This window comes from Flavobacterium sp. FG68 (assembly GCF_057808895.1).
Genome location: NZ_JBMDIY010000008.1, coordinates 115,343 through 164,729, shown reverse-complemented (window position 1 = coordinate 164,729; position 49,387 = coordinate 115,343). Strand labels below are relative to the sequence as shown.

At 32.8% G+C, this 49,387-nt stretch carries 47 protein-coding genes and 1 tRNA gene (1 of these 48 only partly in view); 18 read left to right on the top strand and 30 right to left on the bottom strand.

The window, feature by feature from the left end:
- The first annotated feature begins 98 nt into the window (after positions 1–98).
- Together ACODSB_RS07615 and rpsT are read left to right on the top strand one after the other, a co-directional pair.
- Positions 99–170, top strand: a tRNA-Glu gene (locus ACODSB_RS07615).
- 154 nt (positions 171–324) lie between these two features.
- On the top strand, positions 325–576 hold the full coding sequence (rpsT, locus tag ACODSB_RS07610; protein ID WP_053473851.1) for a 30S ribosomal protein S20: 252 nt from the start codon (positions 325–327) through the stop codon (positions 574–576).
- Between the two features lie 230 nt (positions 577–806).
- On the opposite strand, the gene ACODSB_RS07605 is transcribed toward rpsT, so the two are convergent.
- Both ACODSB_RS07605 and ACODSB_RS07600 read right to left on the bottom strand, forming a co-directional pair.
- Entirely contained in the window at positions 807–1,217 is a 411-nt protein-coding gene (locus ACODSB_RS07605; protein WP_488936589.1) for a response regulator, read from the bottom strand.
- A gap of 6 nt (positions 1,218–1,223) precedes the next feature.
- Entirely contained in the window at positions 1,224–2,879 is a 1,656-nt protein-coding gene (locus ACODSB_RS07600; protein ID WP_235992075.1) for a PAS domain-containing sensor histidine kinase, read from the bottom strand.
- 222 nt (positions 2,880–3,101) lie between these two features.
- Here ACODSB_RS07600 and typA point away from each other — a divergent pair, with 222 nt between their 5' ends.
- Positions 3,102–4,898, top strand: coding sequence for a translational GTPase TypA (typA, locus tag ACODSB_RS07595; protein ID WP_053473854.1), 1,797 nt, complete (start codon positions 3,102–3,104; stop codon positions 4,896–4,898).
- A gap of 170 nt (positions 4,899–5,068) precedes the next feature.
- Here the strand turns inward: typA and ACODSB_RS07590 are convergent, their stop codons facing one another.
- Genes ACODSB_RS07590 through ACODSB_RS07580 form a run of 3 tightly spaced genes read right to left on the bottom strand, consistent with a single transcriptional unit; the run spans position 5,069 to position 9,182 of the window.
- Positions 5,069–7,414: a T9SS type B sorting domain-containing protein gene (locus tag ACODSB_RS07590; RefSeq protein ID WP_488936588.1), complete on the bottom strand. Its 2,346-nt coding sequence runs from the start codon at positions 7,412–7,414 to the stop codon at positions 5,069–5,071.
- Positions 7,415–7,429: 15 nt separating this feature from the next.
- Positions 7,430–8,266, bottom strand: coding sequence for an ABC transporter permease (locus tag ACODSB_RS07585; RefSeq protein WP_488936587.1), 837 nt, complete (start codon positions 8,264–8,266; stop codon positions 7,430–7,432).
- A 7-nt stretch (positions 8,267–8,273) separates the two neighbouring features.
- Complete coding sequence (locus ACODSB_RS07580) at positions 8,274–9,182, bottom strand: ABC transporter ATP-binding protein (RefSeq protein WP_488936586.1); 909 nt, start codon at positions 9,180–9,182, stop codon at positions 8,274–8,276.
- 107 nt (positions 9,183–9,289) lie between these two features.
- Here ACODSB_RS07580 and ACODSB_RS07575 point away from each other — a divergent pair, with 107 nt between their 5' ends.
- Both ACODSB_RS07575 and ACODSB_RS07570 read left to right on the top strand, forming a co-directional pair.
- A complete protein-coding gene (locus ACODSB_RS07575) occupies positions 9,290–10,342 on the top strand; it encodes a hypothetical protein (RefSeq protein WP_053473858.1) in 1,053 nt (350 codons plus the stop codon).
- Positions 10,343–10,502: 160 nt separating this feature from the next.
- Complete coding sequence (locus ACODSB_RS07570) at positions 10,503–11,360, top strand: hypothetical protein (RefSeq protein WP_488936585.1); 858 nt, start codon at positions 10,503–10,505, stop codon at positions 11,358–11,360.
- Between the two features lie 143 nt (positions 11,361–11,503).
- Here the strand turns inward: ACODSB_RS07570 and ACODSB_RS07565 are convergent, their stop codons facing one another.
- Entirely contained in the window at positions 11,504–15,232 is a 3,729-nt protein-coding gene (locus ACODSB_RS07565) for a metallophosphoesterase (RefSeq protein ID WP_488936584.1), read from the bottom strand.
- Positions 15,233–15,259: 27 nt separating this feature from the next.
- Between ACODSB_RS07565 and ACODSB_RS07560 the strand changes: the two genes are divergently transcribed.
- Entirely contained in the window at positions 15,260–16,438 is a 1,179-nt protein-coding gene (locus ACODSB_RS07560; protein WP_488936583.1) for a Pycsar system effector family protein, read from the top strand.
- A 334-nt stretch (positions 16,439–16,772) separates the two neighbouring features.
- Here the strand turns inward: ACODSB_RS07560 and ACODSB_RS07555 are convergent, their stop codons facing one another.
- A complete protein-coding gene (locus ACODSB_RS07555; protein ID WP_488936582.1) occupies positions 16,773–19,142 on the bottom strand; it encodes a GAF domain-containing protein in 2,370 nt (789 codons plus the stop codon).
- Between the two features lie 232 nt (positions 19,143–19,374).
- On the opposite strand from ACODSB_RS07555, the gene ACODSB_RS07550 reads away from it, so the two are divergent.
- Both ACODSB_RS07550 and ACODSB_RS07545 read left to right on the top strand, forming a co-directional pair.
- Positions 19,375–20,127 carry an SDR family oxidoreductase gene (locus ACODSB_RS07550; protein WP_291146984.1) on the top strand — a complete coding sequence of 251 codons (753 nt, stop codon included), beginning with the start codon at positions 19,375–19,377 and terminating at the stop codon, positions 20,125–20,127.
- Between the two features lie 73 nt (positions 20,128–20,200).
- Entirely contained in the window at positions 20,201–20,782 is a 582-nt protein-coding gene (locus ACODSB_RS07545) for a TetR/AcrR family transcriptional regulator (RefSeq protein ID WP_488936581.1), read from the top strand.
- A gap of 88 nt (positions 20,783–20,870) precedes the next feature.
- On the opposite strand, the gene ACODSB_RS07540 is transcribed toward ACODSB_RS07545, so the two are convergent.
- The 10 genes from ACODSB_RS07540 to ACODSB_RS07495 form a co-directional block, all read right to left on the bottom strand.
- The gene (locus tag ACODSB_RS07540) at positions 20,871–21,929 is read right to left on the bottom strand and encodes a nucleoid-associated protein (RefSeq protein WP_053473864.1); all 1,059 of its coding nucleotides are present in this window, start codon (positions 21,927–21,929) and stop codon (positions 20,871–20,873) included.
- A 44-nt stretch (positions 21,930–21,973) separates the two neighbouring features.
- The gene (locus ACODSB_RS07535) at positions 21,974–22,333 is read right to left on the bottom strand and encodes a four helix bundle protein (RefSeq protein WP_232679028.1); all 360 of its coding nucleotides are present in this window, start codon (positions 22,331–22,333) and stop codon (positions 21,974–21,976) included.
- A 113-nt stretch (positions 22,334–22,446) separates the two neighbouring features.
- Complete coding sequence (locus tag ACODSB_RS07530; protein ID WP_053473866.1) at positions 22,447–22,989, bottom strand: IS1096 element passenger TnpR family protein; 543 nt, start codon at positions 22,987–22,989, stop codon at positions 22,447–22,449.
- A gap of 287 nt (positions 22,990–23,276) precedes the next feature.
- The gene (locus ACODSB_RS07525; protein WP_256637493.1) at positions 23,277–23,876 is read right to left on the bottom strand and encodes an HPP family protein; all 600 of its coding nucleotides are present in this window, start codon (positions 23,874–23,876) and stop codon (positions 23,277–23,279) included.
- 79 nt (positions 23,877–23,955) lie between these two features.
- Positions 23,956–25,233 carry a chloride channel protein gene (locus ACODSB_RS07520; protein WP_488936580.1) on the bottom strand — a complete coding sequence of 426 codons (1,278 nt, stop codon included), beginning with the start codon at positions 25,231–25,233 and terminating at the stop codon, positions 23,956–23,958.
- Between the two features lie 384 nt (positions 25,234–25,617).
- The gene (gene gloA2, locus ACODSB_RS07515) at positions 25,618–26,007 is read right to left on the bottom strand and encodes an SMU1112c/YaeR family gloxylase I-like metalloprotein (protein ID WP_053473869.1); all 390 of its coding nucleotides are present in this window, start codon (positions 26,005–26,007) and stop codon (positions 25,618–25,620) included.
- A complete protein-coding gene (locus tag ACODSB_RS07510) occupies positions 26,007–26,582 on the bottom strand; it encodes a sugar O-acetyltransferase (RefSeq protein ID WP_488936579.1) in 576 nt (191 codons plus the stop codon). Before ACODSB_RS07510 ends, gloA2 begins: the two co-directional genes overlap by 1 nt.
- Positions 26,583–26,585: 3 nt before the next feature.
- Positions 26,586–28,085 (bottom strand): hypothetical protein, encoded by a 1,500-nt coding sequence (locus ACODSB_RS07505; RefSeq protein ID WP_488936578.1) that lies wholly within the window; start codon positions 28,083–28,085, stop codon positions 26,586–26,588.
- 6 nt (positions 28,086–28,091) lie between these two features.
- Entirely contained in the window at positions 28,092–28,550 is a 459-nt protein-coding gene (locus ACODSB_RS07500; RefSeq protein ID WP_488936577.1) for a YciI family protein, read from the bottom strand.
- A 163-nt stretch (positions 28,551–28,713) separates the two neighbouring features.
- Positions 28,714–29,172 (bottom strand): DinB family protein, encoded by a 459-nt coding sequence (locus tag ACODSB_RS07495; RefSeq protein WP_053473872.1) that lies wholly within the window; start codon positions 29,170–29,172, stop codon positions 28,714–28,716.
- 139 nt (positions 29,173–29,311) lie between these two features.
- On the opposite strand from ACODSB_RS07495, the gene ACODSB_RS07490 reads away from it, so the two are divergent.
- From ACODSB_RS07490 to ACODSB_RS07450, 9 genes are all read left to right on the top strand, one after another.
- Positions 29,312–31,471: a TonB-dependent receptor gene (locus ACODSB_RS07490; protein WP_488936576.1), complete on the top strand. Its 2,160-nt coding sequence runs from the start codon at positions 29,312–29,314 to the stop codon at positions 31,469–31,471.
- A gap of 319 nt (positions 31,472–31,790) precedes the next feature.
- Positions 31,791–32,198 carry a DUF2141 domain-containing protein gene (locus tag ACODSB_RS07485; RefSeq protein WP_180857990.1) on the top strand — a complete coding sequence of 136 codons (408 nt, stop codon included), beginning with the start codon at positions 31,791–31,793 and terminating at the stop codon, positions 32,196–32,198.
- Between the two features lie 49 nt (positions 32,199–32,247).
- The gene (locus ACODSB_RS07480; RefSeq protein ID WP_488936575.1) at positions 32,248–32,868 is read left to right on the top strand and encodes a hypothetical protein; all 621 of its coding nucleotides are present in this window, start codon (positions 32,248–32,250) and stop codon (positions 32,866–32,868) included.
- A 19-nt stretch (positions 32,869–32,887) separates the two neighbouring features.
- Complete coding sequence (locus tag ACODSB_RS07475; RefSeq protein ID WP_488936574.1) at positions 32,888–34,228, top strand: histidine kinase; 1,341 nt, start codon at positions 32,888–32,890, stop codon at positions 34,226–34,228.
- Positions 34,228–34,533, top strand: a complete 306-nt coding sequence (locus ACODSB_RS07470; RefSeq protein ID WP_488936573.1) for a 2TM domain-containing protein — start codon at positions 34,228–34,230, stop codon at positions 34,531–34,533. Before ACODSB_RS07475 ends, ACODSB_RS07470 begins: the two co-directional genes overlap by 1 nt.
- Complete coding sequence (locus ACODSB_RS07465; protein ID WP_488936572.1) at positions 34,533–34,862, top strand: 2TM domain-containing protein; 330 nt, start codon at positions 34,533–34,535, stop codon at positions 34,860–34,862. Before ACODSB_RS07470 ends, ACODSB_RS07465 begins: the two co-directional genes overlap by 1 nt.
- 2 nt (positions 34,863–34,864) lie before the next feature.
- Positions 34,865–35,170 (top strand): 2TM domain-containing protein, encoded by a 306-nt coding sequence (locus ACODSB_RS07460; protein ID WP_235992041.1) that lies wholly within the window; start codon positions 34,865–34,867, stop codon positions 35,168–35,170.
- Between the two features lie 19 nt (positions 35,171–35,189).
- Positions 35,190–35,558 (top strand): 2TM domain-containing protein, encoded by a 369-nt coding sequence (locus tag ACODSB_RS07455; RefSeq protein ID WP_180857996.1) that lies wholly within the window; start codon positions 35,190–35,192, stop codon positions 35,556–35,558.
- A gap of 39 nt (positions 35,559–35,597) precedes the next feature.
- The gene (locus ACODSB_RS07450; protein ID WP_053473881.1) at positions 35,598–36,365 is read left to right on the top strand and encodes a LytR/AlgR family response regulator transcription factor; all 768 of its coding nucleotides are present in this window, start codon (positions 35,598–35,600) and stop codon (positions 36,363–36,365) included.
- A 249-nt stretch (positions 36,366–36,614) separates the two neighbouring features.
- On the opposite strand, the gene ACODSB_RS07445 is transcribed toward ACODSB_RS07450, so the two are convergent.
- The 3 genes from ACODSB_RS07445 to ACODSB_RS07435 form a co-directional block, all read right to left on the bottom strand.
- Complete coding sequence (locus tag ACODSB_RS07445) at positions 36,615–37,640, bottom strand: COX15/CtaA family protein (protein WP_488936571.1); 1,026 nt, start codon at positions 37,638–37,640, stop codon at positions 36,615–36,617.
- Entirely contained in the window at positions 37,637–37,786 is a 150-nt protein-coding gene (locus tag ACODSB_RS07440; protein WP_488936570.1) for a hypothetical protein, read from the bottom strand. The genes ACODSB_RS07445 and ACODSB_RS07440 overlap by 4 nt, the downstream gene beginning before the upstream one ends.
- Before the next feature lie 215 nt (positions 37,787–38,001).
- Complete coding sequence (locus ACODSB_RS07435) at positions 38,002–39,432, bottom strand: CCA tRNA nucleotidyltransferase (RefSeq protein ID WP_053473884.1); 1,431 nt, start codon at positions 39,430–39,432, stop codon at positions 38,002–38,004.
- Between the two features lie 532 nt (positions 39,433–39,964).
- Here ACODSB_RS07435 and yaaA point away from each other — a divergent pair.
- Positions 39,965–40,723, top strand: a complete 759-nt coding sequence (gene yaaA, locus ACODSB_RS07430; protein WP_488936569.1) for a peroxide stress protein YaaA — start codon at positions 39,965–39,967, stop codon at positions 40,721–40,723.
- A 207-nt stretch (positions 40,724–40,930) separates the two neighbouring features.
- On the opposite strand, the gene ACODSB_RS07425 is transcribed toward yaaA, so the two are convergent.
- The 10 genes from ACODSB_RS07425 to trpB form a co-directional block, all read right to left on the bottom strand.
- A complete protein-coding gene (locus tag ACODSB_RS07425) occupies positions 40,931–42,520 on the bottom strand; it encodes an MDR family MFS transporter (RefSeq protein ID WP_488936568.1) in 1,590 nt (529 codons plus the stop codon).
- A gap of 4 nt (positions 42,521–42,524) precedes the next feature.
- Positions 42,525–43,604, bottom strand: a complete 1,080-nt coding sequence (locus ACODSB_RS07420; protein WP_256635719.1) for an HlyD family secretion protein — start codon at positions 43,602–43,604, stop codon at positions 42,525–42,527.
- Positions 43,605–43,615: 11 nt separating this feature from the next.
- A complete protein-coding gene (locus ACODSB_RS07415) occupies positions 43,616–44,935 on the bottom strand; it encodes a TolC family protein (protein ID WP_488936567.1) in 1,320 nt (439 codons plus the stop codon).
- Positions 44,925–45,554 (bottom strand): TetR/AcrR family transcriptional regulator, encoded by a 630-nt coding sequence (locus ACODSB_RS07410; RefSeq protein ID WP_180858006.1) that lies wholly within the window; start codon positions 45,552–45,554, stop codon positions 44,925–44,927. The genes ACODSB_RS07415 and ACODSB_RS07410 overlap by 11 nt, the downstream gene beginning before the upstream one ends.
- Positions 45,555–45,714: 160 nt before the next feature.
- Positions 45,715–46,032, bottom strand: coding sequence for a type II toxin-antitoxin system RelE/ParE family toxin (locus ACODSB_RS07405; RefSeq protein WP_053473890.1), 318 nt, complete (start codon positions 46,030–46,032; stop codon positions 45,715–45,717).
- A complete protein-coding gene (locus tag ACODSB_RS07400; RefSeq protein ID WP_053473891.1) occupies positions 46,023–46,265 on the bottom strand; it encodes a hypothetical protein in 243 nt (80 codons plus the stop codon). The genes ACODSB_RS07405 and ACODSB_RS07400 overlap by 10 nt, the downstream gene beginning before the upstream one ends.
- Before the next feature lie 45 nt (positions 46,266–46,310).
- Entirely contained in the window at positions 46,311–47,072 is a 762-nt protein-coding gene (gene trpA, locus ACODSB_RS07395) for a tryptophan synthase subunit alpha (RefSeq protein ID WP_488936566.1), read from the bottom strand.
- A gap of 109 nt (positions 47,073–47,181) precedes the next feature.
- Positions 47,182–47,919, bottom strand: coding sequence for a carbon-nitrogen hydrolase family protein (locus ACODSB_RS07390; protein ID WP_488936565.1), 738 nt, complete (start codon positions 47,917–47,919; stop codon positions 47,182–47,184).
- A gap of 8 nt (positions 47,920–47,927) precedes the next feature.
- Positions 47,928–48,245, bottom strand: a complete 318-nt coding sequence (locus ACODSB_RS07385; protein ID WP_488936564.1) for a gamma-glutamylcyclotransferase family protein — start codon at positions 48,243–48,245, stop codon at positions 47,928–47,930.
- Between the two features lie 57 nt (positions 48,246–48,302).
- A protein-coding gene (trpB, locus tag ACODSB_RS07380) for a tryptophan synthase subunit beta (protein WP_488936563.1) crosses the window boundary here: on the bottom strand, positions 48,303–49,387 show its 3' portion. Its footprint extends 97 nt past the window's final position; 1,085 of the gene's 1,182 nt are visible here — the last part of the coding sequence; its start codon lies beyond the right edge, outside the window — the gene reads right to left on this strand; the stop codon is at positions 48,303–48,305.

Sequence of the window (49,387 nt, the reverse complement as noted above, 5' to 3'; positions counted from 1 at the left end):
TTAGGACGCCAGGTTTTCATCCTGGTAAGGGGGGTTCGATTCCCCCACGGACTACAATTTCAATTTTATTTAAATTGAAGAAAACTTAGAATGAAACTGGTCTGTTCGTCTAGGGGTTAGGACTCCAGGCTTTCGTCCTGGTAACAGGGGTTCGATTCCCTTACAGACTACAAAATTAGTTGTAAATAAGTTTTGTAAAATAAAAATTGGTGTCTCGGTTTTTGTTTTATTAGTTAAAACCAAAGTGATTGTTTTACAATTGTGGGAGGTTTTTCTTTTTTAACTAGTATTTATAATTATTATTACATCTAAAATTAAAAGAAAATGGCAAATCATAAGTCAGCATTAAAAAGAATCAGAAGTAACGAAAAAAGAAGAGTTCTTAACAGATATCAACACAAAACTACTCGTAATGCTATTAAAGCATTAAGAATAGCTACTGATAAAGCTGATGCAGCTGCAAAATTATCAACTGTAATCTCTATGATTGATAAATTAGCTAAAAAGAACATTATCCATGATAATAAAGCTTCTAACTTGAAGTCTAAATTAACTAAGCATGTTGCTAAATTGTAATTAATTACAATTTCCTAAATATACAAAAAGTCCTCTTTTAGAGGACTTTTTTTGTTTAGACCACATTGAAAAATTCCAATTAAAGAAATTCCAAATTCCAATCTAGAGTTGAATTTTAAAATAAGAAAAATCCAAATTTCAATACTTTTTTAAAGTTGAAATTTGGATTTTTTATATAGTAGATTTATTTTGTTTGGAATTTGGAATTTCAAATATTGGAATTTACCAATCTATGTGATTTTCTTTTTAAGATATTCAAGCATAGCCTGAGTGATAGGTTTTGAAAGAAAGTCTATTATAATAGGATATTTTTTTGCTTTCGCTAAATCATCGGGATCAATTGTAGAAGATAATACAATGACTTTTGCGGTGTTGAATTCGGCATAATCACTAGAAGTGAAATGATCCAGAAACTCCCAGCCTCCCATTACAGGCATATTTAAATCCAAAAAAATTAATTCCGGCTTTTTATTTACTTTGTTTTTATTGTTGGTGTATTTTAAAGTATTAAAATGGTGTAATGCTTCTTCGCCATTTTGAGCAGTAATAATTTCATGCGAAAATGAAGATTTTGAAATTACTTTTTTGCATAACATCAACGTAATTGGATCGTCGTCAATGCATAAAATTTGCTCAAGCATAATGTATTAATTTTTAAATGTTATAGTAAATGTGGTGCCTTTATTGACTTCACTATCAATACTAATTGTTCCTCCCATAGTTTCTACCTGAGATTTTACAAGGTACAAACCTAATCCTTTACTGTCAGGATAATTATGAAATCTTTGATAAAGTCCAAAAACTTTGTCGCGATTTCTTTCCAGATCAATTCCAATTCCGTTATCCTTAAAGGTTAAAATGGCATGATGATCTATTTGATCTGCTGTAATTGATATTTTTAATTTTCTGTTTTCAGATTTGTATTTTATAGAATTGGTAAGCAGATTCAATAAAATGCTCTCAATATAAGCTTTATTGGTAATTAAAAGCGGAACTCTGTCAAATTTTAATTTGATAATTGGTTTATGTAATTCAATTTGAAAAGACAACTGACTAAAAACATTTTCAAAAACTTCTTTTAAAGAAACCTCTTCTTTTTGCATGGAAGGATTATCTTTAATGATAATCACTTTTACTAAATCATTTATGGTTTCATTTAATAAATGAGTTGATTTTGTAAAACCAGCCAAAATTTCTTCCAGTTCTTCATTTTCGATTGGAATATCTTCAATAAGATTTAAAAGTCCGATTAAATTAGATAATGGTGCACGAAGGTTATGTGATGTTATATAAGAGAATTGTTTTAAGTCTTTATTGTTTTGTGTAAGTTCTCTAATAAGATGCTCTTTTTCTGTTTCCAGTTTCTTTTCGTCTGTAATATCTCTCTGGATTGAAATCCAGTGTGTGATTGCTCCTTCATTATTGAAAATAGGAATCATTGCAAAACGTACCCAATATTCTTCTTGAGTTTTAGTATACGTTATGGTTTCAATTACACATTCTTCTTCATCTTTTATTGCCCGCAAAAGTTTTTTTAATTCTTCCGAATCAGATTTTGGACCTTTAAATATATTGGTCGATTTCCCGATAATTTCATTAGACTGATAGCCGGACATTTGTGAAAATGCCGGATTTACGTAAACAATTTTCGGTATTTTGCGATCTTGTGAGTTGGCTTCGGTAATTAAAATCGAATCTTTAGATTGTGTAATTACGGTTTCTAAAAGTTTTAACCGCTGTTCTTCTTCTTTCTGTTTGGTAATATCCTGGATTGCTCCAATCATTCTAATGGCTCTTCCGTTTTCATCTTTTAGTAAAAAACCTCGGTCTAAAACATATTTATAGGTACCATCGGCACATCTAAATCGGTATTGATCCTGCCATTTTTCTGTTTTTTGTTCGATAAAAGAATATAATTTGATCGACATTCTAATACTGTCTTCAGGATGAATTTTATCAAACCACCATTTTGAAGTCTTTCCAACTTCTTCCGGATTATAGCCAAAAACGCTCTCAATTCCTTTGTTCCAATTTATGGTATCTTCCTGAATTTTCCAGTCCCAAATAGTGTCACTTGTTGCCTTTGCAACAATATCATATTTTTCGTTTGACTCTTTAATTTCCTCGTTTGTGCTTTTTAATTTCTGAAAAACAGAAATATTTTTAGTCTCATTTGTTGAGAGTATATATTTGAAAATGAATGCGGTAGATATTATAAAAAAGACGTCCTTTGCAAAAAAGAAGTAAGAGTATTTTGCTTCAAAAAAGTAGTCTATGAGTAAATTATGACAGACTATTGCCATAATTAGCGATATGATAACGTAAACGAGAGTAATTTGGAGAGTTTTACTTTTCATTACTCAAATATAGTTAAATTAACTATAATTAAACAATAACTAAAGTTCATTTTAGGGTGCAAATTAACACTAGATTAATGAACTAATTACTTGTATATACGCAAACTATCGCAGAAACGTTTTTTTTATCAAAATAAAGTGTACTTTTGCACCCATTAAAAATCACAAATGGAATCTATTAGAAATATTGCAATTATTGCCCACGTCGATCACGGTAAAACCACTTTGGTTGATAAAATTATGTATCACTGTCAATTATTTCGTGACAACGAAAATACAGGTGATTTAATTCTTGATAATAACGATTTAGAGCGTGAGAGAGGTATTACTATTACTTCTAAAAACGTTTCTGTTCAATACAAAGGAACAAAAATCAATATTATCGATACTCCTGGCCACGCGGATTTTGGAGGTGAAGTAGAACGTGTATTGAACATGGCCGATGGTGTATGTTTACTAGTGGATGCCTTTGAAGGTCCTATGCCGCAAACTCGTTTTGTATTACAAAAAGCTATTGACTTAGGTTTGAAGCCTTGTGTAGTTATCAATAAAGTAGATAAAGAAAACTGTACTCCGGAAGAAGTTCATGAGAAAGTTTTTGATTTAATGTTTGAATTAGGTGCTACAGAAGAGCAATTAGATTTCCCAACTGTTTATGGTTCTGCCAAAAACAACTGGATGTCTGATGATTGGAGAAACCAAACTGAAAACATTGAGCCTTTATTAGACATGGTTATTGCTAATGTGCCTGCTCCTAAAGTATCAGAAGGAACGCCACAAATGTTAATTACATCTTTGGATTTCTCTGCTTTTACCGGACGTATCGCTATTGGTCGTTTAGAAAGAGGTATCTTGAAAGAAGGTATGGCAATATCTTTAGTAAAAAGAGATGGTACTGTAACGAAATCAAGAATCAAAGAATTACACACTTTTGAAGGTCTTGGACGTAAAAAAGTTACAGAAGTTATTGCAGGTGATATTTGTGCTGTAGTTGGTATTGAAGGTTTTGAAATTGGAGATACTATTGCAGATAACGAAAACCCTGAAGGTTTAGCTTCTATCGCTATTGATGAGCCTACAATGAGTATGTTGTTTACAATTAATGACTCACCTTTCTTTGGTAAAGAAGGTAAATTTGTAACTTCTCGTCATATTAGAGAAAGATTGACAAAAGAATTAGAGAAAAACTTAGCTATGAAGTTAGGTGAAACTGATTCTGCAGATAAATTCATGGTTTTTGGACGTGGAGTACTTCACTTATCTGTTCTTATTGAAACAATGAGAAGAGAAGGTTATGAATTACAAATTGGTCAGCCTCAAGTTATTATCAAAGAAATTGATGGTAAAAAATGTGAACCAATTGAGGAATTAACAATCGATTTACCAGAAAACCTTTCAGGTAGAGCAGTTGAGTTCGTAACAGTTCGTAAAGGTGAAATGTTAAGTATGGAAACTAAAGGTGAGCGTATGATTATTAAATTTAATATTCCATCTCGTGGAATTATTGGTTTAAGAAATCAATTGCTTACAGCTACTGCTGGTGAGGCTATTATGTCACACCGTTTCATTGGATATGAGCCTTTCAAAGGAGAAATTTCAGGACGTAACAAAGGTTCATTAATTTCTATGGAAAAAGGAAAAGCAATTCCTTATTCTATCGATAAATTACAAGATCGTGGTAAGTTTTTCGTTGAACCAAATGCTGAAATCTACGAAGGTCAGGTAATTGGAGAAAACTCTCGTGGAGATGATATGTGTGTAAACGTAACGAAAGAGAAAAAACAATCTAACGTTCGTTCTTCTGGAAATGATGAAAAAGCGAGAATCATCCCGCCAATTATTTTCTCTCTTGAAGAAGCTTTAGAGTACATTCAAAAAGATGAATATGTAGAGGTTACGCCAAAATCTATTCGTTTGAGAAAAATCTATTTGACAGAAACTGATAGAAAAAGATTTAAAATCTAATTAGATTTAAATTTCAATATAAAAATCCCAAATTCCAATTAGGAGTTTGGGATTTTTTTATGATTCAAATTCGAATCTTTTATAAATTGGAATTTGGAATTTAAGTATTGGAATTTTTAAAACCGATATTATTGGAATTTGGAATTTAAATATCGGAATTTAAAAAAACTTTATCTTTTCAAACTAAAATGCCCTTTCACATTTTTGCCGTCTACAAAAATCAATGTAAACCAATAATCGTCAGAAGGAAGCGGCTGTCCGTTAAAAATTCCGTTCCATCCCGGACTGTTTTGGTTCATTTGTTTCAGGAGTTTTCCGTAGCGGTCAAAAATATTTAAAGTATAATTTGGTAACAAATTGGAATCTCCAATAAGCCATAAGTCATTGAAAGTGTCACCGTTTGGCGTAAAAAATCTAGGATAATCTAAAACATAAACCACAAATGCATTTGATAATCCGCAGCCGTTTTTATCTCTTGCCACTGCCGTGTAAGTTCCTGCAGGTACGCTTGTAAATAACGGTTCGTTTTGAAAAGTTGTTCCGTCTAATGAAAATTCGTAATTCCCAACTCCGGTATATTCGATAGAAACAGAGTTTTCATTTCCTGAAAAATCTTTTACAACTGCATTCGTTATGATTGCAGGTTCAGATAAAATAACCTTGAAATTTTTCGTTTTTTCGCAGCCATTTGCGTCTGTTACCGTTACAGAATAATCGCCGGGAGCATTAACTAGCAAGGTGTTACTATTATTTGTTGGAGCAGTATTCCATGAATAACTGCTAAAACCAGCCGCTACAGACAAAGTTGTATCTCCATTTTGGCATAAAAATTTCGATTCTTCTTCAAAATTTGGTGGATCGAAAGTATTAACCACGAGATTGACTGGTACAACATCATAACAATCTGGGCCATTTACGACTCTTGCATATATTCTTTGATTAAAAGCAGTTGTATTTTTAAAGATATTTGGTAATGGATTTATTTCAACCAAAGCATCATTTGCATTTAAATAATAACTAGCAATCAATCCGCTTGGAAGTCCGGCAGTTAGTACTGGTGTAACTTCTGTATTTAAATCAAATTGATAAAGTCCATCCTGAATTTCGTCTCGGTCACAAGTAGCTATCGGACTCGGATCTGGAATTGAGGTTGGAGAAATTTTTAAGGTTACTTCGGCAATTTTAAAACAGCCAAATTCATTTTCTAATCTCGCATACACAATTTGATCTGCATATTTATTGATATACATTTCTGGCTTTACAATTTTACTTGTTTTAGCCTGTGCCTGTGCTAATGTTTCATAATAGCCTTCATTAATAATGTAAGCCGCATTATTTTTAACAATATTGTTGGCTTTATCTAAGTTAAAAATTGAAATTCCATCTGTATTGTCATCGCATTGAAATAAAGAAGTATTTGAGGAAGGAATTTCGGGAGCGTAATCAATTTTTATTTCTCCAGACAATACACACGTTGTACCAATAACAGTAGCTTCAACTCTATAATTTCCGGCACTTGTAACCTTGTAAGTTGAGTTTGTGCCAAGGATATTAGTCGGGTCATTTTTTCTGAACCATTTAAAAGTATAAGTGGCAGGGTCAAGATTGCTGTTTAGATCTATTTCTTCTCCAAAACAAGCCGGATTATTTGTGGCAGTTGTACGATCTTGCCCAAGTAAAATTTTTGAAGCAAAACTTCCAGCTTCAAGGAAAATGGCAGATTCCAGATATCGATATGTATCATCGGCCACAACGAGTTTTACATGATATGTTTTTCCTGTTGTTACGGTAGTCTGCGCCGTCATAACAGTAGTTTGTCCAGCATAATTTACCGGACTTGTATTGTTATTTAAACCATGAAAATAATTTTCATTTGAAGCCGCACAGCCTTGATAGTTAATTCCGCCGGGTCTTGTTCCGGGTTCAATTTTCGGACGAATATTTATAGACGAAACAGGCGTAGTAGTATTTGGCAATACAGCTAAGTTTTTATAAGGATCTGAGGTTCCAACTTCTTTAATTAAAAAAGCAAATCCATCTGAAAACTCACAAGGATAATCGTACTGATATTCATTTGAGGCAAAAATATAATTAAAGCTCAATGCACTTGTATAAGCAATAAAATCAAATTCTAATACTGTTGAATTTATAGAATGAATACCTAATATTTGATCAAGATCGTTGTCACCAAGCCAGTTAGGACTGTCACTGCTAGTTAAGTCACTAACAAAAGGCCCAACAGCACTTTCGGCAGTTGATGTTGCCAAAACTATTCCTTCGGCAAAAGGGAAATTACTTCCGTTGCTGTTAAAATAACCAAAACTCTGTTTTCCAGGCCTGAAAGTATCTCCGTTACCTGTTGAATTTGTAGCAGCAGCACATGAATTATTCACCAGAATATCTTCAATAAGCTGCTGCGGTGTTTTTTGATCATCAATAGTGATAAACTGCGCATTTACCTTTACAGATAGACAGCATAAAAATAAAATAATTAAAAAACTTTTTGCCTGATTCATAGTATAACAAATATACTATAAATCCCGATTTTTTAATAATTTGTAAGAAAAATATACAAATAAAAATGTCCAGATTAATACAATTAGAATTGCAAAGTAGCTTACACTATAATCGATATCAGTATTAATTCCCATTTGTGTTCCAATATTCTTAACGATAGATAATCTTGGACCAGGATTAACAATTAAATTAGCCATTGATTCTAACGGAAGAAACTGCGTGATTTTTTCATCGGTATCGCTGTCTGGAAAAACAGTAAAGGCAAGGTAACCTCTAATTATGGCTTCGATTATATTCCAAACTAAAAGAAAACCTAATGCAAAAGCCGATCTTTTTACCAAAATTCCAAGAAATAAACAGAATGAAAAGAATCCGGTTAGCTTTACAAAAAAAGCCAGAAGATAGTCTAAATCACTAAAAATAATATCAAGTTCAGTATAGGAGGAAAAAATTAAACCTAATATCAAACTCATCACAAATATAAAGACAGTTGAAGCAGCTGAAAATAAAACTACAGTTAGAAATTTCGAGAGAATAAATTCTTTTTTACTCAAGCCATCAATTAAATTTTGTTTAAGTGTTCCATAGCTGTATTCGTTAGCCATCATGGAAACAATTACGATCGCAAGAAATAATTTCAAGATAGCGGCAACATAAGTATTAAAATGCCATATAAACGGAAAGTTAAAAATTCCCATTTCGGCCAAGTGAAATTTAAGCGGGCCAAGATTAAACTTTATTGAAGCAATTAAGGCTATAAAGGAGAGCAGAATAAAATAAGTTAAAGTAAGAATACGACTGGCTTTATTCATCCAGATTTTTTGTAATTCTATAGATATAAGTCTTTTCATGGCTTAGTTAGATTTTTGGATTTGTATTTTTGGTTAATTCTAAAAATTGGGCTTCCAAACTATTTTTACGTTTGACCAAATGACTTAAAATAATATTTTTTGAAAATAAAAACTGATTCAATTCCTGAGCAGATAAATCGGCTTTTAAGTAAACCAAAACTTTTCCATCTTCGTCCTTAACTTCTGCAACGGCCTGATGGCTGTGTAAAGCAGATTTCAGCGCCAGATTATCATCTGAAGAAATTTCAAAGAAACCTTCATTTGCAGACATTCCATCTACAGAACCAGAATATAAAACTTCGCCTTTTCTTAAAACAACAACGTGCGAACAAACTTTTTCGACTTCATCTAATAAATGTGAAGCCAGTAAAATGGTAGTTCCCTGCGATGCAATTTCTTTAATAATATCTCTAATTTGATGAATTCCCTGCGGATCTAACCCATTCGTCGGCTCATCTAAAATCAAAATTTCAGGATCGTTTAAAAGTGCCGAGGCAATTGCCAGACGTTGTTTCATTCCCAAAGAAAAAGTACTGAATTTGCTGTTTTTTCTTTCTGATAAACCAACAAGATCAAGCTTTTCTCCAATTTTAGAATAATTGATGCTTTTAATTTTACACACCAATTTTAGGTTTTCTTCGGCGGTCATGTACGGATAAAAGTTCGGACGCTCGATAATAGCGCCTACTTTTTTCAAAGCTTCATGTGTTTGTACATTTCCGTCAAACCATTTATAATCGCCTGATGTTTTGTTGACAACATTTAAAACAATTCCTAAAGTGGTTGATTTTCCACTTCCGTTAAGGCCCAGGATTCCGTAGACGTGGCCTTTTTGTATGCTAAAAGATACATTTTTAAGCGCCTGAATGCGCCCGTATCTTTTACTGAGATTCTGAATAGTAAGGATGGTTTCCAAATTTATTTCGGTTTTAGTTTTTAGTATGACGATTCAAATTCTATATTGTTACGCCAAATTTATTTTTATCATCTTATTGATGTAAATTTGTAATAAAGATATTCAAAATGAGCGAACCGTTGATGGTGTTAAAGAAACCTTCTTTTCCTTTAACACAGCCACTTTTAAGTTATTTAGACAGATACGAGCGTATATCGAAAGTTTCTGTGTTTTATGATGACTTATTGCGATTTTCAGGTTCGGTTAACGTTTATGATAAAAACGAAACCGATACATTATGGATTCGGGTTTATTACAATGAATTTGAACGAAATGAAATTGACCTCAATTTAAAGAAAATCTATTCACTTTTGCATTCCGATGGAAACAGCGAAATTATTCAGTTTCTAAATATTGATGCCATCGACTATTGTACATTCGGAAATTCAAAACCTTTTAGAATTAAAGTCCGTAATATTCTCAACGATAACTACGTTCACTTTTATATTAAAAAAGCCGATGCTTCAAGAATTTACGGCTTAGAATTAGAAGATATTCTTTCGCCGGATAAAATCAACTTTTTGGTTTATAATGATACTTTAATTGAAGAACATATTATCGGAATTCCCGGCGATGTTTTTATGGATACGCTGCTCGATAAATGTACTGAAATGGAGAAAGCACAAATCGCCAAAGAATTCGTTAAATTTAACGAACGCTGTATGATCAGGCTTTTGGGCGATATGAGAGCGTATAATTATGTAATTGTGCCAATTCACGATTTTGATCAGGTAGTTTATAAAATTCGGCCTATCGATTTTGACCAGCAATGTTACGAAGGAAATTTCAAAGTATATCGTCCGCAGTTTTTTAAGGAAAACTATCCGATGATTCAGCTGATTAAGGAAAAGTTAGAAGAACGTTCGATCATTCAATATAAAGATGAAGAAAGAGCAATTCTAGCAAAACGAATCCATTCTGCCGAAAACAGAATTAAAAAATTATTAAATATAATGTGTCACGATACCATTTCGACAGAAGAACATTTAAGTCAGTTAAAAATGGAATTGTACCGATACACAAACGATATGAAATTTAAAAACGCCAGATCAATGGGACACATCATGCAGGCCGCTTTTGAATTCATCATCCGTAATTTTAAAAACACAAACTTAGTTTAAAAGGTTAAACCATATAAGTTATATAAGTTCATTAAAGCAAAACCTGAATTTCTTGTATTTCTTATTACTTATATGATTTAAAAAAGTCAATGCAAGTCCATAAGCAAAAACTTAAATTTTCTTATATAACTTATATGGTTCAAAAAAAAAAATCAATCTTATGAAAAAATCTTTTTTAGTAGCCGTTTCTATTGTTTTATTAGCTTGTCAGCAGCAGTCTGGTGATGATTTGAAAACGCTTTATTCGCTTCCAAAAAAATTAAAAGAAGTTTCGGGAATTACCTATTTCCCGGAAACCAATTTGATTTATACTTTGGAAGACAGCGGAAATAAAAATGCCATTTATGCCATTAATTCGAAAGGAAAATTAGAAAAGACAATTACGATCTCAAATGCCGAAAATGTAGATTGGGAAGATATTACCAAAGATAAAACAGGAAATATTTACATTGGCGATTTCGGAAACAACGATAACGAACGCAGAGATTTGTGCATTTATAAAGTAGCCAAAAATCAACTGAATAAAGAGGCGGCTTCCGCCGAATATAAAATCTCATTCTCGTATCCGGAACAAACTGAATTTCCTCCAAAGAAAAAAGAAATGTTTTACGATGTTGAAGGATTCTTTGAACACAACGGCTACTTCTATCTTTTCACCAAAAACCGAAGCAAAGGTTTTGACGGAACTGCTTTTATCTATAAAATTAAAAATGCAAAAGGAACTCAAAAAGCAGTTAAAATAGGAGAGTTTAAAACCTGCAGTAATTATAATCATTGTGTTTTAACAAGTGCCACAATAAGTCCCGACGGTAAGAAAGTAGTTTTATTAAGCCACGATAAAATAGTTTTATTTAAAGGCTTCAAAGGAGATTTATTCCACAAAGGAACCCAAACCGAAATAAGCCTAAACCACTTCTCTCAAAAAGAAGCCATCGTTTTTAAAGACAACAACACCTTACTCGTAGCCGACGAAAAAACAAACAAAATAGGAGGAAACGTTTATGAGTTTAAACTTTAAGTTGCTAAGGTTCTAAGAAAAAAAGTTTGCCACGAATTACACAAATTTCCACGAATTATATTTAAATAAAAATTAGTGAGAATTAGTGTAATTCGTGGCAAAAAACTTTGAGCCTTTGTTACTTAGTCTCTCTGAACCTACAACTAGAAACTGTACGCTGCTCCAAAAATAACCCTTCCAACTTCATCGGGAGATTTAAAATAAGAGATTCTGGCAGTTAAAACATTAATAGCATTCAGCCAAAGTCCGCCGCCGTAATCCTGATGCCATTTTTTGGAATCTTCACCATCAAGCCAAACTCTTCCGTAGTCAAAACCACCTAAAATTCCGTACGTAAAAGGAGCAATCGTTTTACGGATTTTACCCAGACTCAAACGCAAATCAGAACTTTGAGAGAAATAAGAACTTCCTAAAAAGCGCTCATTTCTAAAACCTCTTAAATCAGTATCACCGCCCAAAGCAGCTCCCTGATAAAATTCGTAGTTATTGTTAAAAATGGCTTTTCCTTTTACATAAGTTGCTAAAACCAGTTTTCCGTTATGATCCAATTTATGTGTAAATCCTAAAAAACTTTCCAGCGTTGGGAAATTTTTCTTCGTGTCATCTAAATCTGTTGTCCAGGTTGCAGCAATCATGAAAGCCATTCCCAGAGTTGGTTTAGCAGCAAAATCAGAATTTTTGAAAAGATATTTCACTTTTAAACTTCCGTAATTTTGACTGTTAAATACATCAGGGTTTACAATATTCGGAGTATCGATAAATCTGTTTTCAGTTTCTTCAACCGTCATTCTCTGGAAAATAGGCTGAATGCTGAACTCACTTCCATATCTTCCTACGTGGCGAATGGCAGTTGAGGCATTAAATTTACGAATACGAACACGATTATAATCCATACTAACATTATCATCATATTGAGATTCATTTCCGTAACCAAAATAATTCATCGCAAAATTTGGTGTTGTATAAAGAGATTCAACATCTATAACCCATTTACCTAATAATCCGGGGAAATGTGCCACATAATTAAACTCTAAACCTCCGGTTGCGAAATAATAAAAGGCATTTAAAACATGTCTCTGCGTGTACGGATTTTGCTTAAAGTTATTTACTGTATAATTTAAGTTAATACCTAATTTTACACCATCATCAGGATTAAAACCAATATTTGGTAAACCGGAAACAACATTATATTTAGGTTTTTGAAAATTGTACAAGTTAACATCGTAATCGTCTGTTAACTGAGTTTGGGTTTTAGAATCAAGGTTATACGTGTTTTCTTTTGATTTGAAATCGTAAACAATAACCTTTCTTCCATTTTCAATATTGTAAGTATCATTGTTTTGACCGCCAATTAAACGGACTTTAATTCTCGATTTTTGATCGCCTTTTACTTCAAAAACATCATTATCATCTAAACCATAAATCCATAAATTTTTAGTTTTAGCGTCATGGACTGTTTTAGTATAAACTAATTCATCGCCTTCTTTTTTGACTCTGAAAACCTGAATTTCAATACTTTTTCGGGCATTATGATTTAAAACAAACTTGTCTTTTTTATCTGTTCCGGCAATCATAACCGTTTTACTTAAAACATCAGAATATTTTACAGCATATTCCTGAAGCTCTCTTTTTCTGTTTTTCAATTTTCGAATGATTTCATCAACCGTTCCATCCTGAACCTCTTTTGGCATAGCTTTAAAAGCATTTTCTATATCGCTGTCAGATAAACTTTCCTGAATAAATTTAGCCTGTTCAATCCAGTCTTTTTCTTCAGCAGTTTTTAAAAAAGCCAAATCCATAGGATAAGGTTCCCTGCTCAGCCATTTTACATTGCCAATTTTATCTTTAAAAGTACGCATATGGCGCAATGCCGGAATATTCATTAAAATAGAAAGCAGCGCACCGTCATATTTTGCAAAAGCCTGATCTCTGTCTCGAGGAATTGGTCTGTAAATAACTTTACCATCTTTTTTAAACTCAGCCCAGCGCCATTGATCAGCGTGACGGTCCCAATCGCCAATCAACATATCAAACAAACGTGCTTTTATATATTCTTTTTCATCAACCGAATATTTTTCATCCTTATGAAGATTCATCATCATATCATCTGTACTGATAATATTACTCGGATTTCCAAAGTTTTTAGCGTCTAAATGATTATCAGCAGGTCTTTCCTCAATCATATACAATTGATCTCCATAACCTGCGTTAAATTCGCCTAAACCTTTTTGTTTGGGAATATAATATAAAACCGGATTGGTATGCAAAAGACCAATTTTGTCTGACATACTGCCAGTTACAAATGGAGCATATGGATGTGAGGTCGTATAAAAATCAAATAAGAAACTTTCTGTATAAGTATCTTCAAAATCATTTACAATATATTGATCTTTAAAAGCTACAGATTGTAAAAATACCGATGCACTTTTTTTCATGCCGCGCATTACATATTCACGGTTTTTTGAATCAGACATTCTTAAAGAAACAGATTGATGTCCGCCGCCTTCGCGAATAGGTTTTAATCCGCCTTTTAAAGTATCTAAAGTGGCTACTTTTATATCAATAGGCATGCTGTAATATTTTCTGTAATGCTGCCCGAATAAAAATCTGTGAAACATACTTTTATCTGTCATTTTTGCGGAATAGATAGAAGTTGTAATTCTTGGAGGAAAATTATTCGAAATGTCTGATGCCCAGTTAATTTCTTTTGCTTTTATAATTTCTTTTTCAAAAAGCAGTTTTTCTTTATTGTTTTCATTTCCGTAAAACGAAACTTTGGCATCGCCGCTTTTATATAATGTTAAAGCTGCATAACCGTTTCCGCCATACGAAAAATCAAATGGATTTATGGCTCTTGCAGCTTCCGATTTTGATCCGGCGCCGCTGATAATCTGCTGAATATTTTCTTTGCTGATATATTGCAGGTTATGATCGTGACCGGAAACTACAATTACATTTCGCTGTTTTTGCAAAAGTGTTTTTATTCGTTTTGCATAAATAGTATATTGTTTATTTTGAAGATCCTGCGGACTTACTCCAGATGTTTTCCTTAATAAATTAATAAAAGATCCAATTACCGGAAGCGGGATTTTTTTCTCTAACGGAAATAATTGTTTTTCCCAGGAATATTGACCGCCGTGACTTCCGTTACTTAATAAAGGATGGTGAATGGCTAAAACAACTGTTTTTTCCTGATTTTTGTTTAAGATACTTTCCAGTTCCTTAAAAAAGTCTTCTCTCGTTTTTATGTCACAATTATCGTTTATTGTGGGGTGATTATCCCAATCTTCCAGAAACCATTCGCTGTCAATAGTTACTAAAGTTGTAATGCTGTCAATTTTTACATCTTCAATAGGGCATGATTTTCTTGGCAGAAAAGCCTTTTTATCATTTAAATTTTTTGTCACAAAATCGGCCTGCAATTCTAAACCTTTTATACCGCTGTACCAATCATGGTTTCCGGGAATAAAAATTGTTTTTCCTTTAAATCCCTTAGCTAATTTTAACTGGTTCGTCAATTTTGTTTCTGCCAAAGCTTTGTTATCAGTATTGTCAGTAGGAAAACCTTTAGGATAAATATTGTCTCCTAAAAAAAGTAAAGTCGATTTTTTACTCGCTTTTTTAAGCTTTTGGTGTAAAAGCTCAAGTGTTTGCTGTGCCTGCTCTTGATCAGCATTTCCGGCATCTCCAACAAGATAAAAAGTGTGGGCAATTTTTATAGTATCTGTTGCGTTTTCTGTTTCGTTAGCACTAACATCTTTTCCGTACTGCGCCTTATGTGTGGCACAAGAATAAATAAATGTTAAAGTTATAATTGCTAATGAAAATTTTTTAACCTTAGCAATAAAATGATTATCCAAAAACAATTTCATAATTTAGTGGTATAAAAATATTCTTTTATGAACCTAATAGAACAATCCGAGGATTTCGTCGGTAATTTACTCAAAGATAAACTTTCTAATTTATATTCTTACCATAATTTTAACCATACTTTCACAGTAGTTTCAGCCGTAAAAGAGCTTTGCAAAAAGGAAGATGTAGAAAGTGATGACAAAGAGGCCCTTTTAGTTGCAGCATGGTTTCATGATACAGGATATATTCAAGGTTATGAAGATCATGAAGCTAAGAGCGTAAAGATTGCTGTTGATTTTTTAAAAGAAAAAGGAAAATCTGAAAAGTTTATCGAATTGGTTTCCAGTTTGATTTTGGCTACAGCCAAAGATTATCATCCAAAAACACATTTGGAAAAAATAATTAAAGATGCTGATTATGCCCATTTAATGGGAACTGAATATGTTACAACCTGCGAATTACTACGTTTAGAATTGAAAAATACAGGAATTGTAAATTTTTCAAATGCTGAATGGACAAAGGAAAACCTGAATTTTTTACTGAATAAACATAGATTCTACACGGATTATGCTTTAAAAAAATGGCAGCCTTTAAAAGAAAAGAACCTTATTTTGATTCAGAAAAAAATAAATAAGCAGGAATTGAAAGCGGCGGAAGAACTTGAAAAAGAAACCAAAAAAAGCGAAAAAGTAGAAAAACCAGATCGCGGCGTTGATACCTTATTTCGCGTTACGCTTGGAAATCATACTCGTTTAAGCGGAATTGCGGATAGTAAGGCGAATATTTTATTATCTGTAAATGCAATTATTATTTCGATTGCACTTTCGTCTATTATTCCAAAATTAGACAGTCCGAAAAATGCGCATTTAGTTATCCCGACTTTTATTATGCTGATGTCGAGTGTAATCACTATTATTTTTGCGATTCTTTCTACAAGACCAAAAGTAACTTCGGGTGTTTTTACAAGAGAAGATATCGAGAATAAAAAGATTAATTTATTGTTTTTTGGAAATTTCTATAAAATGCCTTTAGAAGAATACGACTGGGCAATGAACGAAATGATGAAAGACCGCGATTATCTTTATTCGAACATGATCAAAGATTTATATTATCTGGGATTGGTTTTACAGCGAAAATATAACTTGCTTCGTATTGCTTACAACCTATTTATGTTTGGAATTATTGTTACTGTAATTGCGTTTGTAATTGCTTTTAAATCGATTTAAATTTTAAAACACATAAAATTAGACGCGGATGATACGGATTCGCTTCGCGAAAACGCTGATAAAAACAGATTTTTTTCTGTTATTATCCGCGTTAAATATTTATCCGTATAATCTGCGTCTTCGCGAAGCGAATCCGTTTCATCCGCGTTCTTTGTCTATAAAATTTAAACACATAGAAACATAGGTTTTTATGGGGAATGAAAAAGATATAAAAAGAAAACAAGTTTTCTAAAACATAGCTATGTTTGTTTAGACAAGTGAAACGCCTTTTTTAAGTTTCAAAAGTCTATGCTTCTATGTGTTAAATTATAAATTCAAAGAAAAAGCGCAACTTTTAGTTGAGCTCATCTAATAAATCCTGATAGGTAATTTTCTTTATTTTTGAATTATTTACGTTATTAATCACTTTTACACGAATCGCTTTTAAACCAGAAACTCCCTGAAGATCTTCAATTTCAAATTGTTCTATTGAAGGTTCCAGAATTTTCTTGTGCTGCAAATATTTAATGTATTTTAAATATTCTGCTTCTTCACTGTTTTGAGAATATACAATTGTAATTTTCTCTTTTTCGGTAATTCTTTCGTTTGTTCCCTTAATGTTCGATTTATCGATACGTTTTTTAACGACCTCATATCTTGCATTATAAGTTCCGTCAACATCAAAACGTTTTTCATCCATTCTAAAACGAATAGAAAGCGGCGAACTGAAAACCAAAATCAGTGAAGTAACATCTAATTCATACGGAAGCGATTCCTTAAGCTGATGATGTTCTAATTCCATTTCGCATAAAGTCTGTAACTGCCACAAACGTAAATTGTGCAGGTACATAATATCAAACGGTTTTGTTGGCGAAATCGAAGCTCCAATATATAAATTATGCTCAACACCATCCGTTTTAAAACGTTCGTAATAATGCGGATAAATTTGCTGTGCTTCAACCTGTTTTTTGTCTAATACAGAAGCCAGTCTTTTATTGATAATCGACATCGCATTGTCAAACTTTTTTCTTTCCTGATAAAACATTCCGGTTTTTTCGTCCAGACTTTGAAAGTACAATTCTTCTAACTGTTTATTTTTAGCGTTGTCTTTAGTGTTTCTCAGTATTGGATGAATTTCGTCTTCAATATAACGCTGAATATGCTGTTCCATATCTGCTTTAAGCGGAAAGTCCAATTCACTTCGAAGTGATTCCAATTCGAATTTTCTTTGCTCTAAAAGTACCAGGTTTGAATTTGGTTTTTGATTATCGAAAATTTCCAAAAGAGCCGTAAGCTGATTTTTCAAGTCAATTTTAACCGTTTCATTTCGGTGTTCAGAGGAACCTTTAATATCAATTTGTCCGTATAACGGGAATACATTTTTAAATACAATTTCCTTAAAAATATAATCTTTCGTGTGATTTATATTTTGGAAATAGTTTTGAGATTCTTTTCTGAATTTCCAGTAAACGCTTGGGTGAATCGTAGTATATTCACGTTGAATAATAGCTTCAACCTGATGCTGCATATCTGTATTATAACGATCAATAGTATCTGTTAAATACGGTAAAACCAATTCTAGTTTTGTTGCATTTACGCTGTTTAACTCACGAATATTATCAGAAACCAATTCAACAACGCCCAGTAAATGGTCGTCTTTTATAACCGGTGCAAAAACGCAGCTTTGAATTCCCTGACTTAATAAATGTTCGCCAAGTTTTGGGTTTGAAGATTCTTCGATAAACTTTTTCACATTTGAAATTACAAACGGTTCCTTTTTATCTAAAAGATTTTCAAATGAACATCCAAAAAAAGCATTTTTACAATCTACTTCCTGTGTAGATGAAAGTAAAAAGCTCTGCATTTGGTTATCAAACTTTATTGGTCGTACAAATTTTTCTTCTTCAGGATTATAGATAATAAAACCAACTTTTAAACTCGGAATTTTAAAAATAGACCTGAAGATGTTTTCTATAATATCTGTAGAGGCAACTCTTGAAGTTTCCGGTTTTAAAAGATTACTTTTTAAATTAGAGATTGCACTTTCTGTAGTTGCATCAAATAAAGAAACAATCCCGAAACCTTTTAAAATCCAGCTTCTTGGCGGAAATTTAGATTTCCATAAATCGATATCATTATAATTATCAATCAAAATGTCAATATCGTCCTGTGTAAGCTGCGGAGCATTTTCTGTAGGTGTGATTTCCATGAAATCGGCATTGTACAGAATACGATAATGTTTTTCTACACCTTCTTCATCTGGAATATCATAGAAAAAAGGTTTATTAAAATCAATATTTTGATGATAATAAGCGCTTAAAATCAAACAGCAATTATTAATATAGAATTGGTGATCATCAAAATCACGAATTTCCATGTAAAATTCATCACCGGCATTACGCAATATTTTCTTGAAACGCTCTGTATAATTAAATGATATATTTTGAAAAGGTATTGTTATGGCTTTTATTTCATTGTTTGTCAAAGCCGTAGGGAATAAGTCAGCAGCAATGTTTTTAATTAACGCTTCATTATCCTTAATAGTACTGTAATCGCGAATTCCTGTTCTGAATTCCGGGTACGCTTCAATTTCTTTTAAAATCGCTTTGGCGTAGTTAGATCGGTAATCAACATTAGATAAAGCAATCTGCTCAAAAGATTCAATTAGTTTATGAAATGAGATTATCGTTTCGAAAGGACTTTCGGCTGGTAAAAGACGATCCATCTGTTTTTTTGTTTTTAGAAATACAAAATTAAGCATAAATTAAGAATTGGCGACATTTTACGATTTGTTTCCTTTATGGTTACATAGATATAAACCCTTATAAAATGGCACTTTCAGAAGTGAATAATTATTTTAACAAAAAATTAACTTTAATAATAACGGAACGATCGTTCCGTTATTATATCTTTGTACCATAATAATTGAATAATCAATAACTTAAATAACAAATAAAATGAAAAATTTAGAAAACAAAGTAGCTATTGTAACAGGTGGAAATAGTGGAATTGGATACGCAGCAGCAGCTGATTTAGTATCAAAAGGGGCAAAAGTAATTGTGACAGGAAGAAACAAAGAAGCTTTAGCAAAAGCCGAAACAGAATTGAACGTTACCGGAATCGTTGCAGATCAATCTGATTTAAAATCTATTGACAGTTTAGTAGAACAAGTAAAAGCACAATTCGGAAAAGTAGATATTCTATTTTTAAATGCCGGAATCGCAGCTTTTGCTCCGGTAGATTCAGCTTCAGAAGATCATTATGACAGTATTATGAACGTGAATGTAAAAGGAGTTTATTTTACAGTTCAAAAAGTATTGCCAATTTTAAACGATGGCGGATCTATTATTTTTAATACTTCGGTAAATGCTCAATTAGGAATGCCGGGTTCAAGCGTATACGGAGCAAGTAAAGCAGCGGTTCTATCTTTAAACAGAATATTTGCAGCAGAATTAGCACCAAGAAAAATCAGAGTAAATGCAGTTTCTCCTGGTCCAATCGAAACACCTTTGTATGGTAAAGTTGGTTTAGAAAAAGAAGAAGTTGAAGGTTTAGGAGCTGCTTTAGGAAACAAAATCTTATTGAAACGTTTTGGACAAGCTTCTGAGGTTGCAAAAACAATTAGTTTCCTTGCTTCTGATGATTCTTCATTCATTACAGGAACCGAAATTGTGGTTGACGGCGGACTTACTGTAAACACAGTATTATAATTTTTTTTGACTTATTCAGGAACGATTGTTCCGTTTAATTCTTATATTTGTAAAGAAATTTAATTTTGATGTCATGGCTAGAACGAAGGAATTTAATGAAGATCAGGCTTTAGATAAAGCAATTGAAATTTTTTGGCACAAAGGTTACAACGGAACATCTGCCCAGGATTTGGTAACACATTTAGGTTTAAGCCGCTCTAGTTTGTATGATACTTTTGGCGACAAACAAAAGTTATTTTCAAAATCTTTGCAGCGCTATCAGCAGCAGAATCAAGATGCTGTAAAAGAGCTTTTGGATAAATCTGAAAATGTCAAAGAAACATTGCATGCTATTTTTAAACAAGCAGTTATAGAAAGCCTCGAAGACAGAATTACAAAAGGTTGTTTTATGGTAAATTCTTCTGTAGAATTAGCTATGCACGATGAAGAGATTGCTAAGATTGTAAAAAACAACAGTCAGACAATGGAAGAAGTTTTTACAAATGCAGTGAAAAAAGGGCAGGAGGCAGGACATATTTCCAAACAGTTAGATGCGAAAATTTTAGCCCGATTTATCTTTAATAATTATTCCGGAATTAGGGTTTTGGCCCGCGCCGGAGAAAGAGATAAACAAGTTTATGATGATATTGTAAAAGCAGTTTTTTCTCTTTTATAAATCGAAAATAATGGTAATAAAAAAATGGCAATTATATTTTGTAACTGCCATTTTTTGTTTTAAGTAAGTAATAGAAAATGAAAACTTCTTAGCTTTTTTCTTCTTTGTTGAAATACACTAAGTAGTAATACATTTGTTTTTCTTCATCCCAGCCTTTTTCAACAAATTTTTCTGCACTTTCAGGATTGATAAAATCCATTTTAATCTGAATATGCGTATCCAGGTTAATTACGTTTTTAATCGATTTTCTGGCGTCAGAAACTGCTGCGTTAGCAATTGGGAATGAGGTTACATCTTCGATGCTGTATTTTTCTCCTTTATCAACTTTATAATTTTTGAATTCAGGAATTAAGTCTGGATTGTCTAATACTTCATTTAAGAAGTTTTGCTCTTCGAACTGATCATTTTTAGCGAAATAATTCACAGATCGGTTCATAAACATAACTTCTTCTTTTTTGTCTTCTGCTGGTAAAACAACATCTTTTGCGAAGTTTTGGCAGAATTTTAGATATTTTTTTGTGATGAAGTTTTCGTCTTCAAAAGCGTCTACTGATAAAAAATGCTCTAACCAATAACGCGCGTCGTAACGGTTGCTGTCTACAGTTAGAATTTTATATCCTTCTTCTTTTTTATAGTTAAAAATCAAACATCCTTTATCTAATTTGCTCAGGTTGATTCCTTGCTGCAAAATCATTTCCAAGTTGCTGTTTTTTTCTTCAAATTGTAAAAAGTCAGCTTGCAATTCGCTTTTAAAAATCCCGATTGCGTCAACTACATTATTATCAATACTTAAGTTTGTTAAGTACGTTACATAAACCTCTCCGTTTTTAATATGCGGATGATTGGACTGCTCAAATAAATGCGTCGTGATTTTTTTTGAAATCTCCTGTAAATTAGATGGATTAGCAAAAATCTCCGTTGCATATTTAAACATGTCGTTGTAATCCAAGTCCACTTCGTGCGCAAACTGATAATAGTTTTCTTCTTTCTCTCTAAAAGGTTTAAAGAAGTACTCTTTTATCAAAGGCACAATTTCATCATTTAGATTAAATGGCTGCTCTGATAAAAAAATAGCTTCGTTACGGCTTTTGTTCCCTACGCGGTGTATCGCAAGCGTCTCGATGTGGGTGTTGAATAAATTTATCATGTGTTATTTAGGTTCAGAGTTACAGAGGTTCAAAGGGACAAAGGTTATTTTCTGTCTTTTATTTTTCTGATAAAAGAGCTTAACATTCGTTCTATTTCTCTGCTTTCTCCATTTATTTTATTGAATTGATACTCGGTTATATATTTTAAATTGAATGAAATTTCAAGCTGAGTCTGCATTTCAAACAATGATGAAATTGAAATATTTAAGAATCTCAAATAATCATTATTTCCGTCTCTTCCATATCCCTCAGCAATATTACTCGGTATTGATATAGAACATCTCCTAATTTGTGAAGATAGTCCATAAATTTCTTCTTTCGGGAATGAATTTGTTAATTGGTAAATTTCGGTAACTAAGTTCATTGATTTTTGCCAAATCAGAAGGTCTCTAAAAGTATTCATATTTTGTATTTAAAAATAAAACACAAAAATAAAAATATTCCTACAATAAAGAATCGAAGACTCTAAGAAAACCTCTGAACCTTTGCCTCTCTGAACCTCTGTCCCTTAAAAAATCAATTCCAATTTTCCTCAAATCCATAATCTTCAAAGCTGTCATCGCCTTCGAACATATCAAGATCATCTTCGTCTAAATCATCTTCAAATTCTCCGTAGATGTCGTTGTGCATATCATCTGCTTCGAAGTTTTTTTCAAGCGCTTCGTCCGGCATTTCTCCGTGAGAGAATAAAGTTTCAGGATACGTTGCACCAACTGCTTCATCTTCAACAGCAGCTAGTTCAACTAAGAAAGTCCACATGCTGATGAAATCATAAACGTAGATAATCTTTGTATTTTCTTTATCTAAAATACTAGATAACGGATAATCGTTCATGGTTCTTTGTTCACCCGGAACATCGCCAGTATCAAAAAGAGGAATTTCATCTTCCTGATTCCAAGTCTCATCACAAGTATAAAATGAAGCAACTTCTGATCCGTCAAAACCAAAAGCGTTGAAGATCGCATTGTGTAAATCCTCAAGCGTATCGTCTTCAAGAATAGCAATGTCTCTAAAAATATCTTCTTCGGCGTCTAGAATTACTCTAAATTTATAAACCATAATCTTTGTTTTTATTGAGAGGTCAAAGGTAAAATATAAAAAATGAAATACGAATTGTGAATTACGATTTGTTGAAAAGATTTTTTCAGCTTTCTGATTATGTGGCGTCGATTGTCAGGCTGAGCGAAGTCGAAGCCCCGATCCAATAGGAGCGCCCTTCGACTTCGCTCAGGGTGACAATCGTATACTTCACATTCCTGCAAGGTTTTCAAAACCTTGTAGGTTTCAGGTATTGCTCAAGTTATACCTACAAGGTTTTGAAAACCTTGCAGGAGCAGACAAGAGTATTACTTCCCAGTCAATCTCTTTCTAATTTTATGATAATGTTTGTGGTACGTACTATGGCTAGGATAACTTCTGCTAGAAGTCATATTATTAAAAATCAAAGCCGTTAAAAGTAAAATAAGTACACCGCTTAAAACCGGAGAAAGCACATACATATATCCCAAAGCTTTTACTTTTTCTGTTCCAATAACAGCGATTAAAGCTGTTGCGCCTCCCGGCGGATGAAGTGTTTTGGTAATCTGCATTAAAATTATGGCAATAGAAACGGCCAATGGAGCAGCGATATACATAATATCCGGAACCAGTTTATGGACAGTTACACCTACAAGAGCAGAAATTACATGTCCGCCAACCAGATTTCGGGGCTGAGAAAACGGACTTTGAATAATTCCATAAACCAAAACGCTCGAAGCTCCAAAAGAACCAATTAAATAAACAGCATCGCTACCGGAAAAGTGAATCGATTGTACGTAAGCCAGAATTCCAATTCCAACAAACGATCCTAAAAAAGACCAAAAATGTTCCTTATAATCAATTAAAGTTTCTTTATAAAGAATGTAACGTGTTTTGCGATAGCTTCTTTTAATTTTAGGAGTGGGCATAATGATATAATTTGTGGTATTTTTTGCCACAGATTTATAATCCTTTTAATCTGTGAAATCTGTGGCCTAAAAAAAATATTTATTTCGTTAAGCTTGGGGCATAACTATATACTGTATAAGGATAAAGTGTTTTTGCTGTGTATTTTGAAATTAAACAAACAACAAGAATCGGTAAAAACAACGTATAATCATTTGTTAATCCGCATACTAAAAATATTGCTGTAAATGGAGCATGAATACTCGCGCTCAAAACAGCCGCCATTCCAATAATCATAAAGTTAACCGGAATTACATTTACATGGAAAAAACTATTTAAAACCGAAGCCAGTAATAATCCTAAGAAAGCCCCAATAAACAGACTCGGAGCAAAAACGCCGCCGTCGCCGCCAGAAGCTAATGTTATAGAAGTTACAATTGGTTTTAGAATTAAAATTCCGATGAATGTTAAAGCTAATGTTATAGTTAAAGGTATTTGTGCCGAGTTTCCGAAAATGCCTTTTATAGCATGATAACCTTCGCCATATAATTGGGGAAAAATAAATAAAGAAATGCTTAAAACTGCAGAGCCTATAATTATTTTATAATAATGAGTTCCGATTTTTCCAAACTGTGATTTAAAAAACAAGACACATTTGGTTAAATAAACCGAGTTCATTCCGGCTAAAATTCCTAAAAGGATAAAATACGGAATGGCTTTTAAATGCCAGGTTTCAATAGAAACGGCAAACAAAGGTTCTTCTTTTAAAATAGAAAGCAAACTAAAAGCAACTGAAACCGCAATTACATTCGAAATGATAAAAGCTCGTGTCACTTTTCTGGAAATAACTTCAAGAGCAAATAAAATTCCCGCAATTGGACTGCTGAAAAGTGCTGTTACTCCGGCTGCAACTCCGGCGCAGATTAATTCGGTTTTGTACTGACGGAAAACATTTTCTTTCTCGTGTGCAACGGAACCAATTGTGGCTGTGGCAACTACGGTAGAAACTTCGATTCCTGTTGAACCTCCAAAAACTACAGTCAATAATCCGTTGATAAAGTGTGATGGGATTTTATAAGAGGGAAGATTCTTTGTGGTTTGCGTACTTTCAAAAACTTCTTTGATTCCTTTGTTTTCTTTTTTCTTAAAAAGATATTGTCTCAGAAAATAAATTACCGATAATCCGAAAACTGGAAAAAGGATGTAGAATAATGGGTTTACCGAAACTTGGTGAAAGAAGATTTCTTCGTAATACTCTGTAATTTTTTTAAGTGAAATTCCGAGGAAGGCTGAAAGAAAGCCAATTAAAATAGAAACAATAACTAATTTTCGGAACTTAATGAATTGATGATTTTTTTTGATTTGCGCCGTTTTATTCATCAGAAGTGATTTTATAGTCGCAGGATTTTATTTGCGATTTCACAAAATTAGGCAATCAAATCTGTTTTTTAATAATAATCGCTCCTTATTATATGTTAAAATTATTAAAATAAGAAAATTCTTTCAGTGTGTTTTTCTCTGCATATCGGTTATTTAGGAACAAAGAAACAAAGAAACAAAGGTTCAAAGGTTCAAAGTTTTTTCTTAAGCCAACGACTAAACACACAGTTTTGTCATTTCGAGGAACGAGAAATCGCACTAGAAACTCCGCACAGAATGTTGCCAATCTTTATCGATTCACTAGTGCGATTTCTCGTTCCTCGAAATGACAAACAGTATTTTTAAAAAGAAAACTTTGTGCCTTAGTGTCTTCGTGGCAAAAACTTATCTCTCATAAAACTCTATCGGAAGTAAATCAGGATCTGCAATAAAAGTAAAACGTTTTTCTGTCGTTTCATCAATTCTGATAGGCTCAGATTCTATGTTTTTTGAAGTCAAAAAAGCAACGGTTTCATTTAGATTAATGACTTCAAATGCCAAATGACGTAAGCCAACCGCTTCTGGTCTTGAAGGTCTTTTTGGCGGATCTGGAAATGAAAATAATTCAATTACATAAATTCCATTTAAAGCTAAATCTAATTTATACGACTGGCGCTCTTCTCTGTAGATTTCTCTGATAATTGTTAAACCTAAAATTTCAGTATAAAAGGTTTTTGATTTTTGATAATCAGAGCATAAAATGGCAATATGATGAACTTTATTTAGGGTAAGCATTATGATTTAGATTCAGGTTCTTGATTTAATTTTCGGATTACTTTTGCCGGATTCCCTACGGCTAATGAATTATTCGGAATGTCTTTTGTAACAACAGATCCAGCGCCAATAACACAGCCTTTTCCAATTGTAACGCCCGGACAAATAACAGAATTTCCACCAATCCAGCAATCGTCGCCAATGGTAACCGGATAAGCATTTTCCAGTGATTTTCGTAATTCAGCGTCAAGTGGATGCGATGCTGTATAAATTTGAACATTTGGTGCAATAAAAACATTTGAACCAATATTTACTGGCGCACAATCCAGAACAACACAATTCACATTAAAATAAACGTTTTCACCGCAGAAAATATTATAACCGTAATCACAATGAAAAGGAGGCTCGATGTAAAAACCAGCTCCAGTATTGGGAATCAATTCTTTTAAAATTTCTTTTGCTTTTTTGGTAACTCTGTATTCTTTTACATTTAAACTATGTAAGAGATTTTTTGCAGTTCTGCGGCCTTTTACTAATTCCGGGTCAAAAGCGTTGTAATATTCACCCGAAATCATTTTTTCTTTTTCAGTTTTCATATTTTATTGAATGTTATTCTTTTTTAGGATTTCATCAAGATTGTCACTTCCCCAGCCATCTGTCATATAGATGTTTCCCTTTCTTGTTTCGAGAATTCGCTTGTTGATAGCATCATTTTTAAAAGAAACTAATGTTTCTACAATTCTCAAATATACATATGGACTTTGTTCATTGTTTAATCTTTTAAAAAGAGGTTCAATAAAAATGTCATCTTTTAATTCCGAGATTTTTTTGCAATAAATTTCAAAATCAAAAAAATCGGCATTATCAATTTTTCCGATAATTATATTATAAGCTAAAGGTTTATCATTAAGAAGAATAAAATTTAGAATTGATTCTTTTAAATTTTCAGTAAAGATACCCTGACTTACATTAGGTATAGCTATTGTATTCTTAATCTGATAATTAGGTATAAGTTCTCTTTTACTCAATTCGTATGCTTTAGCAGGATCTAATTGTACAAGATACATAAAGCCATCTGTAGTAATGTGATTTTCTTCCTGCCATATTTTCCAAAATAAAGCATCATAAAGACTGCATTTATTAAGCCAGATTGCATCATAAATATAGATTGCATGATATAGTTTAATATTTTGGTCTTCGGCTTTTGCAAACGGAATACTTAGTAATTCCAAAGCTTTTTGATTTTTATATGCAGCTATTGCCTTGTAAAATTCTATCCACTCATTCTGATAAAAACCTTCTTTTAAAGTCAGATCTAAGTTTTTTTCTAAGAAAGGGAAGAATTTTGCATCAGGAAAATTTTGAATTGCTTTGTATGTATAAAAATTCCCGGTATTTTCATCTTTGTTTTTTAGAATAAGTTCTATGTCGCTTTCTTTTCTATACTTTGCCAGAGCGACTAAAGCATTTTGATTATGTTGTTTTATTACTAATTCTCTAACTGTTGGATATAAAATCTCATTTGGTTCAGCATTTTCAATGGCAAGATATTTCGAATCCAGATTATTCTCAGTATATATTAAAAGACTATCTAATTCTTTGACTTGTTTTTCACTTAATAATTTTTTACCCTCATTTCCATCTTCATCTTCATCTTCATAATTAGTGGTAAGCAACCTTATGTAAAAATCGCCCACTTTTTCGTCGTTGCCAAGACATCCAAATTGAGTGTAAACTATAGTGTCGTCACTTAAATGGTTTTTTGCTATTGAAAACAAATCAACATTTTTTAGATCTAGTAAAGCCCAAAAAGAGTAACATCTTACAACTCCGTTTGGGTAGTTGGTTAACGTGACTAATTCGTTTATTGAAGCATTCTTTTTTAACTCTAAAAAATTCTCAAATTGTTTTGGCATCATTCCGCTGGGACCCACAGCCGAACCCATTAAAAAATTAACTTTTGCTATTTTTTTTACAATTCGGTTTGTTTTGTCTGATATTTTTGATTCATCATAATCGTTGTTCGCGTAAGAGCTAACAGATAGAAGAAGAATTACAAGAGAAAAAAATAGAGTAGATTTTAAATTTATTTTATTCATCAAAGATTACATTTTCGTCTTAGCGATTTTCTCATGTATTTTTACAGTTTCCTGCAAAGCGGCGGTGCAGTACCAAGGCGTTAATTCGGCTTCGAGTAAATTGGCTTTTATCGCCGGATCTGTTGCTACAAGTGCTTTTGCTTCGTCAACAGTTTCTACGTTAAAAATATAAATACCTCTATAATTTCTGTCGTTTTTCATAAAAGGTCCGGCAACAACTAGTTTTCCTTCTTTTGCGAGTTTATTAATGTTTGCCATATGTCCTTCAAACAATTTTTTGGTTTCTTCTTTTGAAGCCGTTGTATTGGTTCCAGATTTTAAAAGACAGAAGACATACTTTTTCATTCCGTATTCATCGGCATTCAGGGATTTTGCCAAATTTTCATCGAATTTAACTTCGGTTTCTTGTGAAAATCCAATTGCATTCATCAATAAAAATGCGATCATAAAAAGTGAGTTTTTCATATGATATTTATTTAAAATGGCTCTCAATTTTGTCATTCCGAGGAGCGAGGAATCTTCACAAGTAGCTCGACAAGGATTGGCGATTTTGAGTATGGAGTTTCTTACGAAGATTCCTCGTTCCTCGGAATGACAAGATTGCCCAAAAACAAAATTTTGTTGTCTGCTATAGTAGTTTTTTCAAAATAACAATTTGACCTAAATGATAAACGTCATGCTGAATGATTCCGTGAATGTCTTCATAAAAATTATGATTATTATTTTGATCTATTTTCTCAAAATCCGCATCATTAAAATTACTCAAACAATCATTCCACATTTCCTGAGATTTTGCCAGACTTTGCAGCGATTGTTCCCAGGCCGGCTCTGATGAATCTAAAATGGGTACAAAATAATTATGATCGGGAGTTGTGATTATTTCTCCCTGAACACGTTTTAATATGTTTCTTCTCCATTGTATTAGGTGATTGACAATTTCCCAAATTGTATTTAAATTAGGGTTGATTTTTTTATAAGCCTGAGCTGCAGTTACATCTTTTAGAGTATCTGCTAAGGTAACTTCAAGCCACGGATTTCCATTATAAATGGATTGATACAAATTCGAAACTCTTTTACTTTCTGACATGATTAACGATGTTTTTCAATTTCTAGCTAAGATACAAATTAGTATTTTACAACTCATCCTTAAAATTCTACAATTGGGTTATTATATATTTTTTAACAGGAAATGTTAAAATACATTTGCCTCATCAAAAACCAATATCATGAAAACCAGAATTACTTTTATTTTATTATTACTAAGCACTTTTACTTTTGCACAAAATGTTATCTCAGGAAAAGTTTTGGACCAAAAAGGAAAACCAGTTGCCGGAGCGAATATTTATATAGACGGAACTTATGACGGAGCAACAAGTTCTGAAACTGGAGATTTCTCTTTTGAAACTTCTGCAGCAGGAAATCAGTTTTTAGTAGTAAGCTTTTTACTTTTCGAAACTTTCAAAAAAGAAATAGATGTTGCCAACTTTAAAGATCAAACGGTAAAACTAAGAGAAAATGTAAATGCTCTTGATGCCGTTGTCATTACAGCCGGAACTTTAGAATCTGGAGATAAAGCAAGAGTTTCGGTTTTAAAACCTTTAGATATTGTAACAACAGCAGGTTCTGCCGGAAATATTATTGCCGCTTTGCAGACTTTGCCGGGAACACAAAGTGTGGGCGAGGACGGACGTTTGTTTGTACGTGGTGGAGAAGCGAGTGAAACTCAGACTTTTGTTGACGGAATCCGCGTGGCACAGCCGTACGGGGCAACAACTAATAATTTACCAACAAGAAGCCGTTTTTCTCCTTTTTTATTCAGCGGAATTGCTTTTTCTACAGGAGGTTATTCTGCAGAATATGGTGAAGCTTTATCGAGTGTTTTACTTTTAAATACGCAGGACGAACCAGATCATAATAAAACAGATATTGGTTTAATGACGGTTGGTTTGAGTTTAGGAAATACTCAAAAATGGACAAAAAGTTCGTTAAGCGTAAATATGGCTTATATTAATTTAGCGCCTTATCAGGCTGTAATTCCACAAAATGTGGACTGGAATAATCCGTATCAATCTCTTGGTGGTGAAACAGTTTACCGATATAATTTCACAAACGGAATCTTTAAATTATATGCTGCTTTTGATTCTGAAAAATTCGATTTGAATCAGAAAAACATCAATTTCGAAAATCCTATCAGAACAGATTTAAACAATAATAATTTTTATTTAAACTCTTCTTATAAAGGAACTTTTGGAACAGGATGGCAGTTAACTTCTGGAATTAGTTACGGTTACAGCAAAAACAAAACAAAATACGATATCAACGATATTAATACAGATGAAAATGCAGCACAGTTGAAATTGAAACTTGGAAAGAAAGTTTCAAACTATTTCAAATTGTCTTTTGGAGCGGATTATTTCATTACCAAATTCAATGAAAATTTTGATGACAATGTTTCTATTGATGTTAAAAACGGATATGATTCTAACATTTTTGCCGCTTATACAGAAGCAGATATTTTATTCTCTAAAAAACTGGCAATGAAAGTTGGTTTAAGATATTCGAACAATAGTTTATTAAATGAAAACAATATTGCACCAAGAGCTTCATTGGCTTACAAAGTTTCAAAAAGCAGCCAGTTTTCATTTGCTTACGGAGACTTTTCTCAAACGCCTGTTGTAGATTATATTAAGTATTCAAAATACCATCAGTTTGAAAGCGAAAAAGCGCAGCATTATATTTTAAATTATCAGTTTACACAGCCGGGACAAACTTTTAGAGCCGAAGCTTATTATAAAGATTACACCAATTTAGTACAATACGATACAAGAGATATTCAGTACAATTCGGTTTTCAATAATAGCGGAAAAGGATATGCAAAAGGATTGGATTTATTTTGGAGAGACAGCAATTTGTATAAAAACTTAGAATATTGGATATCCTATTCTTATATCGATTCTGAAAGACAATACAAGAATTTCCCAACAATGGCAACGCCAAGTTTTATTGCAAATCACACCTTATCTGTAGTAACCAAATACTTTATTACAGACTGGAAATCACAAATTGGATTTACAAATAGTTACAGTTCAGGACGTCCGTACAACGATCCAAACCAAACACAATTTATGAATGGAAAAACTAAATCATATAATAGTTTGAGTTTTAACTGGGCGTATTTATTAACGACACAAAAAATCCTTTATTTCTCAGTTTCAAATCTTTTAGGAACACAGAATATTTTTGGATACGATTACGCAAAATTACCAGATCCAAACGGAGTGTATAACAGACAAGCAATTACACCAACAGCAGACAGATTTTTCTTCGTAGGTTTCTTCTGGACGATCAGTCAGAATAAGAGCGAGAATCAGTTGAAGAATCTTTAAAAGATGCTAAGTTGCTAAGATTCTGAGATGCTAAGATTTTAGAAACTGAAAAAAAACTTAGAACCATTAAAAAGAAACAATTCAGCACCAAAAATCAACAACTCAGTATTATTTAATTTTAAAAGAGTAAAATCAGATATACTTTTGAAGTATAAAATAATAAGTATTTAAGTTGCTAAGCTTCTAAGGCACTAAGAAAAAACTTAGTCACTTAGCAACTCAGAATCTTAGAGCCTTAAAAAAAAAGAGTTTTAATCATCAACAAAAAAACTTAGAATCTCAGTCACTTAGAATCTTAGAAACTTTAAAAAAAAGAACCATGACCAAAATTATTACACTAATCACGTTATTTATCTGCAGCTTAATGTCTGCTCAAAATGTAAAATTAACTGTTGCTGTTTCAGGTATAAAAAACAATACAGGAATTGTAAAAGTAGGTTTGTACAACTCAGACGGTACATTTCTAAAAACGACGTACAAAAGCCTTTCTTCTGAAATTAAAAATAATGAAGCGGTTGTGACATTTGACAATCTTCCGGCAGGAGAATACGCAATTTCAACATATCACGATGAAAACAATAACGGTAAGCTTGATAGAAACGCAATGGGAATTCCGTCTGAAGATTATGCAGCTTCAAACAATGCTAAAGGATTTATGGGGCCGCCTGCCTATAAAGATGCTAAATTTGTTATAGCAAAAGATTCAAAAATTGAAATTGTATTATAAATTAGTAACTAAAAAACAAATCAAAATAACCATTTAAATTATTTATAAAATGAAAAAAAGCATCACTTTAATCGCATTATTTGTTGTAATAATAAGCTCTGCTCAAACTCAATTTGAACAAGGAATGACTAAAGCTTTCGCACTTTGGAAAGAAGGCAAAACTACAGAAGCTTCGGCATTATTTGAAAGAATTGCTTCTGCTGATAAAACCAGTTATCTGCCAAATTATTATATTGCTTTAATGAATGCAACAGCGGTTTTTACTGAAAAGGATAAAACAAAAATTGATCTTCTTTTAACTAAAGCGCAAGATGCATTAGATGTAGAATTTATAAAAGATCAAAACAATGCTGAACTTTATGCTTTGCAAGCTTTAATTTATACAGGATATGTTGTGGCTGACCCAATGACAAACGGAATGAAATATTCGGCTAAAGTAATGGAAGCTTACGCAAAAGGAAAAGCGATCGACCCAAACAACCCAAGAATTGTTTTTGGTGAAGCTGATTACCAAATAGGAGGTGCAAAATGGACAGGAGTTGATACAAAACCACTTTGTGCTCAGGTTGATAAAGCTATAGAACTTTTTGCTACTTTTAAACCAGAAACTCCTTTTTCTCCTAAATGGGGATTAGACAGAGCTTTGGAAACTCAAAAAAATTGTAAATAATTTATAAAAAAATAAAAGAATGACCTTAAAACCAAATCTATTAAAAGCGTTTTTAATTGGCGGAGTAGTATTTTTATTTTCCTTCCTGATTCGCTTTGCATCATTTGGAACTGCAGTTTTTACCAAAGATTTGTACATCTATTTTTTGTACTGCATGTTGTACAGCGTTGTTTTGTACGTGGTAAATGCTTCTCTATTTGTGTATTTAGATAAGGTTTTTGAAGGAGCAAACAGATTTTCTGCCAGAAGAATTTTTATAGGGTTTATAAGTTCATTTTTCATTTCACTTTTCGTCATTTTTGTACTGCGCATTTTTACGCAGGTTGTTATAGAAAGACGCCCGTTATTAAGCTTTTTGGCAAATGAAGATCCGGCAAATTACATAGAATCTTCGGTCATTACTTTTATCGTTTTGCTGATATTTCACGCATTACATTTTTACAAATTATATCAGGAAAATAAGGTTATACAGCAAAAGATAATTGCGGGAACGGCAAACGCCAAATTCGAAAGTTTAAAAAATCAAATCGACCCGCATTTTCTTTTTAACAGCTTAAATGTTCTTAGTTCTTTAATTGAAGAAAATCCGGATAACGCACAGCGGTTCACCACTTCTTTATCTAAAATTTACAGATATGTTTTAGAACAAAAAGATAAAGAACTGGTTTCTGTAGAAGATGAATTATCATTTGCAAAAACCTATATGAACCTGTTGAAAATGCGTTTTGAAAACAGTTTGTTTTATGAATTGCCAGCAGGAAATATAAATCCGGATGCCAAAGTGGTTCCGCTTTCGTTACAGCTTTTACTCGAAAACACAGTAAAACATAATGTTGTAAGCGAACAGAAACCATTACACATTAGAATTTTTATTGACAAAGATTATTTGGTTATCCAAAATGATCTTCAGAAAAAAGAAGTTCTGCAAGACAGGCAAGGCGTTGGATTGCAGAATATTGTAAACCGTTACGGAATTATAACCGACAGAAAAGTGCTGATTGAGCAGGATGAAAAGAACTTCTCGGTTAAGATTCCAATTTTAACTAAACAAATTGCAGTTATGGACATTAGTACAGAATATAATGACGAAGCAAAAGCGTATTACAGAGCTAAAAAGAGAGTAGAAGAGTTGAAAGGATTTTACGGAAATGTAATTTCATATTTATGTGTCATTCCGTTTTTAGTTTTCATCAATTTAAAATTTTCACCAGGATTTCAATGGTTTTGGTTCTCGGCTTTAGGATGGGGATTTGGAGTTGCCATGCATGCTTTTAAAGTTTTTGGTTACAGCTCTGATTGGGAAGAACGAAAAATCAGAGAGATTTTAGAGAAAGAAAATAATCAAAAAACCTGGAAATAATGATGGAAAAGAATTATGCCGAAGGTGAAAGATATTATCAGGCTCAAAAAAGAGTAAAAGAACTAAGAGAATTTTATGAACATCTCACAGTATATGTACTTGTAAACCCAATTGTAATTGTGGTTAATCTTATGACTTCGCCGGGATATTTATGGTTTATATGGTGTTTAATGGGATGGGGAATAGGAGTTGTTTTACACGGATTAAAGGTTTTTAACCTTCCGCCTTTTTTTAATAAAAAATGGGAGGAAAGAAAAATCAGGGAAATTTTAGAGAAAGAACGCAATCAAAAAACTTGGGAATAATGGAAACAAATTCTAATAATAGTTCAGAAGAAAATGTTTTGAAAGAGCTGGCAAGTAAAAAAGTGCTGAAACTAAAATCATTTTACAAACACACTTTTCTGTATGCCGCTGCAATGATTCTTTATGTATTGAAAGAATATACAGAATTGCCATTAAACTTCTTTCCGTTACATTTTTTAAACGGAGTTGTAGTAATTATTTGGTCTGCAGTATATGTAGGTTCCGCAATTGATATGTTTGTTTCTTTCAAAATATTCGGCAAGGAATGGGAAGAAAGAAAATTGAGAAGCCTTTTAGAAAAGAAAAATAGAACACAAAAATGGGAGTAATCATGGAAATGAATTTTAATGAAGATGATAAATACTTTTTAGCAAAAAAGAAAGTAGAAAGTATTAAAGGATTTTACGGAAATCTTGTTGCTTATATTTTAGTAAACGCAATTTTGATTTTCATTAATCTATATACTTCACCAAAATATTTATGGTTTTTCTGGCCGTTAATGTGGTGGGGAATTGGAGTTGTTTTTCATGGATTAAAGGTTTTTGAAGTATTTCCGGTTTTAGGAAAAGACTGGGAAGAAAGAAAAATCAAAGAGTTTATGGAAAAGGAAAAAGAGAATAAAAATAAATGGAAATAATTTTAAAGAAATAAATATTATGGGACGTTTTAGAAGACGCATGTACGAAGAATATGCACACGAATTCAGCACAGACGAAAATTATAATAATGCTTATAGAAAAGTTAAAAGGTTAAAAGGTTTTTACTCGCATTTAAGAGTTTATCTTATTGTGAATGTAATCATTATAATCGCAAATTTAAACCGGGATATTTTTAGCGAAAATATTCATGAAAGCGGATTAATGGACTGGCAGACTTATTCAACAGCATTTTTCTGGGGAATTGGTTTATTGGCGCACGCAATGTCTGTTTTTGGACGTGATCTTTTCTTTAGCGACGATTGGGAGCAAAAGAAAATCCAAAAATATATGGAGAAAGAAGCCGCGAATACAAATAAATGGGAGTAACTTTGAAATACTATTTTTTCTAAATTTTGTATATAGTAAATGATCACATTAATTATAGAAGACGAAAAACCAGCGGCAAGATTGCTGCAAAGAAAACTTGAAAAGTTAGACGTTACCGTAGAAACGATGCTTCATTCGGTTGAAGAATCAGTTCATTGGTTTAGCAATAACCAGCATCCGGATTTAATTTTTCTGGATATACAATTATCAGATGGATTGTCGTTTGAAATTTTTGAAAAAATAGATATTAAAAGCGCTATCATTTTTACTACAGCTTATGATGAATATGCATTAAAAGCGTTTAAACTAAATAGCATAGATTATCTTCTAAAACCAATTGATGAAGATGATCTCGAAGCAGCGGTTTCAAAATTTAAATCCCGACTTCCAAAAACAGCTTCTGAAACTTCAAACGTGCAGCTTGATTTTGAACAGATTCGCCAAATGCTGTCAAATCCTTTTGAAAAAACATACAAAAAGAGATTCACAGTTAAAATTGGTCAGCATTTAAAAGTAATTACTACTGAAGAAATTGAATGTTTTTTTAGTGAAAACAAAGGAACATACATTCATACTTATGACAATCGAAATTATTTAATCGATTCGACTTTAGAGATTCTGGAGCAGGAATTAGACAAAAAGGATTTCTTTCGCGTAAGCAGAAAATTTATTGTCCCGCTTCAGGCAATTAAAGAAATTCAGGTATATACGAATTCACGTTTAAAAGTAATTTTACCAACTTATAAGGAAGATGAGGTTATTGTAAGCCGTGAAAAAGTGCAGGATTTTAAAACCTGGCTGGGGTAAAATGAATTTGTTTAAATGATGAACACATATGTTTCTACGGAACGTATGTGTTCATCATTATCATTTCTGACGGATTGAAATCCGTCTCTACAATATGAATCGTTCCTTCGGAACTTTTATGATCTATGATTGTCATTTTATCGGAATTTTTTAAATTATCCCAATAAAGAGCCAGAGGCTCGATTATATTGTAGGGCCGGATTTCAATCCGGTTAACGAAACGTAAATTTTTTATTTTAATTCAAAACATTATTTGCTCAATCTGTGCAATGTATATGTCATGGCACTCAAAAGGAAAAATGCCATAATTTGGTGAATTAATCCTAAAGCCAAAGGCACGCTGTATAATAATGTAAAAACACCAAGAAGGAATTGTATAAAAACAAAAACTATCAAAGTATTGATTCCGTTTGATTGTGTATTCGTAAGCGTATATTTTTTGCTTTTGAAGAAAAGAAAAAGGATAATTGCAACCACAACATAAGCAAAAGTTCTGTGTACAAACTGAACGCCGCTTTTTCCTTCAATTAAATTTTTAATCAAACTAGACTGCTCAATAAAAACCGATTCATGAATAAATTCTCCATCGCTCATTAAAGGCCAGTGATTGTGAATTAATCCTGCGTTTAATCCGGCAACAAATCCACCATAAATAATCTGGATCAATAAAGCGACTAAAGCATATCTGGCGATTTTTCGAAGCGGTAATATTTTATTGATGTTTCTTTCAGGATAAATCAAATCCAGCGCCACCCAAAGCGTATATGCAAAAGTTATAAAAGCAAAAGTTAAGTGTAAGGAAAGTCTAAAATGACTCACATCCGGATTGTCAATTAATCCGCTTCGAACCATAAACCATCCCAAAAAACCTTGAAAAGCACCCATTGCCAAAAGAACAATACATTTTTTAATTGTTGGTGTATCTAATTTTTTTCTGATTAAGAAATAAACAAAAGGAACAAAGAAAACCAATCCAATTATACGACCGATGAAACGGTGAAACCATTCCCAGAAATAAATGAATTTATAATCTGCTAATTGAAAATCGTTGTGAATATTGATTTTTTGGTACTCTGGAAATTTTTTATATTCATCAAAAGCAGCCTGCCATTTTGCATCAGTTAATGGCGGAAATGTGTCGGTAACCAAATGCCAGTCCGTCATTGATAAACCTGAATTGGTCAAACGTGTGATTCCGCCCACGACAACCATTAAAAATAATAAAACACAACCTGATAGTAACCAAATGATTACTGATTTATTCTCTTTTTTCATTCTTTTCCGATTAATTCGATTTCGTTTGTCTTTTTTGTTTTGGAAATTCTTTTTAAGTAGAATTTCGCGATTAATATATTTGCCATATAAGCAAGAGGAAATACTGATGCAGCATACATAATTCTTAAATGACTGTTATGATCCATTTTTAAGACCAGTATTTCAAAGTAAGAACTCATTAATATTCTCATAATGACAGCTATAATTGCAAAGAGTAAAATAAGGGTTATGAAAAAATAGAGTAAACTATGTATGATGGGTTTTCCTTTAACATTTTTAAGTTTTTTAAAAAATATATAATTTGGGTAGGCAATTGTTATTACAAGTAAACCCCAATAAATATAAACTCCAACATCCATTACTATTTCTTAAGAGTTAAATTTAACTTCGCAGCTCTTTTAATCACAAAATCATACGCAGCCTGATATTCATTTGGAATATCACCTTCTAAAATAGCTTCTTTTACAGCTTCTTTTAAAACTCCAATTTCGCGAGAAGGTTTCAAATCAAACATTTCCATAATTTCTTCTCCTGAAATTGGTGGTTGAAAATTACGAACATGATCTCGTTCTTCAACTTCAACAATTTTCTTGCGAACAATTTCAAAGTTTTTATGATATTTCTTAAACTTCGCTGGGTTTTTGGTTGTAATATCAGCTTCACATAAAGTCATTAAATCCTCTACATCTTCACCCGCATCAAAAACTAAACGACGAACTGCGCTGTCGGTTACAATATCTTGTGCCAAAACAATTGGTCGTGAACTCATAATAACCATTTTTTGCACAAATTTCATTTTGTGATTCAATGGCATGTGTAAACGTTCGAATATCTTTTTCGCCATTTTTCCACCCAAAAATTCATGTCCGTGAAAAGTCCAGCCTTGTTTTTTGTTGAAACGTTTTGTTGGAGCTTTTCCAATATCGTGCAATAAAGCTGACCAGCGTAACCAAACATCATCTGTATTTGGACAAATGTTATCAACGACTTCAAGTGTATGGTAAAAGTTGTTTTTATGTGTATGACCTTCAATTTCTTCCACCTGATTTAAAGCTGTTAATTCAGGTAAGATTAAATCTAAAAGTCCGGTTTTATATAAAAGTAAAAATCCGGTTGACGGTTTTGGTGTAGAAAGAATTTTGTTTAATTCGTCTACAATTCTTTCTCCCGAAATAATCTTGATGCGATCTGCATTTTTGGTAATCGCATTCAAAGAATTTTCTTCAATTTCGAAATTCAACTGCGTGGCAAAACGAATAGCACGAAGCATTCGCAGCGGATCATCAGAATAAGTAATATCCGGATCTAAAGGCGTTTTGATGGTTTTACTTTCTAAATGCGCCAATCCATTAAACGGATCTAAAAGATCTCCGAAGTTGTTTTTATTTAAAGATAAAGCCAAAGCGTTAATCGTAAAATCACGACGATTTTGGTCATCCTGAAGCGTTCCGTTTTCTACAATCGGATTTCGGCTGTCGAAATTATAAGATTCTTTTCGGGCACCAACAAATTCAATATCGGTATCTTCAAAACGAAGCATCGCTGTTCCATAAGTTTTAAAAACCTGAACTTTTGGTTTATTTGGAAGTAAGTCTGAAACTTTAAGCGCTAATTCGATGCCGCTTCCAACTGCTACAACGTCGATGTCTTTTTTAGAACCTCGGTTTAAAAGCAAATCACGAACGAAACCTCCTATCACATAAGAGTCTACATTTAATTCCTGAGAAGCTTTCGAAATAATATCGAAGATTTTGTTTTGTAAAGCAGTTTTATAATTTGTTTGTATAGCCACGAATTCACTAATTTTTGAATAAAGATGATTTCAATTTTCGAAGAAATGAAATGCATGCAAATTTACAACATAGAAAATCCCTATTATAATCTATCGCTCACTTTTTTAAACAATTTCACATTTTGACAGGGTGATTTTTATGAATTGAGAAAGGGCTGCCACGAATTACACGAATTTTCACGAATTATTTTTTTTTCTGCCACAGATTAAAAGGATTAAAAAGATCTGTGGAAATCTTTTTAATCTGTAGCAAAAATCTTCGCAATCTATATGAAAGAATAATTCGTGAAAATTCGTGTAATTCGTGGCAGAAAAATATAGCCACAGATTAAAGGATTAAAAGAATTAAAAAAAATCTGTGGAAATCTTTTTAATCTGTGGCAAAAATCTTCGCAATCTATGTGAAAGAATAATTCGTGAAAATTAGTGTAATTCGTGGCAGAAAAAATTATACAACAATAAAACAAATCAATTGCAATAACATATTTTTAAAAATTCAATTTGTATTTTTGAGTCATATAAAAATGCACAAATGAAAATTGTTATATCGCCGGCGAAATCACTGAATTTCGAAAAAGAATTACCTACTGCTCAACATACTGAACCTTCATTTTTAAAAGAAGCGCGTCAAGTTCATAAAATACTAAAAGGAAAAAAGCCAGCTGAATTATCCCATTTAATGTCAATTTCAGACAAACTTGCTGACTTAAACTGGAAACGAAACCAAGACTGGAAAACACCATTTACGGTTGAAAATGCCCGTCCGGCAGTTTATACTTTTGATGGCGATGTTTATACAGGTTTAGATGCTTATTCAATTCCGTTAGAAAAATTAGATGTTCTTCAAAATAAACTTAGAATTTTATCTGGACTTTACGGTGTTTTAAAACCGCTGGATTTAATGCAGGCGTACCGTTTAGAAATGGGAACAAAATTACCTGTTGGAGAATATAAAAATCTGCATGAATTTTGGAAACCTGTTGTTACAAAAGCTTTAAATAAAGAATTGACAAAAGGGGAATTATTCGTGAATTTAGCCAGTAACGAATATTTTTCGGCAGTTGATATAAAAGCTTTAAAAGTTCCTGTAATTACTCCGGATTTTAAAGATTACAAAGACGGAAAATTAAAAATGATCAGCTTCTTTGCAAAAAAAGCGAGAGGTATGATGGTGCGTTATATTATTGATACAAATGCTGAAACTATTGATGACTTAAAAGGTTTTAATTACGAAGGTTATCATTTTGATGCAAATCTTTCAAAAGGAAATCATTTGGTTTTTACAAGATGATTTTTAAGATGCTAAGGTTCTGAGTTGCTAAGATTCTAAGATTTTTACCGCAAGGTTCGCAAAGTTTTTACACAAAGCTTTGTGAACTTTACATTTTTAAAACATCTTAGAGATAAATTCTTTGCGCTCTTTGCGGTTAAATTAAAAAAATAAACGCCGAATTCTAAATTGAATTCGGCGTTTCTGCGTATTATAAAATTATTATTATTAGTGCATTGCGTCGGCTGCGCTAATCTTGTTCTTCCCTTTTTTGATAAAGAGAATAATCGGTATACAACATAAAAACATAATTCCCAAGTACATGAAAATATCCATGTAAGCTAAAACAGTACTTTGTTTTAAGACTGAATATTCTATTCCCTGATAAGCTTTTTTAAGTGCAACATCTGCGCTATATCCTTTAGACATAAACGCTCTTTGCATTCCTGCGATACGCTGTTGAACATCATATCTTGCAGGATCTAAATTGTTGATTAAATCAACTCTGTGTTCCTGACTAAAACGTGTAATGAAAGTGGTGATAATTGCAATACCAAATGAACCTCCTAATTGACGCATCATTCCGGTAAAAGCCGCTCCTTCACCAATTTGTTTTCCTTTTAAAGTTGAAAGCGAAAGTGTTGTAATTGGAACGAAAAGTAATCCAAGACCAATTCCTCTTAAAATTAAAGGCCAATACATATGTTCTACACCAGTGTCTGGCGTCATACGAGTCTGCATCATGAAGGTGAAGAAGAAGAAGACTAAAAATCCAACTCCAACCATATAACCTTGAGGAACACCTTTTTGAATCATATTTCCAACAAATGGCATCATAATCGCCGTTGTAATAGATCCCGGAATTAATAATAATCCGGCATCAGTTGCCGTCCATCCTAAAATCGACTGCGTATAAATCGGGATAATTAACGTCGAACCATATAATCCGAAACCCAGAATGAAACACATTACAGTTCCAATTCTTAAATTTCCATCTTTTAAAACGCTTAAGTTTACAATTGGATGTTTGTAAGTCAGCTCTCTCCAAATAAAAAGAACCAATCCTAAAATAGTCACAACACTTAAAGTTACAATAAGAGAATCGTTAAACCAGTCATCCTGCTGTCCGTGTTCAAGAACGAATTGTAAAGAACCAATAAAGGCGCTCAACAAGAAAATTCCCCACCAGTCAACCTGATTTGCTTTTAATTTCTCTCCATATTTCGGACTTCTCACGAAAGTTAAAGCCAAAATAGTAGCGATAATTCCAAGCGGAATATTGATGTAAAAGATATAAGGCCAAGAATAATTATCTACTAAATATCCTCCCAAAGGCGGACCCAAAGTTGGACCTACAATTACACCCATTCCGTAAATTGCCTGTGCCATACCACGTTTTGCAACCGGATAACTCTCTGTAATAATCGTTTGGGCTGTTACAAGTAACGCTCCACCACCCATACCTTGTACGAATCGGAAGGCTACAAGTTCCCAAATATTACTGGCATTTCCACACAAAAAGGAACAGACGGTAAATATTATGATAGAAGCCACAAAATAATTACGTCTTCCAAATTGCTGTGATAACCAGCTCGTCATCGGAATTACAATAACATTCGCAATTGCGTATGCTGTAATAACCCACGCCACATCGGTCAAGGTAGCACCAAGACTTCCGCGCATGTCTGTTAGAGCTACGTTTACAATCGTCGTATCTACAATTTCCAGCAATGCACAAAGTACTGCCGTAATGGTAATAATAACGCGTCGGTAACCGTATTCTACTAAATCGTCGTCTGCTTGTACTGCTGCTGCCATTTATTTATTTTAAATGTACGTCTACGTCAACATTCATTCCCGGTCTTAAAAGTTTTACTTTTTCAGGATCGTTTGCTTGATCTAAACTAATTTTTACTGGTAATCTCTGAATTGTTTTTACGAAGTTTCCTGTAGCATTATCAGGAGGTAATAATGAAAAACGTGATCCTGTTGCTGGAGAAAATGAAGTTACAGTACCTTTAAACTCATAGTTAGGATAAGCATCAACTTTTAAACTTACTTTTTGCCCCACAACCATTTTGTTTAATTGTGTTTCTTTAAAATTAGCTACAACCCAAGCTTCAGTATTGTTGATGATGTAGAATAAAGATTGTCCCGGCTGAACTAATTGTCCTGGCTGAATATCAACTTTAGAAACCTGACCATCAATAGCCGCTGTAACTACTGTATAGCTTAAGTTTAAGTGCGCAACATCAAGCATTGTTTTTGCTTTTTTGATGTTTGCTGCTGCAACCTCAGTTTGTTTATCAGAAACTTTAGATTTTGACTGAATAACCGATTTTTGGTAAGAAGTCGCTCTTTGTTGTTGTTCTAAAACACGTACTTGATTTTCAGCTTCATCTTTTGCAGTTTGAGCTTGTTCAAATTGTTGTTTTGTAATTGTATGTGTTTTATATAAATTGCTGTAACGGTTAAAATCGTTTGTAAGCTGTCTCAATCTAATTTTAGCACTTTCGATAGAACCACCTGCAGATCTCATTTGAGCGTCTGAAACAGAGATGCTTGCATAAGCACTTCCGATATCAGCTTTTGCAGCTTCGTATTGACCTTCAGCTCCTAATAATGCAGCATTTGCTTCATCGATTTTTAACTGATAATCTCTTTTATCGATAGTAAATAAAGTATCTCCTTTTTTTACATAGTCATTATCTTTCACATATACTTTGCTGATATATCCTGATACTCTCGGAATAATTGGGTTCATTTTTTTCTCAATTTGAGCATCATCCGTTTCTTCGTGTGCCAATGAGTGTAAGTATTTTGATATTCCGTAAGTTCCTCCCACTAAAACCAAAACGGTTAGTATGATGATGAATTTTTTATTTGTCTTTTTCTTTTCCATGAGAGCTTCGATTATATTTTAGAAAGATTGAATGATTGTGATAATTGTCCTGATACTGAAAGTAATTCGTAATATTTTTGGATGATGGTTGCTTTTGCTACAGCAGTATTGATTTTTGCGCTTAACTGCTCAACATCAGCTTCAACAAGATCATTGGTATCTGCAAGACCATTGTCGAATTTATCTTTTACAAGTCTGTAATTTTCAGTAGCTTGTTGAAATGCTTCATCATAAACCACACTTTGATTGATCGCTAAGTCATAATCTTCAATAGATTTTTGAACTTCAACTTTAATGCGGTCCGTCATAATAGCTTCCGTGTTTTTTACTTCAAGAGCTTTACTTTCTGCTTCTTTTACGTGTGCGCTGTTTTTCAGAATTCCAGATAAATCATAAGATAAACCTAAACCAAAATTCATAGCATATTTTACCGTAATAATGTCTTTAAGATCTAAAGCAGTATAACCTCCAAGTAATGAAATTGTTGGATAATATCCTGCTTTTGCAATCTTAACATTAGCCTCTGAAGCTTTTTGCTGTAAACGAATAGCCTCTAAATCTTTTCTGCTTTCGAGTGCCAAAGCATCAGATGTTGGAGCACCAGTTGTTTTTAAGTTGAAGAAATCATCTTCATTAACCTGAATCTTTACAGATGGCTCTAATTTAAGCAATGTTGTTAAATAAAAGTTGATGTTATTGATGTTGTTATTCGCTTCATCAATAGATAATTGCGTTTTTGAAACCAGTAATTGTGCTTTCAATAAATCATTTCTTGGAATGATTCCGTTTTTCTCTAATTCGATAAAATCAGTAACACGCTGTTTAGCACTTTTTTGATTTTCTGTTAAAACATCTAAAGTTTTTTGTGCTTTATATAATGCAGTGTAGTAAGTAATTACTCTTAATGCAACATCTTCTTTTGTTTTAGCGGCAGTAATGCTTTCCGCTTCATATAAGCTTTCATAAGCGTCAATACTATTCTGGATTTTAAATCCAGCAAAAATTGGTAAGCTTAAATTAGCCATTCCAAGCATTGCACGATCCGGAGAAGCTAAAGAAGCACTTTCTCCTTGGTTTGGTAAATCGATCGAAGCTTTTGTTAATCGCTGATACTGACCTGAAATTTTTAAATCTGGATATTGGTTATTCTTAACCGTTTGTAATTCATATTTCTTTGAGTTTACCTTAGTGTTGGCAAGCGTAACTTCGTTACTCTTTTCCCAGGCCATTTTTACGGCTTCATCTAAAGTTAAACTTGTTTTTTCTTGTGCTTCTATTGAAGAAATTCCTATAAAGAAAACCCCAAAGAGCATTAATTGACTAATTTTCATAAACAAGTAGCGCTTTTATAGTTTGTTGAATGTGCTTTGTAAGACTGTTTTTAATGTAATCGTTGTATAACGTTTCTGTTTTTAGATTTAAGAGTTCTTCAAAAAATGATTTGTTCATATGGAAATGAAAAAAAGTGCCCATAATCGTTGGTGTAATCAACGGAATTATGACATCTTTTCTAAAAATCCCTTTTGACTGGCCTTCTTTGATAATCATTTCCAAAGATTTTAGATTTCCCTTTTTCAGCTCTGTAAAAGCGGCAAGACTTTCTTCTCTTTTTTTAGAATTAAGTTCGAAGTGTAAAACTCTGAAAATCCCTCTGTTACAATTAATTCGATTGATATAAATTTCGACTAATTTATTGACTTTATCAAGAGGATGAAGATCTTCGTGTTGTAAACTTTCGATTTGCAGTTTTAAATCGGCTGTTTTGTGAATGATTAAAGATTCCAGTAATTTATCTTTTGAACCGAAATAATACGAAACCATGGCAATATTGATTTTTGCATGTTTTGAAATATCCCGTATAGACGTCCCCTCAAATCCTTTCTCAGAAAATAGCTTTTCAGCAACATTAAGAATCTGAATTTTTTTATCGTTTAGTTCGATGTGTGACATGGTATTGTTTCTAATCGGATACAAAATTAAACACTTGTTTAATTTAAACACTTGTTTAATTTTGTTTTAACATAATATTAACATAAAACGGTTTCGATAATTTTGGGCAAAAAAAAACTGAAACACTTAGTATTTCAGCTTTTTGAAAATGATTATGAAATTATTTTCCTAATTTAAGTTTATCAGGATTTTGTCTTGTGTCGAAAATGTTTGAGATGAAAACGGTGTTTCGAGTTTCATCAATCCAATATATTATTTTGTAATTTTTAAAAATTAAATACCTGAAGTCTTGAATTCTGTCTGATAAAAGTTCTTCTTTTTGCCCGCCAAATGCATTGAATTCTAAAGTTAGTGAAGAATCAATTATACCATTTATAAGTACTTGAGCAATTCTAATACCAGCTTTGAATTTGTAGTATTCAAAAATATCTTCAAGTTTATTTTCTGCAAATTGAGTCCAATAAACCGTTAATCCCATTTTTGAATTCTGGATTTTAGATCTTTAGCAGAAACAATTCTTCCTTGAAAAGCGTCATTAATTGATTGATCAATTTCATTGTTAAATTGATCAATATTCATTGGTTTCATTTCAGAATCTAATAATTCTACTTTTTTTTCATGAAGTAAATTTTCTAATCCAGTAACAATCTCTTCATTTTCAAGTCTCAGGAATTCCTGAACAAATGATATTTTACGAGCTTCTAAATCCATTTTGTTTTATTTTATTCAAAGATAAGTAATTATACAGATTAAATTCTATCGAATCTCTCCAACAAATTCCTCAATTTTCCCACTTCCGTTTTCACTCAAATGCTTGATAAAAGCACTTCCAATAATAGCGCCTTTTGCATATTTAGTGGCTTGATTAAAAGTTTCTTTATTTGAAATTCCAAAACCAACAATTTGTGGATTTTTTAAGTTTAAGTTTGAAATTCTCTCGAAATAACTTTCCTGAACATTTCCAAAACCAGACTGAGATCCCGTAACACTTGCAGAACTTACCATATAAATAAATCCGTTTGAAACGCTGTCGATAAAACGAATACGTTCATCTGAAGTTTGAGGCGTAATCAGAAACACATTTATTAAACCATATTTTTCGAAAATTGCTTTGTATTCTTCTGCATAAACATCAACTGGAAGATCTGGAATAATTAATCCGTCGATTCCAATTTCAGCACATTTTTGACAAAAAGCTTCAACGCCGTATTGTAACATCGGATTAAAATATCCCATAATAATCAACGGAATTTTTACGCTTTCGCGGATGTTTTTCAGCTGATCGAAAAGAATTTGAGTTGTCATTCCGTTATGAAGCGCCTGTGTTGAACTCGCCTGAATTGTTGGTCCGTCTGCCAAAGGATCACTAAACGGAAGTCCAATTTCGATTAAATCAACACCGTTTTTTTCTAAATCCTGAATAATCTGCACCGTATCATTTAAGTTAGGATATCCAGCAGAAAAATAGATCGAAAGTATCTTTTTATCTTCTTGTAATTTTTGAGTTATTCTGTTCATCTTTAATATCTTTTTTCTCCTGCAAGGTTTTTAAAACCTTGTAGGTGTTTATATTTTTAAGTAATTTATTTATACCTACAAGGTTTTAAAAACCTTGCAGGAGTCTTTGCTAGTCAATAATGATTTGAGTTGTCCAATTATTATTATGGTTTTCGACTAATAATAATCCGGAATCTGAATCATTCATCTGACCAATTAATTCTCCTTTATTATTCCAAAAAGCACTTTGACCTGCCGAAGGAGATCCCCAGGATTCACCACTGAAATTCGACATCAAAACATTCATTTGATGTTTCTCGGCATAATTTTGCAAGTTTCTATAAGCATTCGGAATTCCGTTTGGTGAAAAGAAAATGCTGGCAATATAAATATCAGTTTCTCTATTTTTTGCATTTTCCGGATGCAGCGGATTATCAATATCAGCACAAATAGCAAATGAAATCTTTTGATTTTCAATTGAAATAATCGGATTGTTATCAAAAGAAGATTGAAAATAGTCATCTTCGCCTTCGTGTAAAAACTGCTTCGTATAAATGGAAACCGAATTATCCGGAGAAATTACAAATTCACCAATAAACAAATTGGAGTCAATTTCAATAGGGGCTCCGGCGATAATTATAATATTATTTTCTACACCTAATTTTTGCAAATACTCCAAACGCGAATCGTTTTTTTGGAAAGCTAATTTTTGTGTATGTTCTCTTTCATAGCCTGTAATAGACATTTCAGGAAATACAATTAATTGTGCTTTATTTTTTACGGCCAATTCGATAAGACGATAATGAGCTGATAAATTGGCATCGATATCTCCTCGGGTTGGTTTTGTTTGCGCGGCTGCTAGAATCATGTTAATTATTAATTTTCTGTATAAATCCAAGCCTGTATTCCAGACTTTAATCTTACCTGAACTCTTTTATACGAGTTCGATTCAAATATATCTACTTTAGCCAGATCTGTATTTGAAATTGTAAAAACAACCCCATATATAATATCTGAAAGATCATCGCTGGGAACCGCTACTACATAATCAGCCATTCCAAATTCTTCTTCTATTTGAAGGCTTTTTAGTTTGTATCCAAGAAGCTGGTCTGCAGTGCCCGTTAATACTTTATTGAAGATCTGCATTTGAATTTGTTTTGATCGTAATGTTCCGTAAGAGAATAACTTTTCCATATCTAATTTTTTCTCGTTATTTGTTTGCGTTAGCGAATGCCCAAATTACGATTTTTATTACAATTTAAAATAGTCAATATAATTATCTAAATCTTTATCACCACGGCCGGAAAGACTAATAACGACAACATCTGTAGGTTTAAATTTCTTTTGATCTAAAACTGCAAATGCGTGTGCACTTTCAATCGCCGGAATAATTCCTTCTAATTTTGTCAATTGCAAACCAGCATTCATAGCATCATCATCGGTTACAGAGAAAAATTCGCCACGTCCCGTTTGTGCCAAATGCGCGTGCAAAGGTCCAACTCCAGGATAATCTAATCCGGCAGAAATTGAATATGGTTCTGTAATTTGTCCGTCTGGTGTTTGCATTAAAAGCGTTTTACAACCGTGAATAACGCCCACTTTTCCTAATTTACTTGTTGCTGCGCTATGCCCGCTGTCAACACCTTTTCCGGCAGCTTCAACAGCAATAATTCCAACTTCTGGTTCGTGTAAAAAGTGATAATACGTTCCTGCTGCGTTACTTCCGCCACCAATACAAGCAACCACATAATCGGGATTTTCACGTCCTTCTTTTTCTTTTAACTGCCATTTTATTTCTTCTGAAATAATACTCTGAAAACGTGTTACCATATCAGGATAAGGATGAGGTCCAATCGCCGATCCGATAATATAATGTGTGTCAACCGGATTATTGATCCAATCGCGAATCGCTTCGTTTGTAGCATCTTTTAAAGTTCGTGAACCCGAAAGTGCAGGCCGAACTTCTGCGCCTAACATTTTCATACGAGTTACGTTTGGAGCCTGACGTGCGATGTCAATTTCGCCCATATAAACGATACATTCAATTCCCATTAAAGCGCATACTGTTGCTGTTGCCACACCATGTTGACCCGCTCCGGTTTCGGCAATAATTCTTTTTTTACCTAAACGTTTTGCTAATAAAATCTGCCCGATTGTGTTGTTGACTTTGTGCGCTCCAGTGTGATTTAAATCTTCTCTTTTTAGATAGACTTTGGTGTTGTATTTTTCAGATAAACGTTTTGCAAAATACAACGGACTCGGGCGTCCTACATAATCTTTCAGCAATTGATTGAACTCAGCTTTAAAATCTGGTTCATCCATTATGCTTAGGTATT

What these genes read in the sequence shown, in the direction of transcription:
- ACODSB_RS07550 (WP_291146984.1), top strand. Translation starts at nt 19,375, where the DNA reads ATGAAAAATTTAGAAAACAAAGTAGCTATTGTAACAGGTGGAAATAGT.
- ACODSB_RS07465 (WP_488936572.1), top strand. Translation starts at nt 34,533, where the DNA reads ATGGAAACAAATTCTAATAATAGTTCAGAAGAAAATGTTTTGAAAGAG.
- ACODSB_RS07510 (WP_488936579.1), bottom strand. Translation starts at nt 26,582, where the DNA reads ATGAAAACTGAAAAAGAAAAAATGATTTCGGGTGAATATTACAACGCT.
- ACODSB_RS07535 (WP_232679028.1), bottom strand. Translation starts at nt 22,333, where the DNA reads ATGAATACTTTTAGAGACCTTCTGATTTGGCAAAAATCAATGAACTTA.
- ACODSB_RS07605 (WP_488936589.1), bottom strand. Translation starts at nt 1,217, where the DNA reads ATGCTTGAGCAAATTTTATGCATTGACGACGATCCAATTACGTTGATG.
- ACODSB_RS07565 (WP_488936584.1), bottom strand. Translation starts at nt 15,232, where the DNA reads ATGAAATTGTTTTTGGATAATCATTTTATTGCTAAGGTTAAAAAATTT.
- rpsT (WP_053473851.1), top strand. Translation starts at nt 325, where the DNA reads ATGGCAAATCATAAGTCAGCATTAAAAAGAATCAGAAGTAACGAAAAA.
- ACODSB_RS07560 (WP_488936583.1), top strand. Translation starts at nt 15,260, where the DNA reads ATGAACCTAATAGAACAATCCGAGGATTTCGTCGGTAATTTACTCAAA.
- ACODSB_RS07410 (WP_180858006.1), bottom strand. Translation starts at nt 45,554, where the DNA reads ATGTCACACATCGAACTAAACGATAAAAAAATTCAGATTCTTAATGTT.
- ACODSB_RS07415 (WP_488936567.1), bottom strand. Translation starts at nt 44,935, where the DNA reads ATGAAAATTAGTCAATTAATGCTCTTTGGGGTTTTCTTTATAGGAATT.
- ACODSB_RS07545 (WP_488936581.1), top strand. Translation starts at nt 20,201, where the DNA reads ATGGCTAGAACGAAGGAATTTAATGAAGATCAGGCTTTAGATAAAGCA.
- ACODSB_RS07540 (WP_053473864.1), bottom strand. Translation starts at nt 21,929, where the DNA reads ATGATAAATTTATTCAACACCCACATCGAGACGCTTGCGATACACCGC.
- ACODSB_RS07520 (WP_488936580.1), bottom strand. Translation starts at nt 25,233, where the DNA reads ATGAATAAAACGGCGCAAATCAAAAAAAATCATCAATTCATTAAGTTC.
- ACODSB_RS07450 (WP_053473881.1), top strand. Translation starts at nt 35,598, where the DNA reads ATGATCACATTAATTATAGAAGACGAAAAACCAGCGGCAAGATTGCTG.
- trpA (WP_488936566.1), bottom strand. Translation starts at nt 47,072, where the DNA reads ATGAACAGAATAACTCAAAAATTACAAGAAGATAAAAAGATACTTTCG.
- ACODSB_RS07480 (WP_488936575.1), top strand. Translation starts at nt 32,248, where the DNA reads ATGAAAAAAAGCATCACTTTAATCGCATTATTTGTTGTAATAATAAGC.
- ACODSB_RS07475 (WP_488936574.1), top strand. Translation starts at nt 32,888, where the DNA reads ATGACCTTAAAACCAAATCTATTAAAAGCGTTTTTAATTGGCGGAGTA.
- ACODSB_RS07460 (WP_235992041.1), top strand. Translation starts at nt 34,865, where the DNA reads ATGGAAATGAATTTTAATGAAGATGATAAATACTTTTTAGCAAAAAAG.
- ACODSB_RS07495 (WP_053473872.1), bottom strand. Translation starts at nt 29,172, where the DNA reads ATGTCAGAAAGTAAAAGAGTTTCGAATTTGTATCAATCCATTTATAAT.
- ACODSB_RS07590 (WP_488936588.1), bottom strand. Translation starts at nt 7,414, where the DNA reads ATGAATCAGGCAAAAAGTTTTTTAATTATTTTATTTTTATGCTGTCTA.
- ACODSB_RS07490 (WP_488936576.1), top strand. Translation starts at nt 29,312, where the DNA reads ATGAAAACCAGAATTACTTTTATTTTATTATTACTAAGCACTTTTACT.
- ACODSB_RS07525 (WP_256637493.1), bottom strand. Translation starts at nt 23,876, where the DNA reads ATGCCCACTCCTAAAATTAAAAGAAGCTATCGCAAAACACGTTACATT.
- gloA2 (WP_053473869.1), bottom strand. Translation starts at nt 26,007, where the DNA reads ATGCTTACCCTAAATAAAGTTCATCATATTGCCATTTTATGCTCTGAT.
- ACODSB_RS07400 (WP_053473891.1), bottom strand. Translation starts at nt 46,265, where the DNA reads ATGGATTTAGAAGCTCGTAAAATATCATTTGTTCAGGAATTCCTGAGA.
- yaaA (WP_488936569.1), top strand. Translation starts at nt 39,965, where the DNA reads ATGAAAATTGTTATATCGCCGGCGAAATCACTGAATTTCGAAAAAGAA.
- ACODSB_RS07505 (WP_488936578.1), bottom strand. Translation starts at nt 28,085, where the DNA reads ATGAATAAAATAAATTTAAAATCTACTCTATTTTTTTCTCTTGTAATT.
- ACODSB_RS07485 (WP_180857990.1), top strand. Translation starts at nt 31,791, where the DNA reads ATGACCAAAATTATTACACTAATCACGTTATTTATCTGCAGCTTAATG.
- ACODSB_RS07440 (WP_488936570.1), bottom strand. Translation starts at nt 37,786, where the DNA reads ATGGATCATAACAGTCATTTAAGAATTATGTATGCTGCATCAGTATTT.
- ACODSB_RS07470 (WP_488936573.1), top strand. Translation starts at nt 34,228, where the DNA reads ATGATGGAAAAGAATTATGCCGAAGGTGAAAGATATTATCAGGCTCAA.
- ACODSB_RS07425 (WP_488936568.1), bottom strand. Translation starts at nt 42,520, where the DNA reads ATGGCAGCAGCAGTACAAGCAGACGACGATTTAGTAGAATACGGTTAC.
- ACODSB_RS07420 (WP_256635719.1), bottom strand. Translation starts at nt 43,604, where the DNA reads ATGGAAAAGAAAAAGACAAATAAAAAATTCATCATCATACTAACCGTT.
- ACODSB_RS07390 (WP_488936565.1), bottom strand. Translation starts at nt 47,919, where the DNA reads ATGATTCTAGCAGCCGCGCAAACAAAACCAACCCGAGGAGATATCGAT.
- ACODSB_RS07575 (WP_053473858.1), top strand. Translation starts at nt 9,290, where the DNA reads ATGAGCGAACCGTTGATGGTGTTAAAGAAACCTTCTTTTCCTTTAACA.
- ACODSB_RS07600 (WP_235992075.1), bottom strand. Translation starts at nt 2,879, where the DNA reads ATGGCAATAGTCTGTCATAATTTACTCATAGACTACTTTTTTGAAGCA.
- typA (WP_053473854.1), top strand. Translation starts at nt 3,102, where the DNA reads ATGGAATCTATTAGAAATATTGCAATTATTGCCCACGTCGATCACGGT.
- ACODSB_RS07555 (WP_488936582.1), bottom strand. Translation starts at nt 19,142, where the DNA reads ATGGATCGTCTTTTACCAGCCGAAAGTCCTTTCGAAACGATAATCTCA.
- ACODSB_RS07445 (WP_488936571.1), bottom strand. Translation starts at nt 37,640, where the DNA reads ATGAAAAAAGAGAATAAATCAGTAATCATTTGGTTACTATCAGGTTGT.
- ACODSB_RS07405 (WP_053473890.1), bottom strand. Translation starts at nt 46,032, where the DNA reads ATGGGATTAACGGTTTATTGGACTCAATTTGCAGAAAATAAACTTGAA.
- ACODSB_RS07500 (WP_488936577.1), bottom strand. Translation starts at nt 28,550, where the DNA reads ATGAAAAACTCACTTTTTATGATCGCATTTTTATTGATGAATGCAATT.
- ACODSB_RS07455 (WP_180857996.1), top strand. Translation starts at nt 35,190, where the DNA reads ATGGGACGTTTTAGAAGACGCATGTACGAAGAATATGCACACGAATTC.
- ACODSB_RS07585 (WP_488936587.1), bottom strand. Translation starts at nt 8,266, where the DNA reads ATGAAAAGACTTATATCTATAGAATTACAAAAAATCTGGATGAATAAA.
- ACODSB_RS07385 (WP_488936564.1), bottom strand. Translation starts at nt 48,245, where the DNA reads ATGGAAAAGTTATTCTCTTACGGAACATTACGATCAAAACAAATTCAA.
- ACODSB_RS07570 (WP_488936585.1), top strand. Translation starts at nt 10,503, where the DNA reads ATGAAAAAATCTTTTTTAGTAGCCGTTTCTATTGTTTTATTAGCTTGT.
- ACODSB_RS07530 (WP_053473866.1), bottom strand. Translation starts at nt 22,989, where the DNA reads ATGGTTTATAAATTTAGAGTAATTCTAGACGCCGAAGAAGATATTTTT.